The sequence below is a fragment of the Larkinella sp. VNQ87 genome (assembly GCF_049445795.1).
In the GTDB taxonomy this organism is placed as follows: domain Bacteria; phylum Bacteroidota; class Bacteroidia; order Cytophagales; family Spirosomataceae; genus Larkinella.
In genome coordinates this window covers 1-57,671 of sequence record NZ_JBMSDT010000004.1, presented here as the reverse complement: position 1 = coordinate 57,671, position 57,671 = coordinate 1, and the positions used below count along the sequence as shown (strand labels likewise).

The 57,671-nt window shown below is 42.9% G+C and carries 43 protein-coding genes and 1 pseudogene (1 of these 44 running past the window's edge); 10 read left to right on the top strand and 34 right to left on the bottom strand.

Features of this window, described 5'->3' with window-relative positions; genetic code table 11:
- The 5 genes from ACO2Q8_RS07605 to ACO2Q8_RS07585 form a co-directional block, all read right to left on the bottom strand.
- Positions 1–581, bottom strand: the 5' portion of a protein-coding gene (locus tag ACO2Q8_RS07605) for an N-(5'-phosphoribosyl)anthranilate isomerase (protein ID WP_423344189.1). Its footprint begins 46 nt before the window's first position; only the first 581 of its 627 coding nucleotides appear in the window; its start codon is at positions 579–581; its stop codon lies beyond the left edge, outside the window.
- A 224-nt stretch (positions 582–805) separates the two neighbouring features.
- A complete protein-coding gene (locus tag ACO2Q8_RS07600) occupies positions 806–1,492 on the bottom strand; it encodes a LytR/AlgR family response regulator transcription factor (protein WP_423344188.1) in 687 nt (228 codons plus the stop codon).
- Between the two features lie 5 nt (positions 1,493–1,497).
- Positions 1,498–2,523, bottom strand: coding sequence for a sensor histidine kinase (locus ACO2Q8_RS07595; protein ID WP_423344187.1), 1,026 nt, complete (start codon positions 2,521–2,523; stop codon positions 1,498–1,500).
- A gap of 16 nt (positions 2,524–2,539) precedes the next feature.
- Positions 2,540–2,962, bottom strand: coding sequence for a hypothetical protein (locus ACO2Q8_RS07590; RefSeq protein WP_423344186.1), 423 nt, complete (start codon positions 2,960–2,962; stop codon positions 2,540–2,542).
- The gene (locus ACO2Q8_RS07585; protein WP_423344185.1) at positions 2,962–3,702 is read right to left on the bottom strand and encodes a hypothetical protein; all 741 of its coding nucleotides are present in this window, start codon (positions 3,700–3,702) and stop codon (positions 2,962–2,964) included. Before ACO2Q8_RS07585 ends, ACO2Q8_RS07590 begins: the two co-directional genes overlap by 1 nt.
- A 1,131-nt stretch (positions 3,703–4,833) precedes the next feature.
- Here ACO2Q8_RS07585 and ACO2Q8_RS07580 point away from each other — a divergent pair.
- Positions 4,834–8,514 carry a PA14 domain-containing protein gene (locus ACO2Q8_RS07580; protein WP_423344184.1) on the top strand — a complete coding sequence of 1,227 codons (3,681 nt, stop codon included), beginning with the start codon at positions 4,834–4,836 and terminating at the stop codon, positions 8,512–8,514.
- 34 nt (positions 8,515–8,548) lie between these two features.
- On the opposite strand, the gene ACO2Q8_RS07575 is transcribed toward ACO2Q8_RS07580, so the two are convergent.
- The 27 genes from ACO2Q8_RS07575 to ACO2Q8_RS07445 form a co-directional block, all read right to left on the bottom strand.
- Positions 8,549–10,213, bottom strand: coding sequence for a lectin-like domain-containing protein (locus tag ACO2Q8_RS07575; protein WP_423344183.1), 1,665 nt, complete (start codon positions 10,211–10,213; stop codon positions 8,549–8,551).
- 31 nt (positions 10,214–10,244) lie between these two features.
- Positions 10,245–11,120 carry a glycosyltransferase family 2 protein gene (locus tag ACO2Q8_RS07570; protein ID WP_423344182.1) on the bottom strand — a complete coding sequence of 292 codons (876 nt, stop codon included), beginning with the start codon at positions 11,118–11,120 and terminating at the stop codon, positions 10,245–10,247.
- Between the two features lie 42 nt (positions 11,121–11,162).
- Entirely contained in the window at positions 11,163–11,726 is a 564-nt protein-coding gene (locus ACO2Q8_RS07565; protein WP_423344181.1) for a WcaF family extracellular polysaccharide biosynthesis acetyltransferase, read from the bottom strand.
- Positions 11,727–12,318: 592 nt separating this feature from the next.
- Positions 12,319–13,554, bottom strand: coding sequence for a glycosyltransferase (locus tag ACO2Q8_RS07560; RefSeq protein WP_423344180.1), 1,236 nt, complete (start codon positions 13,552–13,554; stop codon positions 12,319–12,321).
- Positions 13,555–13,604: 50 nt separating this feature from the next.
- Positions 13,605–14,075, bottom strand: a complete 471-nt coding sequence (locus tag ACO2Q8_RS07555; protein ID WP_423344179.1) for an acyltransferase — start codon at positions 14,073–14,075, stop codon at positions 13,605–13,607.
- A 182-nt stretch (positions 14,076–14,257) separates the two neighbouring features.
- Positions 14,258–15,415, bottom strand: coding sequence for a glycosyltransferase family 4 protein (locus ACO2Q8_RS07550; protein WP_423344178.1), 1,158 nt, complete (start codon positions 15,413–15,415; stop codon positions 14,258–14,260).
- 38 nt (positions 15,416–15,453) lie between these two features.
- Positions 15,454–16,767, bottom strand: coding sequence for a hypothetical protein (locus tag ACO2Q8_RS07545; RefSeq protein WP_423344177.1), 1,314 nt, complete (start codon positions 16,765–16,767; stop codon positions 15,454–15,456).
- 406 nt (positions 16,768–17,173) lie between these two features.
- Positions 17,174–17,560 carry a transposase gene (locus tag ACO2Q8_RS07540; protein ID WP_423344559.1) on the bottom strand — a complete coding sequence of 129 codons (387 nt, stop codon included), beginning with the start codon at positions 17,558–17,560 and terminating at the stop codon, positions 17,174–17,176.
- Between the two features lie 216 nt (positions 17,561–17,776).
- Positions 17,777–18,613, bottom strand: a complete 837-nt coding sequence (locus tag ACO2Q8_RS07535; RefSeq protein WP_423344176.1) for a hypothetical protein — start codon at positions 18,611–18,613, stop codon at positions 17,777–17,779.
- Between the two features lie 707 nt (positions 18,614–19,320).
- Positions 19,321–20,583: a WcaI family glycosyltransferase gene (locus ACO2Q8_RS07530; RefSeq protein ID WP_423344175.1), complete on the bottom strand. Its 1,263-nt coding sequence runs from the start codon at positions 20,581–20,583 to the stop codon at positions 19,321–19,323.
- 135 nt (positions 20,584–20,718) lie between these two features.
- Positions 20,719–21,768, bottom strand: a complete 1,050-nt coding sequence (locus tag ACO2Q8_RS07525; protein ID WP_423344174.1) for a hypothetical protein — start codon at positions 21,766–21,768, stop codon at positions 20,719–20,721.
- Positions 21,769–21,812: 44 nt separating this feature from the next.
- Positions 21,813–23,492, bottom strand: coding sequence for a hypothetical protein (locus ACO2Q8_RS07520; protein ID WP_423344173.1), 1,680 nt, complete (start codon positions 23,490–23,492; stop codon positions 21,813–21,815).
- A gap of 372 nt (positions 23,493–23,864) precedes the next feature.
- Positions 23,865–25,106, bottom strand: a complete 1,242-nt coding sequence (locus ACO2Q8_RS07515; protein ID WP_423344172.1) for a glycosyltransferase family 4 protein — start codon at positions 25,104–25,106, stop codon at positions 23,865–23,867.
- A complete protein-coding gene (locus ACO2Q8_RS07510; RefSeq protein WP_423344171.1) occupies positions 25,090–26,145 on the bottom strand; it encodes a glycosyltransferase family 4 protein in 1,056 nt (351 codons plus the stop codon). The genes ACO2Q8_RS07515 and ACO2Q8_RS07510 overlap by 17 nt, the downstream gene beginning before the upstream one ends.
- Positions 26,146–26,364: 219 nt before the next feature.
- On the bottom strand, positions 26,365–27,492 hold the full coding sequence (locus ACO2Q8_RS07505; RefSeq protein WP_423344170.1) for a glycosyltransferase: 1,128 nt from the start codon (positions 27,490–27,492) through the stop codon (positions 26,365–26,367).
- Complete coding sequence (locus ACO2Q8_RS07500; protein ID WP_423344169.1) at positions 27,489–28,067, bottom strand: acyltransferase; 579 nt, start codon at positions 28,065–28,067, stop codon at positions 27,489–27,491. Before ACO2Q8_RS07500 ends, ACO2Q8_RS07505 begins: the two co-directional genes overlap by 4 nt.
- A gap of 53 nt (positions 28,068–28,120) precedes the next feature.
- Positions 28,121–29,293, bottom strand: coding sequence for a glycosyltransferase family 4 protein (locus tag ACO2Q8_RS07495; protein WP_423344168.1), 1,173 nt, complete (start codon positions 29,291–29,293; stop codon positions 28,121–28,123).
- 333 nt (positions 29,294–29,626) lie between these two features.
- Positions 29,627–30,577 carry a hypothetical protein gene (locus ACO2Q8_RS07490; RefSeq protein ID WP_423344167.1) on the bottom strand — a complete coding sequence of 317 codons (951 nt, stop codon included), beginning with the start codon at positions 30,575–30,577 and terminating at the stop codon, positions 29,627–29,629.
- 15 nt (positions 30,578–30,592) lie between these two features.
- A complete protein-coding gene (locus ACO2Q8_RS07485) occupies positions 30,593–31,879 on the bottom strand; it encodes a lipopolysaccharide biosynthesis protein (protein ID WP_423344166.1) in 1,287 nt (428 codons plus the stop codon).
- Positions 31,880–31,913: 34 nt separating this feature from the next.
- Entirely contained in the window at positions 31,914–34,241 is a 2,328-nt protein-coding gene (locus ACO2Q8_RS07480; RefSeq protein WP_423344165.1) for a GumC family protein, read from the bottom strand.
- Positions 34,238–35,008 carry a polysaccharide biosynthesis/export family protein gene (locus ACO2Q8_RS07475; RefSeq protein ID WP_423344164.1) on the bottom strand — a complete coding sequence of 257 codons (771 nt, stop codon included), beginning with the start codon at positions 35,006–35,008 and terminating at the stop codon, positions 34,238–34,240. Before ACO2Q8_RS07475 ends, ACO2Q8_RS07480 begins: the two co-directional genes overlap by 4 nt.
- A 250-nt stretch (positions 35,009–35,258) precedes the next feature.
- Positions 35,259–36,371: a GDP-mannose 4,6-dehydratase gene (gene gmd, locus ACO2Q8_RS07470; protein WP_423344163.1), complete on the bottom strand. Its 1,113-nt coding sequence runs from the start codon at positions 36,369–36,371 to the stop codon at positions 35,259–35,261.
- 33 nt (positions 36,372–36,404) lie between these two features.
- Positions 36,405–37,343: a GDP-L-fucose synthase gene (gene fcl / locus ACO2Q8_RS07465; protein WP_423344162.1), complete on the bottom strand. Its 939-nt coding sequence runs from the start codon at positions 37,341–37,343 to the stop codon at positions 36,405–36,407.
- Between the two features lie 56 nt (positions 37,344–37,399).
- The gene (locus tag ACO2Q8_RS07460; RefSeq protein ID WP_423344161.1) at positions 37,400–38,731 is read right to left on the bottom strand and encodes a UDP-glucose dehydrogenase family protein; all 1,332 of its coding nucleotides are present in this window, start codon (positions 38,729–38,731) and stop codon (positions 37,400–37,402) included.
- A 104-nt stretch (positions 38,732–38,835) separates the two neighbouring features.
- The gene (locus tag ACO2Q8_RS07455) at positions 38,836–39,504 is read right to left on the bottom strand and encodes a sugar transferase (protein WP_423344160.1); all 669 of its coding nucleotides are present in this window, start codon (positions 39,502–39,504) and stop codon (positions 38,836–38,838) included.
- An 89-nt stretch (positions 39,505–39,593) separates the two neighbouring features.
- The gene (locus ACO2Q8_RS07450; protein ID WP_423344159.1) at positions 39,594–41,798 is read right to left on the bottom strand and encodes a polysaccharide biosynthesis tyrosine autokinase; all 2,205 of its coding nucleotides are present in this window, start codon (positions 41,796–41,798) and stop codon (positions 39,594–39,596) included.
- Between the two features lie 286 nt (positions 41,799–42,084).
- Entirely contained in the window at positions 42,085–42,531 is a 447-nt protein-coding gene (locus ACO2Q8_RS07445) for a hypothetical protein (RefSeq protein ID WP_423344158.1), read from the bottom strand.
- A 646-nt stretch (positions 42,532–43,177) separates the two neighbouring features.
- Here ACO2Q8_RS07445 and ACO2Q8_RS07440 point away from each other — a divergent pair.
- The gene (locus ACO2Q8_RS07440; RefSeq protein WP_423344157.1) at positions 43,178–43,486 is read left to right on the top strand and encodes a transposase; all 309 of its coding nucleotides are present in this window, start codon (positions 43,178–43,180) and stop codon (positions 43,484–43,486) included.
- A 687-nt stretch (positions 43,487–44,173) separates the two neighbouring features.
- Here ACO2Q8_RS07440 and ACO2Q8_RS07435 read toward each other — a convergent pair.
- Positions 44,174–45,001: a glycoside hydrolase family 16 protein gene (locus tag ACO2Q8_RS07435; protein ID WP_423344156.1), complete on the bottom strand. Its 828-nt coding sequence runs from the start codon at positions 44,999–45,001 to the stop codon at positions 44,174–44,176.
- A gap of 1,569 nt (positions 45,002–46,570) precedes the next feature.
- Here ACO2Q8_RS07435 and ACO2Q8_RS07430 point away from each other — a divergent pair.
- Positions 46,571–48,757, top strand: a complete 2,187-nt coding sequence (locus ACO2Q8_RS07430; RefSeq protein WP_423344155.1) for a glycosyltransferase — start codon at positions 46,571–46,573, stop codon at positions 48,755–48,757.
- A gap of 29 nt (positions 48,758–48,786) precedes the next feature.
- On the opposite strand, the gene ACO2Q8_RS07425 is transcribed toward ACO2Q8_RS07430, so the two are convergent.
- A complete protein-coding gene (locus tag ACO2Q8_RS07425) occupies positions 48,787–49,842 on the bottom strand; it encodes a UbiA family prenyltransferase (protein ID WP_423344154.1) in 1,056 nt (351 codons plus the stop codon).
- A gap of 264 nt (positions 49,843–50,106) precedes the next feature.
- Between ACO2Q8_RS07425 and ACO2Q8_RS07420 the strand changes: the two genes are divergently transcribed.
- The 7 genes and pseudogenes from ACO2Q8_RS07420 to ACO2Q8_RS07390 form a co-directional block, all read left to right on the top strand.
- Positions 50,107–50,757: an ABC transporter permease gene (locus tag ACO2Q8_RS07420; RefSeq protein WP_423344153.1), complete on the top strand. Its 651-nt coding sequence runs from the start codon at positions 50,107–50,109 to the stop codon at positions 50,755–50,757.
- Positions 50,758–50,936: 179 nt separating this feature from the next.
- Positions 50,937–52,079 carry a polysaccharide ABC transporter ATP-binding protein gene (locus ACO2Q8_RS07415; protein WP_423344152.1) on the top strand — a complete coding sequence of 381 codons (1,143 nt, stop codon included), beginning with the start codon at positions 50,937–50,939 and terminating at the stop codon, positions 52,077–52,079.
- 96 nt (positions 52,080–52,175) lie between these two features.
- Positions 52,176–53,030, top strand: coding sequence for an SAM-dependent methyltransferase (locus ACO2Q8_RS07410; protein ID WP_423344151.1), 855 nt, complete (start codon positions 52,176–52,178; stop codon positions 53,028–53,030).
- A 52-nt stretch (positions 53,031–53,082) separates the two neighbouring features.
- Complete coding sequence (locus ACO2Q8_RS07405; RefSeq protein WP_423344150.1) at positions 53,083–54,180, top strand: acyltransferase family protein; 1,098 nt, start codon at positions 53,083–53,085, stop codon at positions 54,178–54,180.
- Positions 54,181–54,277: 97 nt separating this feature from the next.
- Entirely contained in the window at positions 54,278–55,396 is a 1,119-nt protein-coding gene (locus ACO2Q8_RS07400; protein WP_423344149.1) for an acyltransferase family protein, read from the top strand.
- 106 nt (positions 55,397–55,502) lie between these two features.
- Entirely contained in the window at positions 55,503–56,489 is a 987-nt protein-coding gene (locus tag ACO2Q8_RS07395; RefSeq protein WP_423344148.1) for a glycosyltransferase family 2 protein, read from the top strand.
- Between the two features lie 159 nt (positions 56,490–56,648).
- Positions 56,649–57,671 (top strand): annotated as a pseudogene (locus ACO2Q8_RS07390) (gliding motility-associated C-terminal domain-containing protein); the annotation flags it as partial.

Genomic DNA, 57,671 nt, shown 5'->3' with positions numbered 1-57,671 from the left:
AACTCGCGCCAGCCCGGCCGGTCTTCGTCACCGCCCGTCAGCGCGATTCCCTGGATGGGCAGTTCAGCCAGCACCTCCTGAACGGAATCGGTCGAAAAACCGATGCCGAGCAGAATCGGATACCGGGTCGCCAGCCGTTGCAACACGGTTTTCAGGTCATCATCCAGGTGGATGGCCACATTGCTTTCAAGTAAATAGTAGTCGACCCGGTCGGAGTGCACGGATGCAAAATACGCATCGAGTTCGTCAAGCGTCATCAGAGCAAGGTCCGCTTTCAGAATAATCCGTCCGTCGAACCCAGTCAGATAGGGCAATAAAGCCGGTTCTTCCAGTTGCAGCACATCCGGTTCATACAAGCTCAGCAGCCGTTCGATTTCCTGCGGGTCGGTCGAAGCGGTTTCTCCGACGATGTGCAGACCGGCTACCCAGGAACGGATTTCTTTGAACTTTTCGGGAGCTACATACTGCCCGGCGTCCTGATCCATGGAAAACCCAAGCAGGTCGACGCCCATCCCGGCGCAGTAGCGGGCATCACTGAGGTTGGTTACATTACTGATTTTGACAATTGTGCTGAGAGCCATGCAAAACGGATTTACGGTATACGGTTTTCGGTTTTCAGTATTACTGGTCCACTTACTGGTTATCAATCCGATGTCCAAGCCGTTTTGAGAACTTTGGAATGACAAAATCCAATTATTCAATCATGAATATTGAATAGTGAACACCGAATTGCGAACATTGAAAAACCGTATACCTAAAACCGGTTCGCAAAGGTAAAGCCGGTTTTTACATATTCCTGAAAGATTCACAATTTACGCAACAGTCGCTGTTCGAGTGTATCGCGGTAGCTGCCCGCCAGCGGGATGGTCACGTTGCCAACGGTGAGTTGATGCCGCTCAATTTTGCGGATGGCTTTCAGAGCGACAATGTACGACTTATGTACCCGGATGAACTGGTCGGCGGGCAAGGTCGCCAGCATGTCGGCAATGGTCATGCGGGTGGTGACCTGCCGGTTTTGTTCGTGGATAAACAGCAGATTAGTGTCCGACTGAATATACAGCACCTCGTTCAGATTCACCCGCATCCAGTCGTAGCCATCCTTTACAAAGATGCTGGCCGAGCCATCGCCCTGTGGTTTTAGCTGGGCATAGGCCCGGTTGCAGGCTTGAAGAAACCGCCCGAATTCGATGGGTTTCAGCAGATAATCCAGGGCCTGCAAAGTAAAGCCCTCGACGGCGTAATCGGCAAAGGCGGTGGTGAAGATAACCGGTTTTTGTAACGGCAAAATCGAACGAGCAAAATCCGTCCCGAGTACATCGGGCATCTGAATATCCAGAAAAATCAGGTCGACCCGCTGCGTGTGCAAATGAGCCAGCGCATCCGTGGCGCTGACGAAGGTTTGTGAGACATGCAGAAAGGGTACTTTTTCCGCATAGCGACGGATCACTTCGAGCGCAGCGGGTTCGTCGTCCAAAGCAATGGCTTCGAGCATAGTTTTTACAACGAAAGGGTCAATTCTACGACAAATGAATCGGTGGTTTGGCTAATCCGCAACTCGTGGCGATTGGCATACATCAGGGCCAGTCGCTGGCGGGTGTTGGCAATGCCGGTTCCGGTTCCGGATCGGGCGTTATTCGCCGGAAGCAGGCTGTTGACGAGGGACATCCGCAACTGCCGGTTTTCGACCGAGACGGCCAATTCAATATATGATGGTTGAACCAGACTAATTCCGTACTGAAATGCATTTTCGACAAATGGAATCAGCAACAAAGGGGCTATTTGCGCGGGCTGCCCATCCCAGTCAAGTTCGGTTGTCAGACGAAGGTCGGCCCGTTCGGGCAACCTGGCGCGTTGTAACGCCAGGTATTTTTCCAGAAACTGGAGCTCGTCTTCAATGGATGTCAGTGGTTTTTTAGACTCCTGTAGTGTAAACCGCATGATGCCGGACAACTGCTGAATCAGATCGGCCACGATTTCATTGTCGACGCGCTGAGCCTCATTATAAATGGTATTCAGGGCATTGAAAAGAAAATGCGGGTTGATTTGTGCCTTCAGGGCTGTCAGTTCGGCTTCCGTTTTCTGCTGAATCAGTTGAATCTGCTCCCGGCGGGTCCGAAACGCATCGGCCACATAGCCATAGGCGATCACGAACCCCATCAATACGGCGGTAACCAGCAAGTTTTCGTCCACAAACTCCGGCTCGTGTTCCGTCCGTATCTGCAACACTTCAAACAGACCCCAGGCCAGTATGCACAACCAGGTCCAGTAGTAAAACCGGGCTTCGGTCCGAAGTAACCACCGACGAAATGCCAGCCGGTAGTTAAGGTGTGCCAATCCCCACAGGCTCGCCAGCAGGACGATAATGCCCAGCAGGTAGCGCGCCAGCCCTCCCAAATCCGGCATGGCCTCTTCGGTTTGCCGCCAGACGCCCGCGTAAAGTAAGCGACCCCAATACGTGATCAAACCCGATACGGTCAGGATCAACAACAGGGCAGCATACGGTTTCGGACGGATCGGCTTCATCTTCAACAGGTAGGATTCATTCGTTACCCGAGTGGTTGGAAATAGGCTCCAACGGCTTCACTTTTTGCAATTCGCGTTCGGCCTGCTCTTTACTGATGGGAGCCATCAGCAAGGTACGTGTCAGAAAGTCGATTTCCTCGACGGCTTTGACGTAATAAGTCTGACCGGGTTGTAAGTTGAGCCAGAGTTCTTGATTTTCCGAAAAGAAATCCCGCACCGATTCAATTTTTACCCGTCCGGGAGCTACTTCGACCTGAAGTGACCGGTTTGTTGGCAGTGTTGCGAGCTTCTTATCGTTCAGTTTGATGCTGTAGCTGTTGCCACCAAACTCACGCTGCCGGTAGATGATCACCCGTGCCTGCTCGGACCGGGGTTGCCAGCGTTCACCATCTCCTCCCGCCAGCAGCTCTACTAAGCTGATTAACAGAAGAGCTTTCATTAATTTCCTTTTTTAGGATGATTACTTGAAAAATAATATGTGGCCTGGAAATAAAACTGGCTGATGCGGTCGGTCGGCCCGCCGGTGAGCCGAAACGCATCCGACTGCCAGCGCTGGCTCTCAAAACCGCGTCGATAACCAATCCGGATGACGCTTTGTGCGCTTTCTTTCCGTTTTTCCCGTTGCGTATACTCCAGGTTAACATCCCAATAGTTGTTGGTTAGTCTCAGGGAAGGAATGTTCCCGGGCTGGCTATACTGCGTCAAATTTTCAAACGGAACCGTCTGATCGGTTCGGCGGTAGACATTGTGCTCGTAGCCGATGCTGCCGTAGCCCAGGTTCAGGTACAGGCGCCGATTGCGCGTGTTGGCTACGTCAAATCCAAGCATGACACCGGTGAAGCCTGCTTTTTGCTGCCGGGCTGCCCTCGTAACGTCATCATTCGGCAAGCTGAAATTGAGGCCATACCCCGCCTGAATCATGAGTTTGACCCGTTGGTAGCGAGCGCCGAAGCCCAGGTTGATAAACGGGTCGAGATGCGAATCGGGTTCAGTCCCGTTGGCGCGGTAATACGACCGGATGTTGGGCATGCTGGTGGATGTCAGCATGATGCCGAGTTCCGTCATCCAGCTAACTTTAAAGTTCGTTTTCGGTGGAAGGCCCACAAACTGGGTCGAGTCGGTCGTTTGCGCCAGGGCGGTATGGGAAACGACAAGCAGCATGATTAGTATGCGTTTCATAGGATAGGTTGTTGTTTGTGTTTGGACATAAATAACGCTCCAAAACAACAGCCGCCCGGTTGGTTGGGCAAACGGATGTGATCACCTACCTGAACTTTGTGGGGAAATACAGCAAGTTTGTGGGCAAGGGTACGGTAAACGCATGACCTGTCGGATCTGTCCAAGCCGCTGAAACGAAAATCTGTTCTCTTTCTCCTGCCAAAAAAAAAGATCAGATAGAGATAATCTGGATAAATCCTTGGTCAATTTTACTGCTTTCCTTTACCTGAACTCGTTGTTGCCAGCGTTGGCAGACCAAATGGCTTGCAAACTTGGTGCCCCTGATTCTACTCTTTTTCCGTTCAGCAGCGTGATGGAATAAAATCAGAAGATCGTCTATTGAAACGGTAACATTCAAATAGTGAATACTTACTTTTCATGTCATTTCTATTTCTTAATTGTCCACAAAAACAATCATCAACTTGTATCAAAAGAAATTTAAAATGCAATCTGATAAATACATATTCGATAAAATAACTTTAATTTATTTGCATGTGCAAATATTTATTTGTTATTTAGTGATGTTCAATATTGTATGCCTTATTTACACGATTAACGTTGAAATGATCTCGGAACAGAGTGTTATTTTATTCACCCCTTCCCTATTGCTCTGTAACTAAGGATTCAATAAGATTTTTTTTTGTCTGATAATTACTCTAAATCCTAATAATCACTTATTAAAAACCGGGCTTCCTCTCAGGTAGGGATTGGCACATTTTTTGAAACAGAATCAACAAACTATAGCACTTGGCAATTATTTATCAATCTAAGGTTGGAATCCCTCGTTCTTGGATGTAAATTAGGTTAATTGTGCTATATACATAAACAAGCTATTGATCGCATCTCAGCAACATTTTCTGTCTGATAAGTAAAAAATAGCTGGCAAATTTACATTACTTAAGTATTTACCGAATATTTCAGACCACACATTACTTAATAACATTAATGTGGACATTTTATCAATTTACCTAAAGAAATTCTTACCAAAAGTAAGTAAACAGCTAATGGCTTTAATAGCTAGAGTTATAGAGCGTTAAACTCCTTTTATAGTACTCAATGCCCTATTTTAATCATTCAAACTTGTACACGTGTATGAATTTTTTACGATTTACCACGACAATTTTAAGTCTGTGCTTGCTAACCACTCTCCAGCTCTTTGGACAGACAAAGTATGGAACGTCATTTACCTTTTCTCTTTCGCAAAGCGCACGCACCAGCGCCGGTGTGTATTCGAAAGATGGAACCCTGATTCGAACACTTTGGAGTGGCGTAACGTATGGCGCCGGAAGCCACAACCAGACCTGGGATGGTGCCGACGACCAGGGACGCCTGGTGCCTGAAGGCAACTACGACATCAAAATCCTCTCCAACAATGTTACTTACACGTGGGAGGGCGTCATCGGTAATTCCTCGCAGAGCTTCACCGGGGAAACCGTTCACCGAGGTCTTGACCCGATCAACTCACTGCTCATCGTTGGCTCAAAGGCTTACTACGCTACGAATTACAGTGAAGGAGGTCAGCCAATACACGCCTTCAACCTCGGCACCCCTCAAGTTCATCAGCCAGTTAACTTATTAGGTGGTAATTCCTCAATAACGGCCGCTGCCACCGATGGCACCACCTTATTCTGGGCTCAATCTGACCCCTTTGCGACTAAAAATCTCATTTTTGCCATTACGGAGACTAACTCCCAACAAAAGACATTTTCTGCCGGGCAGACCACAACCAACAAGTATAATCCTACATTCAGCAGCGCCCTGGAAGTCAATACCGACTCTAAGGGCAAGATTACCGGCCTGGCGGTTCAGATTACTGGAAAATATCTTTTTGTGGCTTATCCTCAGCTCAATCAAATACAAGTGTTGGACAAAACCACGGGTAGCCGTTTGCGCACGATCACTAACATTTCCAATCCACGGGCTCTTGCAATGAGCGGCAATTTCCTGTGGGTACTGTCGGCCACCAATACTTTGCAGAAGTTTACCATTATGCCCGATGGTACCCTTAGTTTGGTGACAGCTTTCAAGCCTACTAATTTGGAAGCTCCCCTCGCGCTGGCTATTTCACCCTCCGGACAGACGCTCGTCGTCTGTGATGGGGGTAACAGCCAGCAGGTCAAAGGTTTTAACACGACCAGCGGTGCATTAGCCTGGACACTGGGTAAACCGGGAGGGTACCGTACCGAACCCAGCGTCGAAAATGACAAGTTTTACTTCACGGATGCGGTTAGTCCCTACCAGTATACCGTTGTCAGTTTTGCCCCCGATGGTTCGTTTTGGGTGGGCGACACAGGCAACCGGCGTCTCTTGCATTTTTCGTCCGCTCGTCAGTACCTGGAACAAATCATGTATCTCCCTCGCACTTACGCCTGTGCGGTGGATGTCAATAAGCCCACCCGCGTGTTTCATGGCTACCTGGAATTTGCCGTTGACTACAGCAAGCCACTGGCTCCCAACAATGGCTCCTGGAAACTGGTGCGCAACTGGGGACAGGCTGTGACGACTAACTACTCAGATGGATACATACGCGTATTTAGCCCGGTAACCCTCGCCAACGGACGGACCTACGCGCTGACCCGAAGCAATAAACCAGACGGTCGTGAACTTATTGAACTGCCTCCGAGTGGCCCCCTGCGCTATACCGGAATTTACTGTGACCACAGTACCCAACTCGCCCCGGATGGTTCGTTGCGCCGATTGCAGAAAACTCAGGGCATACAGAGTTGGTTGCAAAAGCCGCTGCAAGGCTTCGATGCCCGGCACAACCCCGTTTATGGTCGTGAAACTACTGTAGGGTCTACGAATCAAACTGACGGCTCGAACCCTGCTTATGGAGGAGCCCACCACTCACCCAACGCCGTCACAAGCAGTGGCATCCTGGTTTCCTTTGATGGCAGTGCCAGCACCGATAAGTACCACCTTGGAGGTCTTAAATCAGGTCAAACTGGTTGGGTATGGAAAACTGCATACGCTACTCACACGAATTATACTGGGCCTTTCCCTGCAGACGGACGCTTCGATGTAGGCAATGGCATGGGCAACGGCAAGAACTATGCAGGTAATATTGCCATGACAGTGGATCGGCACATTATATGGGGCTACAACGGTGAATTCTGGAGGAATAGCCAGACCAACAAGTGGAACCATGTCTACGACAATGGTCTGTTCGTAGGCCAGTTTGGCACGACCGGCCCGGAGGTTCAAAATGAAAATGCTCCGGCTGCGGGCATGGCTGGCAACAGCTTCCAGGGCCAGTTAGTAAAACTGGCCGACGGAAGGGTGTATCTCTACCACGGTGATGAAAGCTATCACTCCGGGTTGCACCGCTGGTTGATTTCGGGACTCAACACCGTGCGGGAGCAAGTCGTTAGTGTACGGAGGCAGGTCACTAAGGGCGGATTGACGGGGTACTACTTTGCAAGTGGGGATCTGAACAACCTGTTACACCGAAGCACTCGGCTGGATGCGGGGGTGAACTTTGCCAGCAGCAACGCTTTGATGGCTGGCACGAGCTTGTCAGAACGTGAACCCTGTTCGGTGCGCTGGCAAGGGTATGTTCAGGCTAGCTACACGGAAGCGTACACGTTCTGGGTGAAAGCGAGTAAAGGAGTTCGGTTGTGGGTTGATGGGCAAGTGTGTCTTGATCGGTGGAGCAACAACAGCGATGGCGAGTGGAACAGTCAAAAGATAGCTTTGCAGGCAGGCGTCAGGTATGCGCTTCGTTTGGAAGTGAAGGGGGGCGGTCCGGTGATACTAGGCTGGTCGAGCAATCGGCAGAGTAAAGCGGTGATTGGCGCAGAGTGGTTGTCCCCCTCAACAACACCGGACAGTCTTCTGAAAATGGATCTGCTGTACGGAGTCAGCGGCCAAAGCCAGGTGCTTGCCGATCAACTTTACGGCTGGCAGCGGAATCCGGTACAGGAAGACTATACAGATAGACACCGAGACTATTGGCAGGTGGTCACCGGCAAGAAAACTTATCAGGATCAATCACCGGATATTTGTGTGACCTTCCGACAGGACCAGGGTACTTATACAGTGAGCCGGAGTCTGGGTGCATCCGGACCAACGGACCGCTGGTGGTTGTCAGGTCTTATCAACTTTGAGGGCAATGAAGGCAATGTAAAATCGGGAGGCAGTTTCCTGGAGGTTCTTGATGAACAAGACAAAGTGATCGCTCGTGTATATGTAGATATTGACTATTCGGGAGAACGTCCACGAACAGTGATGGGAAATGGGGTGACGATCATAAGTTTGAGTCAGAAGACAATGGCAGGTATGCTATGTCAGTTTAAGAAACTGATGGTGATGGGTGGTAGTGAAGGCATCACCTTTCAGTATGAGAATTTTGCCCCAGTGACGGCGCAGGTGGTTGACAAAAGCAGTGACTGGCGTCGGCCCAGAAAACTGCAGTTACGCTTCTTCTGTTCTGATAAAAACTCTAATTATAACCGTGCGATCAGTCTTCAATCCCTATACTTTGCCAGTAATCCCTCGAAAAGCGGTGGGCGATTAGGTATCGAAGAAACGGCCCCACGGTTACTTATTTCTCCCAATCCCGTCGAATCAGTATTGAATGTAGAACACCCGAGCACTGGCCCGGATGGGGTGTTTACCATCTTCAGGGAGGATGGCCGGAAATATAAACGTCAACCCGTTAAGGACGGTAGCACGCGTACAGAAATCGACACACGGTCTCTCCCATCGGGTCTCTATATCTTGCAATTCGAGGGCAATTCGTTTAAAACAACTACTAAGTTTATCAAACAATAGTAAATTTGAACTAAGGAGGGGAGGTATTGTCAATCTATCTGATTAACAACACCTCTCCCCATTTTGTCAACCATTCATCCGGTGTCCCGGATTTAACCCGATAGTCGACCCGCCAGGTATACAAAGTTGCCGGACACGTAACTCCGTTCAGGGTGCCGTCCCAGTACTCTTGTGAATTGTCGGAAAAAAACAATACTTCTCCCCAGCGGTTAAAAATTGTCAGCCGCATTTCCAGACTCACATCGGTACTTTTCCAATTAAAAACGTCATTGACCCCGTCGCCGTTGGGGGTGAACGCATCGGGAATGTACAAGACAGCCAAAGGCTTACAATTATCGTTCACGATAAACTGCCTTGATACCTGACAACCGGCTCCGCTCTTGATAGCAACTTTATAAATACCCGGTGTAGTTACAGCTAATTGAGGTTCCTGCGAATTACCGGGTGTCCAAACATACTGTAAACCTTGACCTGTAGCACTAGGCTGCAAAATTAGGGGGTCAGCCCCAGGACAATCAAACACCGAGTCTGTACCGGTTTCTAACAGTGGAAGAGGATGAATAGTAACTCCGACCGAATCCTTTGCGGTACATCCATCAGCAGACACTTCCAGGGAATACATTCCTGAACTCTTTGGATGGATTTGCCGGGTTGTATCGCCCGTCGACCACCGATACCGGGGTGAAACCGGTTCAGGGTTCAGCTCGGGATTCAATTCCAGGCGCTCATTTTCACAAACGGATCGATCAGTTCCCAGTTGTAAGTTGGGTATATTGACTTCAACGAATACACTATCCGTCTTCCGGACCGAACAGCGATCCAGGTAAGAGACCGTGTAGATTTGATCGGAGCTTGCAATGAGAGAAGGAGTACGACTTGAGGGATTACTAAGCCCTCGCGCAGGTGTCCATGAATATTGATCGTCCAGGGATTGATTGGCAATCAGTGTAAGGGTGTCTCCCTGACATGCCTGAAGTGTGTCACGAACTACCGGATCTTTTTTTAGACAAACCGTATACACACTGTATGAACTTCCCGTCGACGAAGTAAAGCCCCAATAGACCTGATCGCCCCCGTTGAAGATCTCTTTGATTAAGTCAACTGACTGATTGATTCTAAGCTGGCAATCGACCTCCACCTGCAGTATATGCTTGACGGCGTCCCATTTGACTCTAACCAGGTGATCAAGTCCATCCTCCACACTTGCACCAGTCGTCGAAATCGGCACAGGAGGATCAAATTTAGAAATTAAGCGATGATCAGAGTTGCCATCACGAACCAGAGCAATGTGGTTTTCTCTAGGATCACCAAAAAAAACATTTTGATGGGTATCAAACTCAATTCCTAACGCCGGCGTCAATCCGCTGAAGCCTATCCCTGATGGAGAAGCGGCCAGGACACGGTTTCCCCGTGTTTGTAGCACCATGACAATACCATCTGCTCCACCAGGATTATCTCCCAGATTAATCGTAAACTCCAGTTCAAATGATTCATTCAGATGTAGGGGCTTTTCGTTCCATAAAGCACCGTTCTGCGCTATCTGAGCTTTTGTCAGTTCATAACAATCCGATTGCGAGCTGGCTTGGGCAGAACCTACTAATTGGTAGCCATTCTGGGCATAAACCGGCATGCTGACTAGCAGCCACAGTGCTGTCAGGGCCAGAAAAAGTATCCAGGGTGTATCGGTGCTCCTCTTCATCCCCAATTTGCTTTAGTCCTCGTACCGTTATTTACACCAGCTCATTCTGCTTTGTACGCTTTTCGGCTGGCTTTTCCTGCTCCTGAAGCTCCCTGATTTTCAGGTAGATTTGAATGAAGTATGCCATTTTCAGGATGCCGAACGAAAAACCGCGTGTACCATCCCGGAAACCACCCATCAGAAAAAAACTTCCCAGAAAATACAGTGGCCCCAACCAGGGTGTCCGCATCATGCCGTATTTAATGCGTTGCATCCACGACCAGCGCTCGGTTTGACTCCGGTCGTTCGCCAGTTTCAAAAACCGGGCAGCCTCCCAACTCGAATACTCATTGTGTTTGGTTACGTAGTACGAAACGCCCCGCAGATCCTGGTGGTCAATCTTACTCCGGATCGTTCCGACTTTCCCATTGAGCACCGGATGTTCGTGGATTTCCATATCCAGTTTGCTCCACTGTTCTTCGTCAATCCGTTCGTACTCACCCGCTCCTACCTGAAAAAGAGCCAGTTTGTGTAAGAAATAGCCTCCTTTGTTCTGTTTTCCAAGAAAGTAAATGGTGTACCGTAACCAGTATCCCACAAAGTCGCTATCCCGCTTCAGGGTTTCACGGAGTTCGGATTTGAACTCAGGAGTCAGAAACTCGTCAGCATCCAGGAACATGACCCATTTTGTCGTCGGCGTATGGTTCCGTAAAAACCAGTTCCGCTTTTTCGGGAATTTTCCGTTCCACACAAAATCGACCACCTCCGCTCCGTACGATTTTGCGATGCTGGTGGTCTGGTCGGTACTCCCGGAATCGATAATGACAACCTGCCGCGCCAAATCCGGCCCGATTGCCTCCAGACACTTGGGAAGATTGTGTTCTTCGTTTCGAACAGGAATAGCGATGGTTAAATCAAGCGGCATCATAACTACTTCGAATGGAATAAATCTTAAAGTGCCGGGGCTGCCTTAGCTGGCTTTCTCAACCTCCTGAACCAGAATCCGTTCTTTAACCGGTAAACAGGGATGCCCAGCACAGATGGTCCAGGCTGGCATATCTTTGGTTACGACCGACCGGGCTCCGATCACACAGCCATTGCCAATCGTCACGCCGGGATGAACAAAAGATTCGGCCGCGATCCAGACGTGATCGCCGATGTAAATGGGTTTCGTGATCAACGGAAAGCCCGCTTTTGTGTAATCGTGTGTCCCGGCACACAGGTTCGTCCCCTGGGAGATGACGGACCGCAAACCAATGGTAATTTTTCCCTGGGAGTACAGCGTGACCCCGTTGGCAATACCGCACTCATCGGCCAGTTCAAGATTCCACGGAGCCCAGATTTTGACGCCCGGATAGACATGAACGCCACGACCAATTTTTGCCCCGAAACAGCGCAGGATAAAGGCGCGCCATTGATGAAATGGCTTAGGAGAATAACGAAAAAAAAGAAACTGAGCAACTCCCCACACAAGCCGTTTGATTCGGTTGGCTAGGGAAAACGATGGCCCGGTATGGGTATCCTGATTATACATGATAGTAGAATGGTAGAACAGAGATGCATTATCAGCCAATAGACAACTTTATTTGAATAACAATAATACGTAATAAAATCTAACCACGAATAAATAATTATCGTACATTAAGTAATGGCTGTATGCTCAACACCCTAAGACTGACTGAAAAACAAAGCAATTAGCTATCTTACTTTGAAATTTTTCCACCGCTTTGTTCTAGCCTAAACCGAAGTTAGATTAAATTTATCGAACAAAATAATTTCTGAACCCTGAATTATAACAAGACCAAATAAATACGTAATAAGCTATATATCAAGCATTTGCACTATTGTAAATATTTTATCGCTACCTAGCTTCTGACTATTAATCTTTTATTTGTCAACAGATACGACTACAGTAAGAATCAATATAACGTACATATAGTATCAATAAAAACACATCTTTGTTTCGTATACTAAATCCAGTGTATGCTTCTGTAATCTGTAAGTAATGAAGCCAATAACCTTAAATTATCAACATTAATCCTGAGATAAACCTTATTTAAAGTTGCTATAATTTCCTGCTCCGGCGATTTGAATGGTTCAGCTTAAGATACATCCTTCGAGTGCATTCAACTAAGGTTGGCAATTTTAGAATCCTGATTTAATGCGGTGGCAATTGCTTCTTTAAATCGAAGCGCAGCCGGACCAATACTGAAATTTTGCTCAAACGTTGCTTTTGCTCTTTTTGCCATCGTTTCTTTATCCGTCGGCGTCAGCTTTGCCCATTGCTGAAGCAACAGCCGGACACCCTCCAGACTGTTGGCAGCGACCAACCCTCCTTCACCAGTTTGGATCTCCCGCCAGATATTGACCTGATCAGAAATGAGCACCGGTTTACCACAAGCCAGGGCTTCGGCCACTGCAATTCCGAAGTTTTCCTGGTGACTCGGCAGAAAAAAGGCTTCGCAGCCATAAAAAGCGCCCCATTTGGCATCGCCCGTCATCATACCGGGGAAAAAGATGTCGTTTTGAAATGCCTGCTCCCTGCTAACCAGTTGCCGGACAGACTGCCCAAAATCGGCTTCCATACCCGGGCCGGCAACAACCAGTTTAGGTAAGCTCAATCCTGCTTTTTTGAGCTCCAGATAGGCTCGAACCAATAGGTCGACACCTTTTTTGGGATGAATCCGGCTGAGGAAGAGCAAGTAGGGCTTATTGGCCACCTCCGGACATTTGCGCAGAAAAGCTTCCTGCATTTCTGCAGTATAAGGGCCCGGGGTCTCGATTCCGTAACCGACGTTAATCTCCTGCTGCGGTTTGTAGGGTTGAAATGTTTCGCGGGCCAGCAGCAATTCGGTTTCGCAGGTAAAAAACACCCCATCGGCTTTGCAAACGACCTTTTGCTCCAGCAGCTTCCAGTAAATCCAGTTCCGAATCGCTTTGAGCTTCCGGTCGGGAGCCCGCTGGAAGTAAGGGTCCAGCATGCCGTGGGGCATCACAAACCATTTCAGGGGCCGCGACGAATCACGGTTTTTTCGGTAGCGATCAATAACCCCGCTTACGGCACTCGAGTGGTACAGCCAAAGCCCATTACTGACGATAGCATCAAACCGCTCAATATTTTCCCTGAGCCAGGGGAGCAGTTTAGAGCTGTAGTACCAACCATTTGGTTTATCGCCCAACGCATGAATCGGAAACGAATCTTTTCCCAAATAAGCCGAATCAGGGGAGTCGAAGCAGACCACTTCCCGCTGAATACCCATAGCTTGTAACGTGGGAGTCGACGTGCGAAGCCCTTGACAAGGCCCCCCTGATGCGGGGTCCATGCTTCCGGTAATGTGTAAAACGCGAATGGGCTTATCCATGGTTATAATTGGTTTGTAACCCGGATTAGGTTACCGAACTAGTCTAGTCATCAATGCACAAACCCGACTTTCCGGGTAAAATATTTGGCGTCCCCAGGAATTTTCTGAATGGGTTTGGCAGGTACACCTCCGTACAGCGTCCATTCTTCCGAGTATTCCTTATTTAACAGCGACTTTGCGCCCAGCACGGATCGGCTCGGTAAAGCCGAGTTGCCTAACATCACAGTATTGGTACCGACAAACGAATACTCACCAATTTTGATCGGACCACTATCCTGGCGGTTTTCAAACACATCGATTGAATGAGTCAGAAATTGAGAATGATAACCCGCCACTGTCGTATACCGGCCTATTTCAATTCGGTTTGTGCAATCGAAATGATGGTACTTTGTAATGGCCGCATACTCTCCCAGCCGTAGTTCCGCCCGACGATCAGGCTGATGCTGAAAATGTTTGGAGTTAGGATCGAACGGCAAGCCTGTAATCCAATTTCCACGCCCAATTTTCGAGTTCTGTTTCATGTCAATCCAATCCAGATGAATCGCGACATTAAAGTGATCGATCCGTGTCCCGGCCGCCATAGTAAGCTTTCGGGGAAAAATCCAAGCTAAGCCGATATAAGCCGATTTGTGAATGTCGTATCCAAACCATTTATTCAGGGCCAATCGTCGTAAGGACCAGGGTAACAGTGTACTCAAGACTTTTAAAAACATGATTCAGAAAGTTGAACGCGTTTTAAGCCGTGAAGATCAAGGTAGGCATCGATCATGTGGGTCGGCTCAAAGCGGGTGCAGTTTTTAAATCCTTCAGAAATCGTCTTTTTTCGGGTAGCCTCATCCTGTAAGGCAAGAACGGCTTCTGCAAATTCGGCAGGTTTGTCAGGGTGAGCGTGGAAAGCCATTCCGCCACTTACCTCTGGTAACGGCGGCACATTACTGGCAATGACCGGCGCTCCGCAGGCCTGGGCCTCAATAATAGGCCAGCCAAACCCTTCGGAGAATGACGGAAAAATAAAAACTTCGCACAAGTTATATAGGGCAACTAGGGTAGCATGATCAGGTTTGTAAACAGATACTACGCGCCCCTCGATACCCAGTGAACGGGCATGATCCATCAGCTTTTCATCGAGTCCCTGGCCGGCAAAACAAATAACTCCCTGCCAACGATTGCCCAACGCATGCACAGCATCCAAAATAACTTTCCGGTTTTTACGCGGTAGACCTGAACCCACGTGCAGTATAAACGGTCGATTTATTTTTAGACCGGCTTTTTCTACCAGGGCAAGACAGTCTTCTGGGTCCATTGGACCGAATTTTGCGTTGAAGGCATTATGAACAACCCGCCAATCGCTTTTAGGCGGTTTTTGGGGTGCCAACGCTTTTAACTGGTCAAGTGTAAGCTGAGAAACACAACCAACCCGCCGAGCGCGGCTTAGGTGAAACATAATCCATTTTTGAAGGATTTTCCCAAAACCGGAAGCCGGGCAATATGCATCCGCATGACCCAAGGCACCCCGAATTGCCAATACATCATGACAGGTAATGATCGTGGTTTCAGCAGGCAAGTGAAAGAGATACGGCGAATTGGAGTGATCACAGACATGAAATCGTACATCGGTCCGCTTCAATCCGAGCTGACGCCAGCGGAGCAGCAACGGAAACAGTACCCATTTATCCAGGTACCCTACCCATTTCCCAAGGCCCGAAAGCGAGGAGTTAAACCAGGTCCCAAGAATCACCCGAGGACGCCATAGTTCAACCTCTACCCCCGCTCCAGAAAAACCTGAATAGAGCATCTGGGCAAACCGTTCCATGCTTTCCTGGCGGTCTAATGGGTAATTACCAATCAAAATGATTTTCATACGCAATCATAGTCAAATATATACCATACTTAAACCTACTATTTGGGCTGGCGAAACGAAGCGATCATGAGCCCTCCTATGAGCGTACTAAAGCCTAATGAAGTAGGTTGTGCCCATTGACCTTGCGGAATGATCAGCAATCCGAAACTCAGAAGCATCCAGGGTAAGACCTCCCCTGACTGCAATCGTTGAACGGCAGCGAGAGTGATTTTCGCACAAAAAATTAATCGTATAAATATGACAAGTAGTCCAAATAAGGGTCCCATTTCGCCGATCAGTCGTCCCCACTCCCCTTCACTAATTAGAAATGTAGTACCACCGGTCAGCAGCATACTGCCCACGTTTGTCCCCATTCCCATGCCATAACCAAAAAATGGCTGGTCGACGCTACTACTCAGGGCTTCTACCAACCCACCCAGGTACCGGTCCAACAAAACCCCTTCTACCCCCCCTTCTACTTTATTTGCCACTTCAAAACGGCTCAAAAATGCCTCTGTAGCGGTTTGGAAATAACTCAGATTTTGCAGAAAATACAAAGCGACTGTAATGACGCCTGCTGCTACCACAATCCGTACTAGAGATTTAGGCTTATTCACCATCGCTAAGCAAGCGAATAGCACAGAAACCCCTATTTGAAAAAACAAACCACGACTGATCGATAGTGGAATGGCCATCAGCAAACTAACTGTACTAGCTAGTAACAATAACCGATTGACCTGTTTGAAAGAAACCCAGAAATAGACAATATATGCCCCTAAAAAACCGTAGAACATGCTTGTTCCGTTGGTAAACGAAAAAGTAGCAGATGGCCTGAAATACCCCAGCGCTCCGGAGAATCCACTGCCCGATTCATCTCCCCCAACCCCCCGGTTCACCCAGGCAGATTGTGGAGAATAAAACTGCAGGGCCAGCAGCACAGTCATAGGAATGGCAAGCCACAAAATTACAATGCCCAGTCTGATCACATCCTGCCGATTAAAAATACGGCCAATAACAAACATCAGGGGAAAATGCAGGAAAATACGGGCACCAAATAAAGCAACGAAGAGGTTGCCGTGTCCAAAAAGCAATGTTGTTAAAATCCCAATTAACGTTATGGTGATTATAGCGAACGTATAAATGTTAGGAGGAAATAAATATTTTTTCCAAGTGTGGTAAATCAACCACATGGCAATAGGATCACGGACAACCAACAAAGGGGTTGCCAATGGTGCTAAAAACCATTTCCTTAAAGAACCTTCAAAAATTAATAATAGAAAATAAAACCATATTCCAATTTTTAAAGGTTTAATATCAATTTGGTCAGTTTGACGTATTAGAGCAAAAGGTTCTTGTATGGCAATTGTTTCCATATAATCACTGACTAATCAGCTTTTATTAATTCTTATAAACTTCAATTTAGCCTTATACAGCCTGCGCTAACTTCTTCTACCAAGTTAGTCTTATTGTTGACTCATTTTTGACTATACATTCTATTGTCAATCCTCTATCATTCTGCCCATCAGTATTTGTTCCAACGCTTTGATAAGTCCTCAGTTATCACAAAGGGTAACGCCCCTGCCCGATGGCCCTGTTTGTTTTCGCCAGAACCGTTACAATACCCCACCGTAAGCCACTACACTTGACGGATGCGGAACAAACGATAGCACATTACTGCGAACGGTATCGCAATAGATGCACCACGAATTTTGATTCGAGTTCCCAGCGTCCTTTCATCAGTGCCTAATGGTAAAGGTTGCTGGTTAAAGAAACCCCTTATTAGTATAGACCTGACTTATCCCCAATGATATGCCGCTTATGTCCATTTACCTTCTTATGACCATCGTAACCTTTGGGTACGACACCCCACTCACTACACTTAACACTCTGTGAGTCAACCACACCGACACTAGTTAAAGCTTCTCGTTTCGCTTTTTGTCCTCGACGTTCAACCAACGCTTTGTTAAGTCGTTCCCAAGTCCCATCGTTGCACAACTTCCAGAAGTAAGAGTAGCAGAAGCGCCAAGGTGGTAAATCATTAAGCATTTGTCGCCATTGACAGCCTGTTTTAGTCAGATACAGTGGAGCATTGAGAATAACCCAAAGCGAATACTTGCGTTTGTCAGCTAAAATTTCTTGGATAACTTGCCAAGCAGAATCAGTCAGGTCTGTGGGGTATATCTTTGGTCGGATTACCCCATAAAATAGGCTGATTTTGTTTTTTCAGTGTATTACCCCGTTTTTAAACAGGCTCTTAATGAAAATTATCTAATTGTGTAGACCTTTTATAAACCTCTTTTTAAGTGTTAAATATAGTTATAAGTTAACTCAATAAGAACTAAAAACTTTGTTTATTATACCACTTAACAAAAATTTTCGCTTTCAATATTTAATCATGTGACTAAGTTTCCTTGTTAATATGTATAGTGGAGTTACCTTTTTTGATAGATTGAAAGTAGGTGGTAACGATATATCATTGTTATCAACTGCCCACTCTACGTATTTATTTTTTAAGTTTACAATTAAATGAATAGCTAAATTTTCAGATTTCAGATCATTATAGCCCTCCCTACATATAAATTGATCTTCATTAGTACAATAAGATGGCCCACTTCTTCCAAATAATAAAGCCCAACATGTTTGTTCGGTTAGCCAGAGATAATCATACACATCTGGAAGTGAGAGGTAATGTTCGACAAAATCTAGATCAAATCTACTTGAATCATAAGAGAAATAACCTGCATTAAAATTAGTAGGTATTGACCAATGATATTTAAACAATATTTTTTTTAGCTTTAGAGAAAAAGCCGTTGTAAAATCTTTTAAAAAAACGTTTCGATCTTGCTTAAAATAATCTTCACAATTTTTTATATATATAATATCAGAATCACTATAAGTAAATCTAGCATTAAACTTTTGGGCATGTAGTGGTATGTCTATTAGCTTAAAGCCAAAAGGACTCTTTTCTCTATACTGGCGGCAAATTGGGTAGTTCGTGAGCGCACTGTTAACAAAATCTTCCCTATCTACGCGAGTAATAATAATAATATTCACAGAAAGTGCCTTCAATATATCAGTGTCATCATCTGTCAAGGAGCCGTCATCAAAAATTATTAGTTTTTGATCCGAGCTGAGGAATCTAAGTAACCTGGGTAAGGTCACAAGAGCCATATTTATATCACGATGGCATAGTAAAGTATATACAGTTTGTGGTACCATTGTTTGAAAACCTTTATTGTTTTGAACGTCCGTACAGTTTAATAATTGTAATACTAAAACTGAATAATTTATGCTTGTCCTGTAAAGTTTAAGTTAAATTTATGTCATCAAAATCTTAATAATATTCTTATGCCATATATGTATAAGGTAATATATCTTTTGTATTAAACCTATACTTAGTACAATCCCAATTTGCCAATTAATCATTCACATTAACTCGCCTACTATGGAAAATCAATTTGGATGGCATCCTTCACGTAATAGGGAATTTAAAATAATTGAATGAGAAATAAGACGCTATCAAAATTAACAATATTTTAATTGGTAAGATCTAATAATTATATTCTCAAAAGTTATCCGACCCAAGGCCATCCTGAATTCTGGTAATCATTATTAGGATAGGCATATAACTTAGGCAAAAAGAGTAAGGTCATAAGCTGATTTCTTCAATACTGTTAGAGACAAACGTAGATTTCCCTACAAGCTACCGAAGAAAATTTTCACAATATTTCATTACATAAATTGGCATAACACAATATGGCTAATCTATAACTGCACTATATTAGACATCAATAACCTTGACAGATGTTTGAACTAATTCTTAATAGATATCATTGTACCTACACTAGAAACTTATCATAATCACAAGGTTTAAGTTTTTTAAAGTATTGGGAATGAATTTCATTATTGGAAAAATTTTAAAAAAATTAGTAAACTACTTTAAAATCATTCAAGCCAAACTTTGTTTCAAAACTACTCATAATACTATCAATTGATAAATTATTTTCTGCATATGAACGAGCTGTTTGCTGTATTATAGTCGGATCACTTTCTAGTGCTTTCCAAATTCCCAGAATTAGAGATGATTGATTTTCTGGTTCAACCAAAATACCAATATTATTTTTATCAATCAACCTATACAAACCAGACCTTTCATTTGCCGTAACGACCGCCACTCCTCCTACCGCCAGAATAGAGGTTAATTTTGACGGCATAACCAAATCAGAAGCACCCATTTTCTGTATCACCAAATGTACATCGGCACAGTTAAGGAATTGATTTAATTTTTCAGTGGGCTGCAGCGGTAGAAACATAATGTTGGTCAATTGCAAACTCGTAGCCAGGTCAATTAGCTTTTGTTTATACGGACCAGAGCCACAAATGACGAATTTTAATTCGCGCCGACACTCAAACGTTTTAGCAAGGTCAAGGATGGATTCAAGTCCTTGTTTTTCGCCGATAGCGCCCGAATACAGAATAATACGGTCGTTATCCTTAAAGCCGAAATCGCGTTTTAGCCTTTCTTGATTCGGAATAGGATACAGCATTTCTATGTCAACCGAATTAAGAAATAGATTAACATCTCGCCTTGTTTTTTCCCGTAGCTTCTGGACCATTTCTTCACTTATCGTCGTAATGAAATCACAACGCCGAAGTATAAATCTTTCTATTTTGAACAATATATCAATGATAGACTTCGATTTAATCATGTTTAAATCTCTGGCTGCCTCAATTTGCATGTCCTGTATGTGATATAGCAGTTTAGCCTTCTTTATTTTTTTGTAGAATAGTCCAGGCAGACCCACAAGAAACGACGGTGCAACCGTCACGACCAAATCCATTCGTTTCTCAAACAGGAGTTGCAAAAGTTTTAGACTAGCCGTGAATAAAAAGGAGAAATCCAACAACATTCTTTTGATCCCTGAAGGTTTGTGCGGGATATACATCGGGCAGCGGTGAACCGTTATACGGCCACCCGAGTCAAACGTTTGTTGTTCCGTATTAAACCAATTTTTTTTATGAGCATAAGCCTCTGTTACTTTCCACTGCGGATAATAAGGATAAGCAGTAATTACGGTACAATCATACCCTCTTCTGGCAAGCCAGTAAACCATTTCCCCGCTGTACTTACCAATTCCGGTATACTCTGGGTAATAATTATATCCTATTAATAGTATCCTTTTCTTCATCGCGCTTTCATTAGGACCAGAGAAGTACGGAACATATCAAACTTCATAGGAGCAAAATTATGCCCGAAGGCAACCATTCTGCCTACTCATTTTACATGATTGATGCAGCAATTTCTCAACCCTATAAAATGCTCGTCATTTAACCTTCAAAATTATTTCTTTCGATATAGCCTGCCCCTTATCGTTGAACGATGAGGCTTTCAGAAAGACCGGTTTTCTGCGGTCAACCACTGACGTATCGGCCACAAAAACAACGGCTGCCTTTCCTGACTCGTCTGTGAAATTATTCGCTACATTCTTTAATAAGGAATAATTCTTTTTCACGCCATCGATATCCTGATAAACTTCATAATCGATACGGGTACCTATGCTTACCGTACCTGTGTTTCTGACCAAGTAGATAGCAACCGGCGTCTGTGAATTTGGCAAAACAAACGAGCTATCGGGTTCCACAAAAATATTATCCGGATAAGCCCTTAAGGGTGTAAAGGTAAATAGCTTAAAGGCATTCGGGTTGTTCGGCAAATAAGCCCTGATAAAATAAGGATCGACCCGGTTACCAACCCGCAGATAAAGCTCACCCTGGCCTGATTGATCCAGTTGAACCTGAAGCGGAGCCTCCGCCGTTGGAAAAGCAGTCCCATCGCTTAAAATGCCCAGATTGTTGGAAACCACTAACTGACGAATAACTGGATTATTCGATTTTAAATTGATCTTCAGAATTGTTTGTCCATTCGCACGCACCGTGTCTGATCCCGTTATAGCAATCGTGATCGAATCGGTGAGCGGTATGCTGGTAGCCAACGTCACCTTCACCATATCCTGGTAGGCCCCGCTCCCATTACCCACCAAAGCTGATACATAATAATCCCCGCCCGTGGCCGGTACAATCCAGTCGGTGCTGGCTTCGCCTTTCTCATTTACCCGAACGCTGTAAAGTGTCGCACTATCCGAAGAAGCAAATTGACCACCGGTACTTCTAAACGTGATTGTTTTGTATTCTTCACTGACGGATGGGCTGACTTTAGCCGTAAATCGGTAGGCCGTTCGTCCGTCGGCCAAAGCGTTTGCCGGAACGGTAGAGCTTAGCATTATAATCGGTTGCGGAACCTCATTTAGGGTTTTACAAGAAATGACTAAAACAACTTGAATAAAAAAGACCAAACCAACTAAAATAGGTCTCATAATTGATATTTTATGTTAAATAATAACTAGCCCACATCTTACAATCAATTCCGGTTTTTTCGTTTTCCGGCATTACTTATTATTCTGGCAGCGTTAAGATCACACGTTAAACTCAACCCGAATAAAGGTTTTAGCGTCGATCGACTTACGGTTGGGTTGATGTCATTCATTCTGACAAACATAGCACTCGCACCCAATTTCGTTACGCTGTTAAACCGCACCCCTACACCTACTACGAAATTACCTAAAAACCGGCCCAGCGAATTTTTGAATCGATAGGTATCGAAACCTCCCAACACTTGGGCAAAACCCAAATGCATGTTGAACGATTTGTAAAAGCGGTAAGGAGATTTAAAATTCTGCAGAGGGACCCGTTTATTGACAGGGCTAAAATAAATATTGATGCCTTCCTGAATTGCAAAGTAAGTATTGTTGCCAATGGGTCCATCCGAATTTTTATAGGGATTGTACGCCATCAGTAGCCCCAGATCGAGCGAAACATACGGACCCGCTCCGGCAATGGCGTCAAATTCTGCGACACTTGCCAACACAAAACTTTCTTCGGTGTAGGCTCGTACCAGTACATCGGAAATCTCAGATTTCAAAAGAAACAATTGTTGGGTAGTTCCTGCCAACGCCTTTTGTGTTTTTTGCAATTGACTCAAAAACAACATTACTTTTTCAAGAGCATTCACTTCAGCAGTGGTAAAAACCCGGCTGTTATCAGCCTTTGTAAATTCATTGGCTTTCAGCACGCCAACTATTCCGATCAGGTTTTGTAAAATAGCCGGATTGACGGTCAATGTGCTGTCTTCCAGGCTACCGGTTTCTTGTAGTATCTGTTGGCGAAAAGCACTTCTATCCGACAGGATCGATTGTAGATAAAGTAAAGGTTGTTGGAGAGTTGTCTCATCCTGAGTAGCACGGTCTTTTAAAGAGGACAACGCTTGTCTTGAATACGTTGACAAACGAATCGCACCCGCATTCAAATCTGTCAATTTAGGAAGAATTTGGGCATAATAAGTGTCAAACCCATCCAGACTCATTGAATCGATCGCTTCTCCAAGTCGCCGTTTTTGCGTATACTCAGCATTATGTAAATTAAGCAATCTGTAAGAGTAAAGGTTCAAGTTGGTTTTGTACTTTTTAATATCGAATGGTTCACTCAAACCGTCCACCAGGTTATTTTCCTGATTAACTTTAGACGAAAGCTCAATCAACTCATCATATACACTGTTTAAATCATCCAAATTGAGAACTTTTTCTTTCGCTAGAGCAGCCGTTACTTCCCGATTTATTTCCTGTTTTAAGAATTTAATATCTTGAGTAGAAATACGATTATTGGTTAAGGTAATAAATCTGAATTTATACGGACTGTTTGGACGTAAAGGACCCACTTCTGAAAAGGCAAATTCTGTTTCACCTTTCTTTACCAAATATTCACGAACCGACTCCAAAATCGGATCATTTTTATATTTCTCTGTATAATTCACCTTTTTGGCGAAGTATCTATCGGCGCGTGCTTTATCCAGAGGGCCATATTTCAGAATAACTTTTCTTGTCGAGTAAGTAAGTTCGCCCTTGATTGTAAAAGTTTCATCGAAAGGTAGCGAAGTACTGAATGCTCCGCTTCGCACATCGATTTCAACAACCGGCTTTAGCAATGATTGGGAAAAAACATTCGTAAATAAACATACGATAACCAGTGTAAAAAACAATTTCATAAGTTGCTTCTGAAAGACCGAAGAAAAATGAAAATTTTGAATTTCGAAAAAATATAATACAATAAAAAATAGAACCTATTCTATTTATAGCGAAATAGAAAATAGTAACAAGTCTGAAATAGCTACCAACCTAATGGATTTCTAAATTTAGAGAATTTTGGTGTAAGTTGTAGCTCGTTCACTAAGAATAATACAAATTTTATTTAAATTATGTGTTCGGAATTGTCTGTTAATAAGAAATGTATCAAAACCGATTTATTTGTTTATGCAAATTATCATATACGGATTAAAATTTTAACTATACTTATCAGAGCAGCTCTGATCGATTACTTCAACAGGATACTTTTACCGGCTTCGGTCAGGTGATCATTTTTACAGAATTTTCCTGATCACGTCGGCTAACTCCTGACCATACATAGTCCAGGGGCGTTTGCGTGCTGTTTCCATAGCGTTTCTTCCAATTTCAGCAATAACTTCGGGGTGATCCCGCAATTCTTCAATAACTGCCTGCAGGGCGTTGGTGGACCCTGCTTCGATCAGCCAGCCGTCATGACCATGCGTGATCAAATCCGGTCCGGCCGTACGATCCGTTGTAATCACAGGCGTACCCTGGGACATCGCTTCCGTGATAACCAGTCCGAAGCCTTCGAAAAGAGACGGAAAAACCAACACATCGTGTTCGCGCATTAGCTCCAGAACCCGGTTATGGGGTAAAGACGGAATCCAGTGATGTTTAGCCAGGGCGGCATCCAGGGCCGAGCATTCGCCGGTTGGTTTCCCCCCTACGACCGTCAGAGAAACATACCGGCCCAGCTTCTCGACGACTGAAAAAAGGTCGGCAATTCCTTTTCGCTGGGATAAACCGCCTACAAAAAGCAATTTTAAGGGTTTATGCCCCGAAATGGGTGAATAAATCCGGAGGTCATTTACGGCTGGAAAACCGTAAGGAACCACGTGAATCGGAGGAAGCGTACCGGGAAAATCGGCCAGGGTCCGGGCCGTAAACTGGCTGGCCACAAAAATATGATCGGCCAACCGAATCTCTTCATCCTTCCGGGCCAGCTTTTTTTCCGAATCACGAAAGCCGGTCAATGTGGCAGCCCACTCCGGCCATCGTTCCCGCTCAACCTCCAGCAATCGCCGGGCTGCCCGCCAGTAGCCAATCGGCAGATCATACAGGCACTGCAACCCCAGATCCTTGGCTTCTCGGAATGTAAAAGCCGCTCCATCCTCATAAGCGTAAACAGCGCTAACACCTTTTTGAGATGCAGTTTTCAGACCAGCCGCCACTCGCCTATCAAGGTTGTGAAATACCGCATCGACCGACAAAAGCCCCGTTTCGTGTCTCGTTAAGCTGACGATACCCACCTTTTGGGCAATCAGTCGCCCCGCTTCAAGCCAGGGCCAAGTTCGGGTGAGTGGTTTCAGCGCAGAATCAAATCGCCTACGTCTAAACTCGGCGAAAGGACCTAAGGTACTTATACGATCAATGATATCCCCCGGAAAACTAGCAATAGCAGTAGTAAAACCAGCCAGTAAGCCAGCGTTTACCAGACCTCCCCCTGCCGCTCGTACGTTCGCATTGCCAAGTGGATGATTAACTACTACTTTCATCAGAAATTGCTTGTTTAAAAGTTTCCAGATACCGGTGGGCTACCACATCGGGTCGATGTGTCGAAAGATGATAGGGTGCCGCATCGAGCAGTTGCTGTTCCAGAGAAGGATTACCCAATATTTTTTGAATGTTAGCAACTAAATCCTCAACATTTGCCCGTCGAAAAGTCAATCCCGCTTTACCAACAGCGTCCGGCAAACCACCACCGTCTGAGACTATAGGAATACAGCCACAAGCCATTCCCTCTAAAGCAACCATACCGAAGGGCTCTTCCCAACGAGAAGGCACCAACATAAACCGGTGCTGATTCAGACAGTGTACCAGTTCTTTATCCCGCAGTGATCCTGTGAACAAGACATGATTACTCAGACCTAATCGGGCAGTTTCTGTTTCCAGGAACTCCCGTTCAGGTCCATCCCCGACAATAGTCAGAGAAGGAATAGGTGAAAGTCCGGGTAGTTGGTCCCTCATTACCAAAAGATAATGAAAAGCCTGAATAGCAATATCAGCACCTTTGTCGGATACTAAACGGCCTAGAAAAACAAAATCTCGAGAGCGGATTATTTCCGGATACTTCTGAAAGATAGTTTCCTGATAGGGATTTTCGATCACCAGCGAAGCAGGCCAACATCGCTCTCGTACCGAATTACTAACAGCTATCACCCGACGTGCTTTTTGTAGCCAAAGGAATTTCAGACGATCTTGCCAACCCATACTACCATCTGGACGGGACAACCAGGTGTGTAAGGCAATCACAGAAGGGCGACGAAAAAACAAGTTAGGCCAGGCCAGCCGGAGACTTACATTATTTTCGAAAACAAGATTGGCACGGGCATGCTCACGAAACAAAGTGCGTCGATCCGGTTTTCTGATAACGGCGAATGGAAACTTTTTTTCTTTTGAATCCATTGACCACGTCAATAGACGCACTTCATGGCCCGCTTTAGCAAAAGCATTCGCCAAGATCTCGGAGTTTGCCTCTATGCCGCCGATATCTGGATAAAATTTATGACTGATAAACAGGATTTTCAAAGTCATTGGAAGTTGCTATAAACATTGGATAACATACCAGTCTATTATTACACATTACTTATACCTATAATCTAAACTACAATTCTTAAGCGTAGATTATTATTACAAAATAATTCTCCAAAACTATATATTTCACAAGCGGGCTAGCAGAAATTTTAAACAGACCTCCACATCAACATTGTAATAACTACTTTTTTCAAAGTACAAGGAACAAATATATTCATATTAAATCTTTAAATCTAAAGCATAAACATTCGCTATTGATTGAAGTTGTAGAGAGTTATACACTAAAGATACATTTGATTTAGCCTCCCAATAGGCACATAGTTTTGGAGAGAGAAGTATAGCAGACTTCAATTCCTCTGAAAAAAAACCTATTTCAGATGGACCCACGGTAGAGCTAAAACATGGAGCTGCTACCGGTATACCATGTGATAAAAAGGCAGCAACACTACCGCTCTTTCCCAATAAGTGCCTTGGAACGGAAGTTATTCCAAGTGAACACTTTTGCAATTCTAATGATATGAATTCAGGCTCTAGAAAGCCTGTTTGAGAAATTTTACCGGTGAAGTTTTTCAGACTAGATACTGCCAAAGTAAATTTATTCATACGGTTTGGGTCACCACCAATCATAAGCAATTCTAGCCGAATTCCTTCTTTACTAATTTCATCCGACATTTGACTTATAAATTTTAGCACCTCCGCTCTATCATCTATCTGACTAAATATTCCTATACAAAACGAGACTGGATCTTTCTTTACGGTGATTGAATTTTTAAAAATAATGTTCGAGAATAAAGGCAATGGTTTAACACTACAACCAATTTGTTGCAAATCAGAAAAGTAAGACGGTAAATGGGTATGAACAACAGAAGGTTTAATTGTATTAATTAGTTGTTTGATCAAAGCTTTCTGCAAAGGTGTATAAAATCGCCGCTTCCAATTTACACCTGGTTCAACTCTAACCCATAATTCATGAAACATAATATGCCATCTTCGCCCTTTCCCTATTTTAGATAGTTGCTTGCCCAAGCCAACGGGAAGTCCCTTTGGATGAAACGAAAAAGGAACAAACTGTAAACTGATCCAATCCGGATCAAATGTATTTATGCAATCTTTTACGTGTTTTAGACGGTTAAGTTCTGATTCATCCGCCGGAATCCGTAAAACAGTAATTGCCACGTCTTCTGCATACTGCTTTCCAAAAAAAGGTGTTTTAACAAACGGATCGTTCATAGAGATTAGCACAACATTGAGACCCATCCGAACCAACTCACCAGCCAATAACCTTGCATAATCTCCTACGCCATTACGCCCAGGCTCGAGAGAGCCACAAAGAAGTACAATCTTCATACGTTCAACCGCTGACCAATTTTTCGCGCTGGCACTCCCGCCCATACCTCATTCGGTAAAATCGATTTGGTAACAACTGCACCAGCTCCCACAATAGCGCCGTTTCCTATTTCAACACCCATAAGAACAATTACATTACAACCTAACCAGACATCGTCTCCTATTAATATCACTTTTTTTGGAGCAGGTTGCTTGCCTATTAACTCCCCGAGCTTTGTGCCATGATTGTGATCAATAAACCTACAGCCTGACGCAATATTTACATCGTTTCCAATTATAATACGCTCGGTACAATTGAATTCACAATAACTTCCAATAAAGACACGCTCACCTATAATAATAGATGGACCAGGTTGCCAAGGCCTATCATACTTTATGTGTATACCATGTTCAAGTTTACAGTATCCTCCTAAAGCAACCTGATGAGGCCAATTAATCTTTATAGGAGAAATACCAACCCCTTTGCCTATCCTCATACCTAATAATCTAAACCATAGTATACGAAAAAAGGCAAAGAAACTTGACAAATAATGATGTCGAATTTTAAATAGAGCTTTCTGCAAATATTTTTTCATAAGCTGCGATAGACGGTATTCTAAATATATATCCAAATAATGATAGACAAAAGCTAAATTTTGACATGATTCGAATTCATAACTATTGATTTACAGATATCAACAATCATCATAGACACTTTTTCCCATGTTAGTTCAGAAACGAAGTCTCTTGCTTTAGTTCCAAAATCAGTTAATTTCGATTTGTGTTCTAATAAATATCTAATTTTATTTTCAAAATCTTGAGCATTTCCAGTCTGGAAGAGTAAACCATTGGTATAAGGAATGATAAAGTCTTTTTGACCGGAATTATCAGAGGCAATGGGAACAAGCCCCATTGCCATCGCTTGTGTTAATGCTAACGATTGGCCCTCAAAATATGAAGGCATTAAAAAAACATGCGCATTCGAATAGAGTTCCGACTCTTTCTCATATGAAAATTTTTTTACAAAATCAATACGGCTCCAAACGTTTTTATCAAAGCCTTTTAATATCTCGTCTTTACTTAAGCCAGTCCCCGCAATTAAAAGACTTATGTCTGAAAACTCATTCAGTAACCGATTAAATACATTGTACATTAAGGGCGTACCTTTTCTTACAATCCAAGTTGCATTATATAAGAAAGTAATACGAGTCCGATCTTTATTGACTATTTTAAATGGATAGTAACCATTCTGATAAACTGAAACTTTGGATGGGTCAATCTTTTTATTATTAATTAAATATTGCGAATCTTCTTGATTAAGTACAAGTACTTTGTCTGCTTTTTTAAATCCAAGGTTATTAGAATAAAACTTCAACTTTCCAGGAAGCAAAGTTGATAGTTTAGAATTAGTTCGATATCCGTATTTACCGGCGACTAGCCACCCTCTTTCTTCAACACCATGACTGAATACAACTAGTTTGTAATCTCCACCTACAAAGAAACCAGCAAGGGGTTCATGAACCAAAAGAATGTCACATTTAATATTTAATTGATTTAAATACTTGCGTGCACTGTAACCCCAAAAAAATCTATGGGTACTAGAATTTACTTCTGACAACCCAATGTGATAAAACTCATGACCATCTTTCAAAAATGAATTACGCCACCAAGAAGCGACTCTACTCATACCTGATTCATAGTTGAGGTCAATTCTTGCTACATGTACTACTACCATTTTTTCAACAATTAAAAGGTAAGAAAGATGTCTTAAAAAAATACTTATAGTGAGTACCGCATCAACAAAAATGACTAAAAAGAACATTTAAAAATAGGCAATACTTTAATATAACCAACTCTCAAAACATTCTAATAACAAAATAAATTCAAGTTAAATGTATGAAGCAATTCATACTGGCTAAATTTTTGAGGGAATTAAAGCTTGAAGATTACTGCAAAAGTGTTGTCAGACACAAACTATCCGATAGTAAAAACAACAAATGTTTGTATAGTTACAAAATAATATACATCATTTAATACTTTAAACTGAGAGTAGATAAACCTAAATTAATTACACATAAAAAAAATGATTACTTTAATTATATGATGTAATTATTACCATTTCTATTTAAGTATTTTATTATACTAATAAACACAATCAAGCCCTTCTGTAAAAACGAGCGATGAACGAGGCAAGTGTAATAGTTAACTTTTTATATTTTATTCGATTATTACCAAAAGTTTTGATTGGCCCCAAAGTATTTTTCCAAAAGTTTTTGTCTGGTGTACTAGGTGCATTACCCATTAAAACACTGCGAATATATTGTTTCTTCCATGGCTTAGGCGCCCCTAAAGCATGAGACATTGTAAAACCGCCTGCAATAAAATCCATTCCTTCTGGCCCGATTTCACTAACTGGAGAGTTACTACACATTGCTGTTATATTAAGAGCATCTTGATCTTGAGCATAAAAGATATATGTTCGATCAAAAGAGTGCTTCCATTGTCCAGGTGTTAGTTTGAAATACTTGATTCCAGCATTTGTAATTTCTATCCAATCCTTTAAAAACTCTTTATTCTCTTTCGATACACCACAAAATCCACCATTTATATACGAGTGCATTTGTCTAGTTATTTGGCGGTTTGCCTTTTTTATTACTTTTTCCCACTCTTTTCGAAAAGGATGTGTAGGAGGCATGTCATTACTTATACTCTCATGAACCAATGCAACGCCATGACCCATCCAAGTCTCAAAAAAATCCCATTTACATTTTATTACTATATCAGGATCAAAATATGCAATAGCGTTTGAGTCATTTGCAAAGCTTTCCCATAAGCCAAGCATAAAATTAGGTTTGTAATTCGTTAAATGGTACTCATTGTTTATTGGCAAAAACAGAATTTGGAAGTCATCTGTTACTTTTAATATCGACGCACCAGGCCACTGTGAAGTTGAACAGTCTATCGCATTACCTGCCCAAGTCGGTAATGGTCCGCGGTAACCTGCATAAATTACACCACGATAGCCATAATTGTAGAGAGAGTTGGCTAACGCTGCAACTCCATGATGAAAATGACCTTCAAATAATGTACAAACGACAGAGCTCATTTTTGAATTTACAAATTAAATTTTAGCAATCTTTACAATGCTATAAATAACATACATAGATACTTGTATACCAGCTACAAATATATTAAATATTAAAATTCCAATGATAGATGAAATATCAAAAATAGTCACACCAATAACTATGGCAAGGATTTCAATAGAAATAGATAGAATAGGATTTAATGTCCAACCCCTACTAGTACACAAGCTAAATGCAATACCAGCCACTAAACTTAAGCATGCTCCAATACTACTAATTACAACTTCATTATTTAAATTTTTATAGTTGTTACCAAGAATCCACAATACGTCTGTTGAAAAAAAGTATATGAATATTACTATTGCCATGCAAATTAAAAATAGTAAACATATTATTTGTAGATATCGAAAAAGAATCAGCCCTTTATCACCATTAAGCCGAGAGAACCTCGGGACAATAAGAGTGTTGAATAATGTTGAAAATAATGTTAGTACCATTGCGAGACGACTTAAACCACCAATCGTTGCAATCATAGACATGTTTCCTACTAAAGAAATCAACCAAACGGAAATTTGACTTGAAAAGCAATAATATATAGAGCCCGGAAGTATGCGTTTCACTACTTTTAAAACCTCTTGCTTAACTTGATTAGATGGCGGTTGCTTAGTATCTACGTATTTTGATAATGATTTACGAAGGTTAACATTAGCCCATATCTGCGGAAGCCCTGATGAAAATAAAGCAACAAAAGCCCATGGAAAAACAAATACTGTACTTATTAAAACAAAAAATCGAATTATATTAACAATAATTTGATTTCGTTGTAATAAAGCAATATCCTGGTGAAGCTTGAAAACTGTTTGAAGAATAGAGTTGGATAAATTGGCGAAGAAAGCAGGTAGAATTGATCCAACTATCAAGAGTGTCATTGGCCAGTTTATATTGTGATGGCGAAGCATAAAAAGCAAAATTGGTATTGATATTATTACGCTTCCAATAGCAAACTGACTCTTTAGATGAATACCAGTTGACAATACGACTCCTAATTTTTTATAATCTATCCATACTTTACCCCCTTGCGACATTATTCCAGATGAAATTCCGCCATCAGCAAGAATGGTCATTGTACCTAGCATAGTATTTGCTAAGGTATAAACTGCATATTCTTCAGTAGGCAAAAACCTAATTATGAAGATTCCACTAATCAGACCAATGCCCTGAACTATTGACTGGGATAGTCCAACGATTGTGAAAAGCTTCCCCCATTTGAATATCGTGTCATATTTAATAGTTAAACCTATATATTGAATCACTGTTTTCATCATTTTGTAATTCAAACTAACATCAAATTTAATGTTAAATATAAGCTCTTTTTAATTTATTGCGATTATTCTTTGCTTTATTATCGATCTTGTCAGACGTCTGAGAATTTGGCAAAGCATTAAAAATCACCTTTGGATTAGTAAGTAAACCTTCTTGATATACTTTATTGATAGAAGTTACATCCTTATAAGTAGTAAAATTATATCTAACTACAATTAATGAATGATCTACAAAATCGTGTAAGACGTAAACATCTTCGGATATGTTAACAGAGGAGGAGCAAATTATTACATAATCAAAACCCTGTTTAAGTTTCGATATTAGAGAGGGAATTTTATGAGACATAAGTAGTTCCGACGGATGATCAACAGCTTCACCCGCAGAAATAACGGATAGATTTGGAATATTATCTGGATACTGTATAAAATCAACAAATGAATGATTATCCGAAGAAATGTAATTGGAGACGCCTGCACTTTGTGATAATCTCAACGCATTTTGAAGAGAAGGTTGTCGCAAATTTAATTCCACCAAGATTACTTTTTTACCTGCTTTTAAAAGACTTAAAGCTAGATGCACGCTAAAAAACGTTTTTCCTTCGCCCGATTTTGAAGAAGTCACCATCAACACTTTAGATTTTTTAAATTCTTCTGAATACAAAATCTTTGCTCGTATTAATTCAAATTTATTTAACACTGCGTTCTGTAAATTATAAGTCATATTCTTTGCCTTTTTAAATTTAAATGCATCAATCTCAACAAGTGATGGTATAGTTGAATAATGAGCAAGATCAGAACTACTTCTAATTTTATCGTTTGTAAATTCCTTTATATAAATGTAAGCAAAAGGAATACTTAATCCCGACAGAACTGCTACTAAATAAACTATCAGTTGTTTAGGGCTTACTGGATTAGGATCGGCCCAAGCGGAATCAACTATTTCCGAATCAGGCACGATAGCAGATTTCGCTATTGTAGATTCCTCTCGTTTTTGTAGTAAGAATAAGTAGATATTTTGACGGATTGATTGTTGTCTATTTATTTCTAACAAGTCACGCTCCATTGTAGGCACTTTATCAACCTTTGATCTGAATCTTTCAGAATTAGCCTTGTAGTTTTCGCTTTGAATAATTAAACCATTTTTTATGTTTTTTAAATTTTCAAGAATATTTTGCCTTAAGTTAGAAATTTGATCATTGATACTTTTTACCAAAGGGCTGTTTGGTTTAACCGTCCGTAAAGTATTTTCTCGTTGCAATTGTAGCTCATTAAGTTTATTGATAAGATCCATAAGCGTCGGATCAGTAATTCCAAGACTGCTGGGTACTAACTTATATTGATTGGGAGCTTCGTTCAAGTAGTTCTCGATTGACTCTAAAATATCAATCTGGATCGCCCACTCTGACATATTTTTTGTATATGCATCTGCCTGAGCAACATAACTTGCTGCTTGACTATTTATATCGGTTAGTTCATTAGTACGTTTGTACTGTTCAACTCTTCGTTCTACTCCAGATAATGATTTTGAAAAATATCTTAACCGTTCATCTAGAAAGCTAATCGTATTGTTAATTACCAGATTTTTAGTTTCAAATGAACGTCTTTCATATATTTCCATTAACTTATTTAATATGCTAGTACCTCTTTCTGGGAACTCATCTATTAGTTGTAATTGAAGTAGACTGGCTTTTTCAGAAAATGGTACAACTTTTAATACTTTTTTATATTTAGAAATTAATTCGTTTATTCCGTTTAAATAAAAGACTATCTCATTATTGATATGGGAAGTCACATTCGGGTTTGCCAAGATAGTGAGTGTACCATAACCTACTTTAACCTCTTGACCAAACTTATGCAAAGTGGTTTTTCCATCGTCATCGGATAATAGAAAATGATTCCCTGATTTTATCAATATGGTAAACCGTTTCCCTAATGACATAGAATCTAGTTTAGTTCCTACAACTTTAATTGGGGAGTATTTACTGTATATTTCCTTGTTATTAATTTCATAACTAATTGACAATGAAAGCTCTTTTAACGTACTTCTTAATAAATCATCTGACTTTAACAGTTCTACTTCGGTTTCCAGACTACTTAATGGATCAAAGTTAGCCGTCCCATTTAATGCAACAAAGTTTGAAACAGTCGGCAAAGGAAGGTTGGTTTTAATTAAAACTGAACTCTTGACCGTGTATTTTGGTGTACTTAAGTACTTAATATAAACAAATGCTACCATAAAGCATATTAATATGCTAAATAAAAATATGCGCCAACGGCTGGCATAAACAGTCATAATTGACTTAATATCTTTTTCTCCTTTTATTTCTGAATTTATAGGAAAAAGTTCTCTATTATCGCTCATCGTGTAAAATTAAGGATAATTATTGTAATTGTTGATACCAGCGTAGCTACCGAAGTTATTATCGAAAACGGATTTGTCCCTTTCCCTTTGATAACATCTTCTGACGGTTGTACATAAATAATATCATTTTGTTGGAGATAAAAATAAGGGGAATTTAATGCCTCTTTATTCGTTAAATCTATTTTAGCTGTGCTTCGTAAACCTTCAAGCTCTCTAATTATCATAATATTTTTTTTGTCTCCCAAATCTGTCACATCGCCTGCATAACCCAACGCTTCTATTATGTTTATCTTAGCTCCTGGTACGACTATTGTCCGTGGAGTACCGACTTTCCCAATTACAGTTATTTTAAAATTTGAGATACTTACATTTACAATTGGATCTTTCACGTAGTTGTCAGATATATATTTTGTTATCTTATCTGTCGCTTCTTGAGTTGTTAATCCAGAAAGTTTTACTTTCCCAATTAGTGGGAATCGAATATATCCGTCTTTATTAACTGAATAACCTGTAACGACCCCTTCAGATGATTGTGCAAGACTACTGTTTAGTAAATTATTAGTCTCCGCATTTGTACTCATTACCTTAATGCTCAATTGATCATTTGCTCTTATTCTGATTTCAATGTCATTTTCTATCGGCCTTGATTGCTCATATTCGTGTTTTATGTTGTTAAAATAAGTGACACTTTGAGAGCTTTTGCAAGAAGCAATTATTAAAACAAAAGAAAATAATAATATCTTCATTCCAATTTTTATCAATTTCATTATTTACCAATTAATTGAAGTAAAATCTAATAAAAAGCAAAAACATTCAATCAACTCTATATTAACATTAAAACACTACCCTTCTGGAATTCAAATCTTTTTTCAATTAAAGTTTCATATATTATATTTAGATATAATCAATTATTCTAACATATTCTCGATCAATATCTTATCATTACACATAATATATAACAATACATAAAGGTTAGTTTCTACCAGTTATTCAAAACTAACTTAGAAACTAAATCAATTACTCATAATAATTCAGCACCAAATGCCCCCCTTCGGCCAGCAACTGATCCCGGCGGAACAAGTCAATGTCAGCGCTCATCATGTCCTTGACCAACCCGGCCAGATCATACTTCGGTTTCCAGTTCAGCTTCGTCATCGCCTTCGTGGGGTCTCCCAGCAACAAGTCGACCTCCGTCGGACGGAAATACCGCTCATCAATGCTCAGCACTTCTTTGCCGATCTCTACTGGGAAATCCGGGTTTGACGCACTGACTACGTAGGCTTTTTCATTCACGCCCTCTCCCCGGAACTCCAGTTCGACACCAATCTCCCCGAAAGCCATCTTCACAAAATCCCGGATCGTCGTCGTTACCCCCGTGGCAATCACAAAGTCCTCCGGTTTTTCCTGTTGTAGAATCAGCCACATGGCCTCCACGTAGTCTTTGGCATGACCCCAGTCGCGCAGCGAGTCGATGTTCCCCAGGAAGACTTTGTCCTGCAGTCCTAGCCCAATCCGCGCCACCGCCCGGGTGATCTTGCGGGTCACAAACGTCTCTCCCCGCAGGGGCGATTCGTGGTTGAACAGAATGCCGTTGCAAGCATACATGTTGTAGGCTTCCCGGTAGTTAACCGTGATCCAGTACCCGTACAGCTTGGCCACCGCATACGGTGAACGAGGGTAGAACGGCGTGGTTTCCGACTGGGCATGGCCCTGAACCCCCCCGTACAACTCCGAGGTCGAAGCCTGGTAAATCCGGGTTTTCTCGGTCAGGCCCAGCAAGCGCACGGCTTCCAGGATGCGCAGCGTGCCGATGCCGTCGACCTGGGCGGTGTACTCGGGTTCATCGAAGCTCACCCGCACGTGGGACATAGCCCCCAGGTTGTAGATTTCATCGGGCTGGACTTCCTGAATGATTCGGATGATGTTGGTCGAGTCAGACAAATCCCCGAAATGCAGCTTGAAGCGCACATTTCTCTCGTGGGGATCTTCGTAGAGGTGGTCGATGCGTTGGGTATTGAACAGCGAGCTCCGGCGTTTGATGCCGTGGACTTCGTAGCCTTTTGAGAGGAGTAGTTCGGTCAGGTAAGCGCCATCCTGACCCGTGATCCCGGTAATTAATGCTTTTTTCATAAAGTGCTTTTCGATACGGATTTCAATACTTCGTTAGACATAGATTTCCTGGTTGGCCAGAAAGTCCTGATAAGTCATAGCCAACCCCTCTTTCAGAGAAGTCTGATGTATCCAACCCAATTGATGTAAGCGCGAAACGTCCATCAGTTTGCGGGGGGTGCCATCGGGTTTGTCGGTGTTCCAGCGCAGTTCGCCTTCGAAACCGACGGTTTCTTTGACCAGTTCGGCCAACTCCCGGATCGTGACATCCTCACCGGTCCCGATGTTGACAAAGGCTTCGTCATTATAGCTTTCCATGAGAAACACACAGGCATCGGCCAGATCATCGGCGTGTAGAAACTCCCGACGCGGTGAACCCGTGCCCCATACTTCCACGAAAGGCTGATGCTCTATTTTGGCCTCATGAAATTTCCGAATCAACGCCGGTAAGACATGGGAGCCCTGCAAGTCGTAATTGTCATTCGGGCCGTACAAATTGGTCGGCATGGCCGAGATAAAATTGCAGCCGTACTGACTCCGATAGGCTTCGCAGAGTTTAATACCGGCAATCTTGGCAATCGCGTACGGTTCATTGGTCGCTTCCAGATAACCGCTCAGCAGGTACTCTTCTTTCAATGGCTGAGGGGCCATTTTGGGATAAATGCAGGAAGAACCCAGAAAGAGCAATTTGTCAACCTGATTCTGGTACGCACTGTGAATAATGTTGGCCTCAATCAGCAGGTTGTCGTAGAGAAACTCGGCCCGGTAGACGTTATTGGCCCAAATACCGCCCACTTTAGCGGCTGCCAGAAAAACGTAGTCCGGTTTTTCCTCCGCGAAGAAGTCGGCCACGGCGCTTTGGTTACGCAAATCCAGTTCCGAAGAAGTCCGGGTTACAATGTGATGGTAACCTTTGCTTTGCAGGCTGCGAACCAGCGCGGAGCCTACCATCCCCCGATGGCCTGCTACATATATTTTTGAATCTTGATTCACCTTTTTGACGAGGAAGTTTGGAATGAGTTTACAGGGTAATTTCCGACAGAAGCGGCTCAGGCAACTTGCTCGACATCAACGCCAACCGTCTCCCGACCAATACTGTAGTAGGTATAGCCCATTTCCTTCATCTGCTCCAGTTCATACAGGTTCCGACCGTCGAAGATCACCCGGTTCTTTAGCAACAGGTTCATCTTCCCGAATTCTGGCGTGCGGAACATCGGCCACTCGGTCATGATCACCAGCGCATCGGCATCGTCCAGAGCCGCATACGAGGTGTGTGCATACGTGATCTGGTTGCCCAGCACCATCTTCACATTCTCCATTGCTTCCGGATCATACGCCGTCACCTTCGCACCGGCCGCCAACAGCGCCCGGATGTTTTCCAGTGCCGGAGCCTCCCGAATGTCGTCCGTGTAGGGTTTGAAGGCCAGCCCCCACACCGCAATCGTCTTGCCCTTCAGATCACCGTTGAAGTGTTTTTCAATGACCGGAATCAGCTTCGTCTTCTGGCGGGCGTTCACATCCATCACCGACTTAAGGATCTTGAAGTCATATTCGTAGTCGGCTGAGGTTTTCGCCAGCGCCTGCACATCCTTCGGAAAGCAGCTTCCCCCGTAACCGATGCCCGCAAACAAAAACCGTTTGCCAATCCGGCTATCGGTGCCGATGCCCTTGCGGATGTCATCGACGTTGGCCCCTACTTTCTCGCACAGGTTGGCAATCTCGTTCATGAACGAGATCTTCACCGCCAGAAACGCATTGGCCGCATACTTGGTCATCTCCGCCGAACGTTCGTCCATGAAGATCACCGGATTACCCTGCCGCACCAGCGGGGCATACAATTTGCTCATGACGGCTTTGGCCCGCTCGGAGTTGGTGCCAATCACCACCCGGTCGGGTTTCATGAAGTCTTCGATAGCCACGCCTTCGCGCAAAAACTCGGGGTTGGAGACCACGTCGAAGTCCACCTGAGCCGCCAGCGAGATGTACTCACGGACTTTCTCGGCGGTGCCGACGGGCACGGTGCTCTTGTCGACGATGACGGCGTAGTCTTTCATCAACTGGCCCAGATCACCGGCCACCTGGAGGATGTACTTCAGGTCGGCCGAGCCGTCTTCGCCGGGGGGCGTGGGCAGGGCCAGAAAGATAACCTCAGCGCCTTCGATGCCTTCGGCCAGGCTGGTGGTAAAGCGTAGGCGCCCTTCGGCGGTGTTGCGGTTGAACAACACATCCAGACCCGGTTCATAGATGGGGATGATGCCGTTGGTGAGTTTCTGAACCTTGCGTTCATCGACATCGACGCAAGTTACCTGGTTGCCGGTTTCGGCGAAGCACGTTCCGGTCACCAGACCGACATAACCGGTCCCTACTACTGCAATTTTCATATGCTATAGTTTTAGTAATAATACAACCATAATTCAATCAAGAAACTTAATTATTAATCAAAAAATTGGATTAATTTTTACTATAGTGAAGTAAATTTTTCCATTTAACTACCTTGAGTTTTTCCTTTAATCATGGATGCAAATGTTAACCAGCAAATCCATACATCGAGTTGAAATGATTTATTTCTATTGTAAAACCGGTCGTATTTAACGCGGTGTCTCATTTTGATCAACTGGTCAGTTTCTCCCCTGCATCCATTCACCTGAGCCAAACCGGTTATCCCAGGCCGAACCCGATAACGTTTGCGGTATTCTGGCATGGTATTCCAGTATTGGGCGCTGTGTTGCAACGCATGCGGGCGCGGCCCTACAATACTCATATCACCTACAAGCACATTCAAAAACTGCGGCATCTCGTCCAGGTTTGTTTTACGGAGAAAAGCGCCGATTGCAGTAATCCGTTTGTCATTTTTTGTAGCTTGTTTGAAATCTGCTTTGGGATCATGAGTCATTGTACGGAATTTCAGGCAATTGAACGTAAACCCTTTATAGCCAGTTCTTTTTTGAATGTAAAGTATCGGACCAGGCGAACTTAACTTAATCAGAAGCCCTACCAGGGGAATCATCCAAGATAAAACCAGCACAATAACTATGAGCGCAACGCATATATCAAAACACCGTTTGCCAAGATTTTTATAAGCAAGATCATTTCTTCGGGTCTGTGGCTCGGCATACACGTAGAGATTTTGAAAATCTGAGTTAAGACTAAGCATAACAAACAAGTTTATATTAACAATAACTCTTACTCATTTAAATAAATCTAATGAATAGTTTATAATAGCCAGACTCTCCATTATCCGCATTAAGCGGGGCTCAGGGTGTAATCACCGTCATAATAGTTTGAATACCGGATGTCACCTTCGCCAACTGCATTAAGAACAATATTTAGATTCGGGAAACGGTTTCCATTGTGTAAATTGTTTACCATCTTCATGCAATGTTTTGGTGTATAATTATGCCGGACAACAAAAAGAGTAATGTCAACGAATGGAGCAATTAACTGTGAATCTGTAACTAATCCAATCGGTGGAGAATCGATAACAATATGATCAAATTCTTTATTTAGCTCATGAAGTAGCTTTGGCAATCGTTCAGAACCCAACAGCTCAGCAGGATTTAGCGGGAGGAGACCGGCTGTGGCAATAAAATAGTTATTGTAACCTGCTATCGGCTGGATGATCTCATCTACAGTTGATTCACCTATCAGGTAATGACTAACTCCGTTTCGTTTCTCCAAATGCAGGCCCTTGTGTAATCTGGGCCTACGCATATCCATTTCGAGGACAATCGTCTTTCGTCCAAGAAGTGCTAGGCTGGCACCTAGGTTTATTGATATTAAGGATTTACCTTCCCCGCTTAAGCAAGAAGTAAATAATATCACTTTATTTCGATGAGGCTCATTCCCGGCAAATTGTAAATTGGTCCGCAACGCACGAATTTGCTCTCCCATTACCGATTGTATCCTGGGTCTAAACACCAAATTATCAACAGTAATTTGCTGGCTTAGAGATATTTCACCCAATATGGGCACATGTGTCAGTTCTTCGACCTCCGTGCGTTGAGTGATACGGTTATTGAACGCATTTTTAACCCCAATAAATAAGATGGGTAACACTAAGCCAGAGCAACCTAACAGAATAAAAACCATCACATTAACAGTTGCCGATGATACGACTTCTGTACGCGGCATATCAATAATCCGACTTTCAGAAGTAGTTGATAGCACAGACATCACGGCTTCTTCCCGCTTTTGCAACAGATATGAATACAGTGTATTTCTAATTGCAGGCTGGTTTAAAACACTTACTAAGGCTGTTTCCTTAGTAGGCTTAACTTTAATGCCCTCCCTAGTCCGCCGGTTTTGCCCAATAATTTCGTTACGACTTTGTGTTAACTGTTTGCGAATACGTTGCAGAGACTTATAAATCCGGTATTTTATGTATTTTAATTGCTGGTATAAGGCGCTATCCTGTATCGTTCCATGATTTCCTTTATTCTGTTTGGTCTCAAGGTGCAATGCCTCTTCTAGCTGATTTATTAGAACCGGATCACTCAGTGTCAGCGCCACCTGATCAAGGCGTGCTTTGCCACCTTTATTCTGAGCATATCGTTCAATCAATTTCAATCCATTCAGCTTTTTCTCTATCTCGTCTAATAGTTGAGCATTTACTTCTTGTTCACTGAGCAATACATCCTCCGGCTTATCAAAACTGTTATTTAGGGGTATTTCGTCGTTATGTTTTCTTGCGGCAATCAGTTCAAGCCTGTCTTCAATTAAACTGAGCAAGTTACTGACCTCCTGCTTTCTATACGTAATATCTTCTTTTATATATTCATTAATTAACTGTTTTAGAATGGCCTCTCCCTTGTCTGGAACGGCCTCGATCAAACTAATCGTTAGTAAACCCGATTGTTTCAAAACGGGCACAACTTCCAGTCTGGCTAAGTAAGCATTAACAATTCTTGGGCGCGATGAGAAACTAACCGTAATTGGCTGAACAGTATCCGAAAGAACTCTTTGTGGAATGATGCGCAACCGTCCATATTCTGTATTTACAAATTGGTTAGTTGGATATATTCTATTATTTATAAGTACTTTGTTACTAGCTGAGAATGAAACTATTAAATCATTTGTATAAAGGGTTGATTCTCCTTTCTCAACTTCAAGGCGGATGGGTGAGTTTGCATAAATTTCCCGTTGTATTCCGTCTACTGATCTATAATAGTGTATATCCAAACCAAGCCTTTTAACCACTCGGTCCATTAAGGTATAGGATGTCAGTATTCCAATCTCATCCTCGATGGACTTGATATTAGTTGTATTGATTTGGCTACCTCCAAAAATGGAACTGATATTCGTTGCCTCATTTTTTTGAACTTTATTTTTTAATAATAAGGTAGCACGGACTTTATATACTAAAGGTTGATAATGCAGATATACGCCAAAAATTGCAAACATAATTAACACAGACAAGACAAACCAAGGCCAGTTGCGCAAAGCTAGCATTACTGTAGGCCGAAGGCTTGACTTCCCCTCCACCCGATAAGTTGGATAATGAGAGTATAGGTTATCTCCCATAATTTCTGGTTAGCAATAATAGTATGAACAGAGTTAACTTTATGCATCACTAAAAAATATCTTCAAAAATCGAGTAAATAGAAGTCATTCATTTGCTAATCAATCACTGGTTCATCAATTAACATGAAAGCTCAATTCTTGACTTGTACCAGCAATGACTTTTCGTACGCGCTCAACAATCCTTAAATAATCCGTTGACGACTGAAGCACGCAATCATCTCTTAAGACTTCTACTCGGGCCGGACTTAAAGTTTAATAAGTTGTCTACGTCATATTGGGCTGTATTAGCAGTTACTTTTAGTAAAGCAAGCCCGAAAACAAGAGAGATCATACTTAAGTTTACCGAAGCCTGACTGTATGGAAACGGCTTTTTACTGGCTGAGGGATGATCTTCAAAGTGAATTGTATTCTCTGAATGAGCGAAGAAATTCTTCTCAGACTTGGTTATGTCTTCTGCTAGACCAATTGAATTAGCTTTTTGACCAGTTAGATGTACATCGATTGTGGTCTCAAGGTCCCAAACAGACATAATGGTTGAATTTTCAGACAAATACCCTGAAAAAGGGGTGTATGGCACATCTTCTGATCTTTGGTAGACAGTGACTGCTACCAGATAAAAGCCGTAAAGAAAAAAACTACCAATAGACTGTGTGATTTTCATAACGACATCATTTACGGTTAAATAAGTATTACCTGCGCCAATTGTACATAAACACGGTTTTGAATAATTTTCTTTAGTATTTTTTCTAGCTAAGATCTTAATACACTGTTTGAGCGCGCACGATTTTATGATTATCGAATAATTAACCCATTAAACAAAAATTAAGTATTTATTAATACTGAAACCGAATTTAATACTTTACTAAGTACTATGAGTTTTACTTTAATAAAAAATATAACTGGAATAAGATTGTAAGTAATTTATGCTAGAATAACTCATTTTGTCTCTAACAAACTTATCAAATAAAAAATTAAATTCAACAAATTAGAAAAATAAAAAATAGCTTAACTTATTTAATAGCACAACGTTAGTGATTAAATATTACTTCGATTTACAAAAAACAATAACAATTATCAGTCAATAAAACTGTAAATAACGAGATATAATACCCCATTATCTACCTATATTAGACATTTCAATAATTACCGGACTTATTTATCAGACATACACTATACTACATTCAAATAGGATTTTGAATAAATTTAGTTAAAATTCTGTTGACAATTAATTATCTCTACTTTTAACATATTGATTTTTAAGCTGTTGACTATTAGGAAAAAAAACTCTTCATCTGCATATTTGGGCTATGCGACGTTTTGAAATTACAGACAATCAATGGAGGAATCTGTCCCACATCCTACCTGGCAAATCTGGGGACGTAGGACGCACGGCAGCCGATAACAGACTGTTTATCAATGCTATATTATGGATTGCTTATAGCCGTGCTCCTTGGCGGGATCTTCCAGAACGGTTTGGCCCCTGGAACTCGAATTACCGTCGATTCCAGCGATGGATCAAGGCTGGCGTCTGGAAAAAGGTCTGTTTAATAATTGAAGACCCTCAATTAAAAGAGCTCTTGGCATCTTACGATAAATCCATTGATGAAATAAAATAAAATTGTCTAATTTATCGCATAAATAATACAATAACTATACGTATACTTTCTTAAAACCTTAATTAACTCAAATCGTAAATAATTGAATATCAATGACTTAATATGAATTAAATTCACAATCTATCCTTGAACTTTGAAAGAAAAAAGCGTTTTGATTTACTCTTGATTTCAATACAGAAAAAACAACTTAATCAGTAATTATAAATTCAACTATATTCTGTATGATTATATTTATATACTGATTTTTACTTCATCCACTCTGCAGAACAATCAAATTTCTAAATTTCAAATGAACAAATACTTTAAACGTACGACTTGATTCCAATTAGCAATAAAATCGACTACCATTTACTCAAAAACATCACATTGCCATATTTTATCTTTAAAGAATACCAAAACCATTTTGAGAGAAGCTAATACTTTAAGGTCGAGGACAACCAGCATCAATAAATTAGCTGAAACAGGTAAAAAAAATTAGGCAGAAGTCTTTCGGGAATTCTTAAGTATAATTTTTGTACTCGTTACCCAAGGAAAAAACAACAGCGAATTAGTAGTTGGGATTGTGAGTATGACAAAACGTAAAAAAAAGAATACAAGTGAGTGAAGTAGTGCAGGAGATTGGTAAGAAAATTTTGGATAGTATAGCTCAAAGCAAGAGCTGTCTATATAGCATTTATACTCAAAAGCTTATTGAAATACACGAACGTAATCCACTTCCATTCGTTGAGGCCAAATAGTATCATCAATCCCTTTCTGTCCTCCCCAATTTCCTCCAACAGCGATATTTAATATAATGAAAAAAGGCTTGTCAAACGGCCATTGTGCTTCACTAACTCCTAAATCCGTCTTTTTGGCTGTATAATACTTTGAATCATCAACATAAAAATCTATCTGATCTGACGTCCACTCAATGGCGTAAACATGAAAGTTAGTTGTTGCATCACTAACATGAAAATATTTTGTTTTCTGATTACTTTTTAGATGGTTGTAGTTTAAAGTATGCAAAGAACCATGAACCTTGCCCTCATCAAACCCAACGTGTTCCATAATATCTATTTCCCCGCATTTAGGCCAACTCGAGTAGCTAGTATAATCATTTCCTAACATCCATATACATGCCCAGGTCCCACGGCCTCTTGGTAATTTAGCTGAAACTTCAATTCGACCATTTGTCCAGCTTGCTTTGCCTTGAGTTGATAGACGGGCTGAAGTATAATATAATGCGCCTTGATATTCTTCTCTACGTGCCTCTATGATCAGTTTGTCGTTCTCTATCCGTGCATTCTCGGGACGTAAAGCTGAGTAGTATTGCAACTCATTATTTCCCCAACCATCGGCTCCAACATCGTATTTCCACTTTGCAGAATTCGGTAGTCCCGGTTTTTCAAACTCATCCGCCCATACCAACTTACGTGTTCCTGACATCAAAGGACCGCTTGGTACTGAACTCACATCCGGACTACTGCATGCAACTATCCCTATAATAACACTTAAAATTGGAATCGAATTTTTCATTATTCGGATAAATCATATTCGTTATAAACTCTACTATAGCAATTTCAATAGATAAAACACATTCGATTCACACAAATGTATCGTGGAAAAACACCATTTACTTTACCTTACCTTTCACTATAAATTCTGAGCTATTGATTCTCTAAAGAAACTTATTCAATGGTCTTGCTTACAGATACCGAACAACTCTTAACTCTTAAGCTTTCCAGGGGCCTCCCCCCTAAACACGCTGTAAATTGTATTCTGCAAAGGGGATATCACAAATTTAACTTTAATCGCATCATTTCCAAATAAAAGTTATTGTAGCTATGAATAAGTAAAATCAATGCATTTATAGTGATATTGAAGGCATAACCTAAGTAATTATTATGCTCAAATCTGTTTTTGTTCATTATTCAACGTTTGCAATCTCAAAAGAAAACCATGATTCAATCTTTAATATATTGAATATTTTTGAGTTAAATATTTGTTGTACACCAAACAATTGTTTTTAAACCTGCATGAGCATTCAGCAATTGTGTTCAAGATTTACTAATTAATCAAACAAATCACATTTGTCAGGACACTGGATGTCTTCAGCAAGTCCTCCTGTATAGTCTTATTGTTAGTTGGCTGTATCAAGTAGCTGTAATTATGCGTTCGTCCACCATTTACTATCATGAAATCGGTAAAAATTCAAGAACAGTGCTCTTTTATAGGGTATTTTTGGAAACTAACCAATGGGTATGTTATGTTGTAACGAAACTTTGAGAAGAGTCAGACTGGTTCATATACATACCCGAATCCTTGCCATACAGTAATTTTTCAAGAGATTATAGTTGATTGTACGTGGGATAACGTTTTTTTTCAGTTCTTTACATTTGAAAATTCCACTTCATTTTAATAATAATTGATTGCTCCTGTACGTGATAATACCCATATCAACAGACTCCTATCCAACTTGTATTACTACACTATAGTGATCCACTGTAAAAGAAGTGGCCTTCTAAATTGATGAATTCAATGATTAGATAAACACATTTAGTTGTCAGGCTCTTCGTGGTTGTTTATTGTTTCTTTTCTAGTATCAGATGACCTAACTGTTGTGGATTGTCAAATTTACTCTTTATTATTGTTATAATGTTTCTGGAAAGTGCGTGTAGTTTAAAGTTATATTCGACATAAATATTTATAGAGTACCTTTGTTGTTGTTGACAAATTAACTAGCAAAAAATAACCTATTTTGATTAATCATGAAGTAGTAAGCATTTTTTATTTACTCATAAAGTATATCCTTTTGTCTAATAACTCAGGTCTGATTAGTTAGACGCAGCCCTAATACGCTCCTAGAAATAATCCTGATCCACTAGAAACCATTATTAAATAGTAGTATCCTGAATTTTAAGAGCTTAGTCAGGCATTCCAACATCAGGGAATCATCACTAAACGAAAGCGGTTTGCTGACTATCGTGATGAATGTGAACGGTCCACGGAGCAGAGAATGCGGCCAGAAAAATAGTTTCGTAAGGTGTACAGTTAGCCGTAATACAATGTTTTACAAGTTGAAGTTTCTCCGTTTACTGCTGTCGTATGTGGGAGACTTACATTTTCTTATCCTATATGAATTCAAAACGTCTACCTTATATTCATCCTTTAAATAATAAAATCGTCTTCCGTTTTATGATAATAAGTTCATGTCCGGAAGATTGGGGCGGCAGCGAAGAACTTTGGTACGGGGCTGTTATGGTATTGGCTGAAGCAGGTCATCAAGTGTACATCTACAAAACGAGGGTTAACTCGAATCATCCCCGAATCATTTCGTTGCGATTGGCCGGTTGTAGCGTTACCGATTTATACGGTTTATCCCCTTTATCAAAAACACTGTCTGAAGAAACCGACTGGACGCTGCAAACGCTGCAGCATGGCTTAAAAACTATCCGTCCACATCTGACTGTAATTGCTCAGGGCAGCAATTTTGACGGAATGCTTTTTGCCGATTTGTGCCGTCGTTCTCACGAACCCTATGTTATCATTGCTCAGAAAGTCGTCGATGCCTTTTACCCGCTGGATCACGAAAGAGAGTTATATCAACGAGCATACCATTCCGCCGTGCGTGCTTTTTTTGTATCACGCCACAACCTTAAACTGACTCAATTTCAGCTTGCTCTTCCGCTACCTCAGGCAAAGGTGGTTCATAATCCCGTCAATGTCCCTTTCGAAGAACAACCCGGTGTTGGCTTTCCGGAATTGACCGGCCCTGTCCGTTTGGCCTGTGTAGCCCGATTGTTCTTCCAGGAGAAAGGCCAGGACATTTTACTTGAAGTACTGGCTCAGGAGAAATGGCAAAACCGGAATTGGAGACTTACTTTCTTCGGGGCAGGCCCAAATCGGAAAGGACTGGAAGAATTGGTTGTTTTTTTGGGGTTAACGGATAAAGTAGACTTCGCCGGCCATGTTGCAAACCCCGCCACAATCTGGCAAACCCACCATGCCTTGGTCTTACCTTCACGCAGCGAAGGCCTTCCGTTAGCATTAGTCGAAGCGATGCTATGCGGGAGACCCGCGATTGCCGCTGATAATGGTGGAATTTCCGAAGTGCTCGTCGACAATGTAACGGGTTTTTTAGCTTCTGCAACCGTTGGTTCCGCAGTTGACGAAGCGCTCGAACGAGCCTGGTCTCGAAAAGAAGAATGGCCAGCCATTGGCAAAGAAGCTTCCCGGCACATCCGGGCCACTGTTCCGGCCGACCCGGTTCGGCATTTTGCTCACGAACTGCTTGATCTGATTCCAAATCTGGACCCCGAACGTACCCTTCAACCCAGTCCGAAAAAGCAACCCCTCGTTTCAATTATCATTCCCACATACAACCGGAGTTATCTGGTCGAACGAGCGATCCGGAGCGTTCAGGCTCAAACTTATACCAACTGGCAATTGATTGTGGTAGACGACGGTTCTACCGACGATACCCAGCAGCGATTGAAAAACTACGACTTTGTTCAGTACTATTATCAGGAAAATAAAGGACAAGGAGCGGCCCGCAATCATGGCTTACGGTATTGCCAGGGTGAATTTATTGTCTCTCTCGACTCCGACGACGAATGGTTTCCAAACTTTCTGACCGATAGCATTTCTATTCTCGAGAAGCATAATCTGGATTTCGTGTTTTCGAACCACGTAACGAACCGGGGAGAAAACGAGATTATGTATTTTCTCCTGCAGCCCGCCCAGAAACAGCGGTATATGACATCGTCTGATGACGACTGGTGGCTGCTTGATCCGGCTCAAAGCCGTCATCTGATGATCGAAACCTGCCCCACGGTATCTTCTGCCACCGTTATACGGCGTAGCGTATTGCCGAAAGCATGGAATGAATCGATGAAAATTGCCGATGACTGGTTTCTGGTGTTGGAGATGGTTCTGAATCATCCATGCCGCATCGCCTTTACGCTCACCCCGCGTTGGATGAAACACGTTCATGATACCAATATATACCACAGTCGAAACAGCGCGGAGGTAGCCCAGAACTTAGGTTTTCACGACGAAACCCAAATTCTTGCCCGTTTCAGCCGTTTATTAAAACCGCTTGAAAAACGCATTATCCGCGAGCGAATAGCCATGTATCATTACGTCTACGCACTTTTAAAATGGAAACAGTCCCGGTCCGTTATCGATGCCATCAATCATTTGAGTCAGGCGTTGGGGCTTGCTCCGACACCGATCGGCCGTTTGTTTATTTCGCGGGGGAAGCTGAAGATAAAAAGACATCTGGCCAGATGATGAAAAAGGTGCACTATTTTAACCAGCGGTCATTTGGGCAGATCGGTCAGTTCCGGCAGGCCAAGCAACCTGCGGACGGCTTTGATCACCAGTCGCTGGAACTCATGGGCGGTTTCCAGACTATGCCGTCCGAACAACAACAGATGCAACCCCAGAATGATGGCATCCGCCGGGTTCCGGATAGCCTGGGTCAACAACAGGGCCAGCGGGAAAAAAATAGTGTAGTATTCGTCGAGCACAATTCGCTGGTTCGGATCAAGCACCGCCGGACGGATGCCCCAGAGCCGGGCGCGCATGGTTTCCAGAGCACTATAAAGCAGCAAAAAAACAACCGGAGCCACCTGACCAAGCAAAATCAGCAAAACCGCAAAGCCAAGGCATTCGATGGGAAACATCACGCCCACCCCAAAGCGGTGGGCCCAACGTTCGCCCTGAAGTGTTACCAGTGTACGGACGCCGGCCTGCCGGTCGGCCGTTGCATCACCAAGCTGGTGTTTCAGAATGTTCCGTATTCCGCACGCCAGCGCCCAACTCCCAATCGCCAGCCACCAGATGGGAGGCAGCGGTTGTCCGGCCCAGTGTTCGACCAGGGCCACCACCAGCAATTGCGGAAACAGGTGGGCTCCGAGCGCATCGGCCAGCACTCCGCCCAGTCCGCGAATTTTAAGCCGGAACGGGGGCAGCGAATACATCGAATAGGCCATCCAGCTACCCAGATAAAACAGGCTGATAACCGGGTTCAGAGACCAGAAGTAAATGCCGAATCCCAGACCAATAGACAGGCAGGTGGTCAGAATAATTGCCACAAACCGGGCCGACTTATTCATAAGCCGGTTTGTTTTTCCCGCGATTCGGTCGTCCTCGCGATCCGTCCAGTCGTTCAGAATACTAACGTAAATGGCGCCGACCGTTAACGAGAGCAGTAAGAGTAGCAAGCGTGGGGCCAGGGGCCAGAGTGCGGTTTCCAGCACCCCCGCCGTAGCATAGAGAGTGGCCAGGAGCGGAGAAAACTTGTAACCCCACCACTCACCGGCCCGGGTTACATGAACGGCTTCCTGACTGGTTCGTAATAGTGGGTTTTCCATAGTTGAGGACAGTATCGATTGAAGAAAGCCAGACGCTGAAAATACGGGATCAAACTTTAGTAACAAAACCTTTAGATCATCATTATGAGTGAGCGAATTTATACCGCCAGTTCAACCCTCCGGAGACCCCGCTTATTTTTACGCGATGTACGAAATGACCTACGTGTCGTCAGTCACATTGGCTGGCAATTGTTCCGGCGTAATTTGCGGGGTCAAATGCGCCGGAGCTTTCTGGGTTATCTTTGGATTCTGCTGCCCCCAATCATGAATGGATTGGTTTGGATCTACCTGGGAAAAGTTCGAATCCTGAACGTGGAAGGCTTACCGGTTCCGTATCCCGTATTCGTCCTGACGGGTTTGTTTCTGTGGCAAGGTTTCGTGGAAGCATTCAACTGTCCGCTGCAACAATTACAGGGAGCTCGCAACACAATTGCCAAAGTACGAATCCCGCACGAAGCATTTGTCGTATCCGGTTTTGCCGGTGTGTTGCTAAACATGGCAATTCGCCTGGTAATTCTGGCGGGTATCCTGATCTGGTTCGGAATCCCTTTCCACACCACGCTGCTCGTCGCTCCGATTGGCCTGGCGTCTCTGTTGTTGCTTGGCTTCGCTCTGGGCTGGTTGGTGGCCCCGATGGGCATGCTCTATTCGGATGTCAGCAATGCCATCGGAATGATGATGGGCCTTTGGTTTCTGGTGACACCCATTGTGTACACTCCGCCTGCTTCGGTCGCCCATCTCATCGCCATGAACCCCGTTACCCCCCTGCTGACGACCACGCGCGACTGGATTTTGCTGGGGCATCTGACACCGGCACCTGGTTTTGGGCTGACTGTTCTGGTATCAATCCTGATTCTGGGTATCGGCTGGGTCGCGTACCGACTCGCCCAACCCCACCTGATTGTCCGGATGTAGAATACACCTTCATTCGATCAACTGAACACGAAGCCGGTTAACCTTTTTAAAAAATGTGATTTAAGGAGTTTCGAATTAGTATTGCTATGGAAAATGCCCCCATTCTTACCGTTGAACACCTTTCAAAAAAATTTTGCACGACGTTCAAACGGTCTTTATACTACGGCCTTCGCGACATTATGGGAGAGGTTTTTCCCGCCAATGCCGGACGTGGCCAACTTCGCAAGTCCGAATTCTGGGGCTTAGACGATGTTTCTTTTGAACTACGCCGGGGCGAATCGCTCGCCATTGTCGGAGCTAATGGTGCCGGGAAAAGCACCCTGCTAAAAGTAATCAACGGCCTCATCAAACCTGATGCCGGCCGGGTCCGGATCAAAGGAAGCGTCGGCGCCCTCATCGAGCTGGGCATTGGCCTTGATCCGGTTCTGTCAGGGCGGGAAAATATTTACATGCGAGCTATGTTGCTGGGACTCAATAAGCAACAGATCAAACCATTAATTGACCCCATCATCGATTTCACCGGCCTGGGCGACGCCATCGAAATGCCCGTGCAGTTCTATAGTTCCGGGATGTCGGCCCGTCTGGCCTATGCCGTTGCGGCCCACCTAAATCCGGATATTCTGCTCGTCGATGAAGTACTGGCCGTTGGAGATATGGAGTTTCAGCGTAAATGCATCAATCACATGCTGAATTATCTTTCCGGGGGAGGCTCCATTATCCTGGTATCCCATGCCATGAATCAGATTCAGGCGGTTTGCCAACGCGGGATTTTACTCGAAAAAGGTCGGCTGACTTTCAGCGGAAGCGCCGTCGATACGCTCGACCTCTACTTTGAGCAGCAAATACCCCGGGTTGAGCAAACGGATGGCGGTTTTGGCCAAAATCTTAGCCCGGATAAACCCGTAGCAATTGAAAGCGTGACCATTGAACCGACCAAGACCGACATCGTGCAAACCGGCAGCGAAGCCGTCCTTACGCTGACCTACCGGGCAATTCAACCGCTGGAGAATATAGGTTGGGCGTTTTCCATCTGGACGCACGAAGGAATGACCTGTATCACCGGGGCAATTTGTTTCGGCCCCATAAAATTACAAAAAGGTGTTCATTCGCTACGGGCCAAGCTACGCCAGATGCCCCTTACCCCTGGCGAATACGGAATCAAAGCCGTTGTTTTTGAACTCAGTTCACAACAACCCATCGATCACGTTGGTTGGGATAATGCGCCCTTTCGGCTGCAAGTTCAGAACGAGACAAGCATTGAAAAAAATGCCCAATTTATGTTGCAGCAATTAGTAACAGTAGACGTCGACTGGATGAATTAATGATCTTTATCCATTTAACCGTTGTTAACACAAAAATTGATAGCTATTCAATTATTACAAACTAATCAATATACAATTCAAATTCTAGTATAAAATATGTACAGCTTAGCTAAAAATAAATTGAAATCTGCTCTGGAAAGGTCTGGTTTCATTAAAAAAAACGCTATCTTTCCTGGCACACTCGAAGCAGTCCATGCTCAGGAAGTGGCTGCTTATTACGATAAAGAAACCGACAGTTATTTAAATACCTACGGAACCATTATTCAGGCTGCCCGGCCTACTTCCGATAGGGATTTAATTGAGTACCTTTCAAACAGTATGGACTTGCGGGATGGTATGCATCTCCTTGATGCAGGCTGTGGTGTTTGCGGCCCGGCAGTTGAGATAGCTAAAACAAAGCAGGTTTCCATTGAAGCTATTACCATAAGTGACATACAAGCAAAAAAAGCGGAGCAGTATGTCACAAAAAATCAATTAAATACTCGAATTAGGGTACGTAAAGGTGATTATTCAGAAGTTGATACGTTATATGCTGCAAACTCGTTCGATATTGTTTATTTTCTTGAGACATTAGGTTATGCCAACAACCTTTCGAAGGTACTTGTAGCTACATCCAAAGTTATAAAGCAAGGAGGATCAATTTATATGAAAGAATTTTTCTCCGTGCCAATCATCGATCCGGAGAAAAAAAAGGTTCAAAAAGAGGCTATTGACAATATTCGGAAGGAATACTTATACAAAGTATTAGAACTTCCTCATCTAATTACTTTGTTACGAGAAGCGGGCTTATTTGTCGAATATATTAGGCCCGTCGGCGTAGCAGAAGATTTTACAAAAGCGGCATTTTTTGAATCGGTCAATACAGCACATTCCATTTATACTAAAGTTATCACGAGTCCATTTCAAATATTTGAAATACTCGAATTAAAGTTTACAAAAAGATACGATTAATTATTAATCGTATTCAAAAAATAGTTATTTCTATCTGTCCTTCTAATTAACAATGAATCAACCCTCTATTGCTCCCTCTAATCGATTTGGAGCGCTTGACTTATTGCGATTCCTTGCCGTATTGGCCGTTTTCTTTGGGCATTATACCGATACCTTTAACTATGTCTATCGGATCGTTCCTGCCAATTTGAAATACACGGTTGTTTCCCGATACGCAGTTGCTGCTTTGCTGTTATTCTTAATGATCAGCGGATATGTAGTAACGATGACATCGATCAAAAGAAACCTGGAAGAATTCTCAATAACCAGGCTTTCGCGAATTTATCCTTTATTCTGGATAAGTTGTTTTTTTGCGTTTGTCCTTCCGAGAGTTATTCCAGCTAATCATTCCTATTTGGCACAGGTTTCTTTCAAAACTTTCCTTTTCAATCTGACGATGGTTCCTGTGCTTTTCGGTCATCCCTTAATTAACCCTGTTTACCATACTTTGATAACTGAACTTGTCTTTTATACACTAATCGGGATTATCATTTACTTCAAACTTTGGAACAGAATTCTTACTGTCATATCTATTTTTCTGACAATCTGTCTAGCCAGTGAGATCTTTACGAACGAATCCGTTTACATTTTCTTGCTGCCGTTTCCGGCCGGTATGCTGTTTTATCTGATTAGGATAAAGTATGCGAAATCCTGGAAATTATACACGCTTTTAGCTATTGACTTTATCCTGACGTTGCTTAAAACCAAGCCATTGGCTGAACAGTTGAGTAGTACCTACAAGGAGCCAAACTCTCACAACATGTGGATATTTTCGGCTATAATTACGGTCTTATTCATATTGTTTCTGTTAATTATATTAAATAAGATAACAATTCGAGGCAACTCATTTCTCCAATTACTCGGTGATATCACTTATCCTTTTTATTTATTTCACCTTTATTTTTTATTTTTTTATTGGTACTTTAGTAAAACTGTTCAGGCAGACGTTTTACTTTTTGGAATCCTCTTCATCGCTCTTTTGACATCTTGGTTCTTAAATATTTTTGTCGAAAAACCGCTATCAAGGTTAGCAGCTATTACTTTGAAGAAGGTAACTCGACTGATTAAAAAAAGATCCCCGGCTTTGCAAAGCGAGAAAACAAGTATTTAACATATTCAACTTTCCAGGCACTTATTTCCATTACCAGCTAGTACTGAAAGTAGTTAAAAAATCATAGTAAGTTTACACTATTTTTTGCAGAAATAAGATGACTCAAAAATTACCATCAACAGAAAATCGGTCTGGTGCTCTGGACCTTCTGCGTTTTCTTGCTATATCTGTCGTGTTCTTTGGGCATTACGTAGAAGCATTTAATTATGCAAACCAAATTGTTCCTGCTAATTTAAAATTCATCCCGTTGTTTCGTTACGGCTGTACGTCAATTATTGTATTTTATATGGTAAGCGGCTACACAGTGACAATGACATCCATGAAAAGGGGGCTAAAAGACTTTTTCATCATCAGACTCTCCCGATTGTATCCGCTTTTCTGGGTAAGCTGCCTAGCAGCCTTCATTTTGCAAAGATTCGTTTCAGATCACACTTATCTTCCGGGAACTTCAATCAAAATATTATTAGCCAACCTGACTATGATGCCAGGTTTATTTGGATACCCTTTGATTAACCCGGTTTTTCATACTTTGCTGATTGAGTTGACTTTTTATTTTCTAATTGGATTTATTATTTTGTTTAAGTTATGGAAGAAACTCATCTACGTCATTACTTTCTTACTTATCTTTTGCCTGGCTGATGCTATATTTCTAACCAAAATAGCTTATGTCTTTTTCACTCCGTTTATTGCTGGCATGTTGTTTTTTCTCATCAATATTGGTTATGATAAACCCATCAAACTTTATAGTTTGCTTGCGGTTAATTATGTCTGTTCTTTGATGAGTGCGATACCTCTTTCTGGCCCTTTCAAAAACATCTCAACCACTCCACATGAGTATGACAAATGGTTTTTTATGGTAGTGCTTACTTTAATCTATATTGTGTTCCTCCTAACTACTGGAAAGAAAATAGTTATCAAAAGTAATCCGGTCATCCAGACACTTGGCAAAGTAGTTTATCCGCTTTACTTATTTCATTTGTACTTTCTATACTTATACTGGTACTTCAGCGATACCATTCAGCCCCAGGTATTACTAATCAGTTTATTTTTACTGGCAATCATGGTATCCTGGGCCTTGCATGTATTAGTCGAAAAACCATTCTCAAAGTTTACTTACAATACGCTGGTATGGGTGACCGATTCCATCAAAATAAAAAAGCTATTTTATAAATTGAAACGTTTCGCAAAACCATCAACATACTATCGAAGTGCTTGATCTGTTATAAAATAGCCTGAGGTTCCGTAAGATCGGTCGTGGTAATTGTTGGAAAATCTTTCAACAATTACCACGACCGATCTTTCTTCGTATTTTTGCAGCCACTATGCAAAATCCGGACCTCTCCATTATTTTGGTTAATTACAAAACTCCACACCTGATTGTCGACTGTCTCCACTCAGTTCAACAACATACTACCGGCCTGACCTACGAAGTTCTGGTAGTCAACAACGACCCCGACCTTTCCGGAAAAGCAGTGGTGCTGAACGCGTTTCCCACAACCCGCTGGATTGAGATGGGGTATAATTCCGGCTTTTCCCGCGCTAACAACCGGGGCATCGATGAGTCGAAAGGCAGGCTCGTCTTGTTATTGAATTCGGATACGCTCCTCATTGACAATGTTTTAAAACGCTGCGCCGACGTACTCGACAGCCGTCCCGAGGTAGCAGCTGTCGGCCCAATGCAAATAAACCGGGAAGGGAAAGTGCATACCGAAGCCTACGATGGATTTTCGCAACTCCGGCGATACTTTTTCATTTTGCCCACCTCCGGTTTTTTCCGACGCATGCTCCTCCGGTTTTTACCTGATAATCAATACATCGATCCGAATCAGGTCGACTGGCTGATCGGCTCCTTCATCATGACCCGCCGGGAAACCATCCGTAAAGCCGGAAAGCTAGACGAAAACTTTTTCATGTATGCTGAAGACGTGGAGTGGTGCTGGCGATTGGGGCAACAGGGTAAAATGCTGCTCCTACGGGATGCATTTTACATTCATCTGGAGTATGGCAGCAGCACGGATTACCAGGAACGTAAAGTCACGCATATCAACCGCTTTAAACCCCAAATGCACGTTTCCAATTTGCTCTGGGTACGAAAACAATTCGGCATAGGTGCCTACCTGCTATTAATGCTGCACTATTTAACGCTGATTCCCATTGTCTTTGGCTGGAAAATAGGTGTTAACTTGCTCAAATTCCGAAACCCTTTCGCCGAATTAGACAACCAGCGCGAGTTTGCCCGGCAAGTCGGCATTTTTTTACGGTTTTTCTGGAAAACCCTTCGCAACCAAAAAGACTTTTATAAAGTATAAGTGAATAACAACCCATCTGTGATCTATTAAGGTGAAAGCTCCGTTCGAAATTTGAATGGCTTTGATACACCAATTTTATTCTTTTAATTGTCTTAGATGGTTGTAACCCATATACACAACCTGAGCACTTGTACGTTGTTAGTGTAGACTTTACGTTTTATGAAACCATATTTCCACTCTGCGCTGTGGACCCTGTTTTTCGCGTTTTTGGTATTGACGGAAACACAGGCGACGCATTTACGGGCAGGCGAAATCACTACCCGCCGGATTTCGAGTACCTCGCTGACTTATGAAGTGACATTGACGACCTACCACGACGAAATCGGCGGGCGGACGGCCAGTGACCAGCAGGACCCTTCCTATTTTTGTTTTGGTATTGGACAGGCTGTCGCCGTGCCGCGCCGGGAACGCCGGTCAATCAACCGGGCGACAACAGTCAATACTTATGTAGCTACCTTCACGTATCCAGGCCCTGGCACCTACCGCATCACCTGCACGATCACCAACCGAAACGAGAACGTCCGGAATATTCCCAGTTCCATCCAAACAAGCTTTCAACTTCAAACTACCATTGTGGTGAATGCACAGTTGGGCCTCAACAGCACGCCAGTCATGCTCAACCCGCCCCTGGACTCAGCCCGCGTCGGCCAGAAGTGGTGCCACAACCCGGCCGCCTTCGATGCCGATGGCGATAGCCTCGCTTACCGTCTTTATACTCCCTCCGGCCGTCAGGGTGATGACCAGAGCAACTGCACCATTCGGCCCGTTGCCGGTTATTCCGATCCGACGTTGATTGGGACCAACCGCATCAACGAAGCTGGCACCGGACCCGCCACCCTGACGGTCAACCCCATCTCCGGCGACGTCTGCTGGGATGCCCCCGCCGAACAGGGACAGTACAACATCGCCTTCATCGTCGAAGAGTGGCGCGACGGCGTCAAAATCGGTGAGATCATCCGCGACATGCAGATCATCGTCACCGCATCGCCCAACAAAAGACCCCTCATCAACGTCCCCGCCGACCTGTGTGTCGTCGCCGGTACACTCATCAACCAGACCATCACCGCCACCGACCCCGACAACAACCGCCTGGAACTCTCGGCCTACGGCGGACCCTTCAACACCGGACCCGACAACCAGCCCTACAGCCCCCCCCTCATCGCCCGCGACTGCGCCACCTTC

Bases quoted from the DNA above. Each gene is read 5' to 3' on its own strand.
- ACO2Q8_RS07435 (WP_423344156.1), bottom strand. From the start codon at position 45,001: ATGAAAAATTCGATTCCAATTTTAAGTGTTATTATAGGGATAGTTGCA.
- ACO2Q8_RS07485 (WP_423344166.1), bottom strand. From the start codon at position 31,879: ATGAAAACAGTGATTCAATATATAGGTTTAACTATTAAATATGACACG.
- ACO2Q8_RS07480 (WP_423344165.1), bottom strand. From the start codon at position 34,241: ATGAGCGATAATAGAGAACTTTTTCCTATAAATTCAGAAATAAAAGGA.
- ACO2Q8_RS07455 (WP_423344160.1), bottom strand. From the start codon at position 39,504: ATGCTTAGTCTTAACTCAGATTTTCAAAATCTCTACGTGTATGCCGAG.
- ACO2Q8_RS07565 (WP_423344181.1), bottom strand. From the start codon at position 11,726: ATGTATAATCAGGATACCCATACCGGGCCATCGTTTTCCCTAGCCAAC.
- ACO2Q8_RS07590 (WP_423344186.1), bottom strand. From the start codon at position 2,962: ATGAAAGCTCTTCTGTTAATCAGCTTAGTAGAGCTGCTGGCGGGAGGA.
- ACO2Q8_RS07520 (WP_423344173.1), bottom strand. From the start codon at position 23,492: ATGAAATTGTTTTTTACACTGGTTATCGTATGTTTATTTACGAATGTT.
- ACO2Q8_RS07545 (WP_423344177.1), bottom strand. From the start codon at position 16,767: ATGGAAACAATTGCCATACAAGAACCTTTTGCTCTAATACGTCAAACT.
- ACO2Q8_RS07405 (WP_423344150.1), top strand. From the start codon at position 53,083: ATGAATCAACCCTCTATTGCTCCCTCTAATCGATTTGGAGCGCTTGAC.
- ACO2Q8_RS07425 (WP_423344154.1), bottom strand. From the start codon at position 49,842: ATGGAAAACCCACTATTACGAACCAGTCAGGAAGCCGTTCATGTAACC.
- gmd (WP_423344163.1), bottom strand. From the start codon at position 36,371: ATGAAAAAAGCATTAATTACCGGGATCACGGGTCAGGATGGCGCTTAC.
- ACO2Q8_RS07395 (WP_423344148.1), top strand. From the start codon at position 55,503: ATGCAAAATCCGGACCTCTCCATTATTTTGGTTAATTACAAAACTCCA.
- ACO2Q8_RS07420 (WP_423344153.1), top strand. From the start codon at position 50,107: ATGAATGGATTGGTTTGGATCTACCTGGGAAAAGTTCGAATCCTGAAC.
- ACO2Q8_RS07525 (WP_423344174.1), bottom strand. From the start codon at position 21,768: ATGAGACCTATTTTAGTTGGTTTGGTCTTTTTTATTCAAGTTGTTTTA.
- ACO2Q8_RS07575 (WP_423344183.1), bottom strand. From the start codon at position 10,213: ATGAAGAGGAGCACCGATACACCCTGGATACTTTTTCTGGCCCTGACA.
- ACO2Q8_RS07560 (WP_423344180.1), bottom strand. From the start codon at position 13,554: ATGGATAAGCCCATTCGCGTTTTACACATTACCGGAAGCATGGACCCC.
- ACO2Q8_RS07530 (WP_423344175.1), bottom strand. From the start codon at position 20,583: ATGAAGAAAAGGATACTATTAATAGGATATAATTATTACCCAGAGTAT.
- ACO2Q8_RS07580 (WP_423344184.1), top strand. From the start codon at position 4,834: ATGAATTTTTTACGATTTACCACGACAATTTTAAGTCTGTGCTTGCTA.
- ACO2Q8_RS07430 (WP_423344155.1), top strand. From the start codon at position 46,571: ATGTGGGAGACTTACATTTTCTTATCCTATATGAATTCAAAACGTCTA.
- ACO2Q8_RS07500 (WP_423344169.1), bottom strand. From the start codon at position 28,067: ATGAAAAAATATTTGCAGAAAGCTCTATTTAAAATTCGACATCATTAT.
- ACO2Q8_RS07450 (WP_423344159.1), bottom strand. From the start codon at position 41,798: ATGCTAGCTTTGCGCAACTGGCCTTGGTTTGTCTTGTCTGTGTTAATT.
- ACO2Q8_RS07550 (WP_423344178.1), bottom strand. From the start codon at position 15,415: ATGAAAATCATTTTGATTGGTAATTACCCATTAGACCGCCAGGAAAGC.
- ACO2Q8_RS07495 (WP_423344168.1), bottom strand. From the start codon at position 29,293: ATGTTCTTTTTAGTCATTTTTGTTGATGCGGTACTCACTATAAGTATT.
- ACO2Q8_RS07595 (WP_423344187.1), bottom strand. From the start codon at position 2,523: ATGAAGCCGATCCGTCCGAAACCGTATGCTGCCCTGTTGTTGATCCTG.
- ACO2Q8_RS07505 (WP_423344170.1), bottom strand. From the start codon at position 27,492: ATGAAGATTGTACTTCTTTGTGGCTCTCTCGAGCCTGGGCGTAATGGC.
- ACO2Q8_RS07510 (WP_423344171.1), bottom strand. From the start codon at position 26,145: ATGACTTTGAAAATCCTGTTTATCAGTCATAAATTTTATCCAGATATC.
- ACO2Q8_RS07475 (WP_423344164.1), bottom strand. From the start codon at position 35,008: ATGAAATTGATAAAAATTGGAATGAAGATATTATTATTTTCTTTTGTT.
- ACO2Q8_RS07460 (WP_423344161.1), bottom strand. From the start codon at position 38,731: ATGAAAATTGCAGTAGTAGGGACCGGTTATGTCGGTCTGGTGACCGGA.
- ACO2Q8_RS07600 (WP_423344188.1), bottom strand. From the start codon at position 1,492: ATGCTCGAAGCCATTGCTTTGGACGACGAACCCGCTGCGCTCGAAGTG.
- ACO2Q8_RS07570 (WP_423344182.1), bottom strand. From the start codon at position 11,120: ATGATGCCGCTTGATTTAACCATCGCTATTCCTGTTCGAAACGAAGAA.
- ACO2Q8_RS07400 (WP_423344149.1), top strand. From the start codon at position 54,278: ATGACTCAAAAATTACCATCAACAGAAAATCGGTCTGGTGCTCTGGAC.
- ACO2Q8_RS07515 (WP_423344172.1), bottom strand. From the start codon at position 25,106: ATGAAAGTAGTAGTTAATCATCCACTTGGCAATGCGAACGTACGAGCG.
- ACO2Q8_RS07415 (WP_423344152.1), top strand. From the start codon at position 50,937: ATGGGAGAGGTTTTTCCCGCCAATGCCGGACGTGGCCAACTTCGCAAG.
- ACO2Q8_RS07440 (WP_423344157.1), top strand. From the start codon at position 43,178: ATGCGACGTTTTGAAATTACAGACAATCAATGGAGGAATCTGTCCCAC.
- ACO2Q8_RS07555 (WP_423344179.1), bottom strand. From the start codon at position 14,075: ATGAAACAGAACTCGAAAATTGGGCGTGGAAATTGGATTACAGGCTTG.
- ACO2Q8_RS07535 (WP_423344176.1), bottom strand. From the start codon at position 18,613: ATGGTACCACAAACTGTATATACTTTACTATGCCATCGTGATATAAAT.
- ACO2Q8_RS07445 (WP_423344158.1), bottom strand. From the start codon at position 42,531: ATGAAAATCACACAGTCTATTGGTAGTTTTTTTCTTTACGGCTTTTAT.
- ACO2Q8_RS07410 (WP_423344151.1), top strand. From the start codon at position 52,176: ATGTACAGCTTAGCTAAAAATAAATTGAAATCTGCTCTGGAAAGGTCT.
- ACO2Q8_RS07490 (WP_423344167.1), bottom strand. From the start codon at position 30,577: ATGAGCTCTGTCGTTTGTACATTATTTGAAGGTCATTTTCATCATGGA.
- ACO2Q8_RS07585 (WP_423344185.1), bottom strand. From the start codon at position 3,702: ATGAAACGCATACTAATCATGCTGCTTGTCGTTTCCCATACCGCCCTG.